This is a genomic window from Paenibacillus sp. J31R98, from assembly GCF_056269245.1.
Window position 1 is genome coordinate 1 of sequence record NZ_JBWDNO010000011.1, and the last position, 57,671, is coordinate 57,671.

General features: G+C 49.3%; 52 protein-coding genes, 1 pseudogene and 1 riboswitch (1 of these 54 running past the window's edge). Of the genes and pseudogenes, 37 read left to right on the top strand and 16 right to left on the bottom strand.

The window, feature by feature from the left end:
• Positions 1 to 401: 401 nt before the first annotated feature.
• A complete protein-coding gene (locus tag AC0YNX_RS28065) occupies positions 402 to 710 on the bottom strand; it encodes a winged helix-turn-helix transcriptional regulator (protein ID WP_090578477.1) in 309 nt (102 codons plus the stop codon).
• A gap of 280 nt (positions 711 to 990) precedes the next feature.
• Here AC0YNX_RS28065 and AC0YNX_RS28070 point away from each other — a divergent pair, with 280 nt between their 5' ends.
• Complete coding sequence (locus AC0YNX_RS28070; protein WP_475819017.1) at positions 991 to 1,830, top strand: DUF695 domain-containing protein; 840 nt, start codon at positions 991 to 993, stop codon at positions 1,828 to 1,830.
• 10 nt (positions 1,831 to 1,840) lie between these two features.
• On the opposite strand, the gene AC0YNX_RS28075 is transcribed toward AC0YNX_RS28070, so the two are convergent.
• The 3 genes from AC0YNX_RS28075 to AC0YNX_RS28085 form a co-directional block, all read right to left on the bottom strand.
• Positions 1,841 to 2,752 carry an EamA family transporter gene (locus AC0YNX_RS28075; protein ID WP_475819018.1) on the bottom strand — a complete coding sequence of 304 codons (912 nt, stop codon included), beginning with the start codon at positions 2,750 to 2,752 and terminating at the stop codon, positions 1,841 to 1,843.
• 151 nt (positions 2,753 to 2,903) lie between these two features.
• Positions 2,904 to 3,713, bottom strand: coding sequence for a histidinol-phosphatase (locus tag AC0YNX_RS28080; protein WP_475819019.1), 810 nt, complete (start codon positions 3,711 to 3,713; stop codon positions 2,904 to 2,906).
• 24 nt (positions 3,714 to 3,737) lie between these two features.
• Entirely contained in the window at positions 3,738 to 4,640 is a 903-nt protein-coding gene (locus tag AC0YNX_RS28085; RefSeq protein ID WP_475819020.1) for a LysR family transcriptional regulator, read from the bottom strand.
• Between the two features lie 208 nt (positions 4,641 to 4,848).
• On the opposite strand from AC0YNX_RS28085, the gene AC0YNX_RS28090 reads away from it, so the two are divergent.
• Together AC0YNX_RS28090 and AC0YNX_RS28095 are read left to right on the top strand one after the other, a co-directional pair.
• Positions 4,849 to 6,123, top strand: a complete 1,275-nt coding sequence (locus tag AC0YNX_RS28090; protein ID WP_475819021.1) for an MFS transporter — start codon at positions 4,849 to 4,851, stop codon at positions 6,121 to 6,123.
• A gap of 39 nt (positions 6,124 to 6,162) precedes the next feature.
• Positions 6,163 to 6,810: a metal-dependent hydrolase gene (locus AC0YNX_RS28095; protein ID WP_475819022.1), complete on the top strand. Its 648-nt coding sequence runs from the start codon at positions 6,163 to 6,165 to the stop codon at positions 6,808 to 6,810.
• A gap of 31 nt (positions 6,811 to 6,841) precedes the next feature.
• Here the strand turns inward: AC0YNX_RS28095 and AC0YNX_RS28100 are convergent, their stop codons facing one another.
• Positions 6,842 to 7,483 (bottom strand): LysE family translocator, encoded by a 642-nt coding sequence (locus tag AC0YNX_RS28100; RefSeq protein ID WP_475819023.1) that lies wholly within the window; start codon positions 7,481 to 7,483, stop codon positions 6,842 to 6,844.
• Positions 7,484 to 7,575: 92 nt separating this feature from the next.
• Positions 7,576 to 8,517 (bottom strand): magnesium/cobalt transporter CorA, encoded by a 942-nt coding sequence (gene corA, locus AC0YNX_RS28105; RefSeq protein WP_475819024.1) that lies wholly within the window; start codon positions 8,515 to 8,517, stop codon positions 7,576 to 7,578.
• A gap of 516 nt (positions 8,518 to 9,033) precedes the next feature.
• Positions 9,034 to 9,141: riboswitch (SAM riboswitch) on the top strand.
• Between the two features lie 101 nt (positions 9,142 to 9,242).
• Between corA and metA the strand changes: the two genes are divergently transcribed.
• The 4 genes from metA (at position 9,243) to mqnC (ending at position 13,835) form a co-directional block, all read left to right on the top strand.
• Entirely contained in the window at positions 9,243 to 10,160 is a 918-nt protein-coding gene (gene metA, locus AC0YNX_RS28110) for a homoserine O-acetyltransferase MetA (RefSeq protein WP_475819025.1), read from the top strand.
• A 34-nt stretch (positions 10,161 to 10,194) separates the two neighbouring features.
• On the top strand, positions 10,195 to 11,355 hold the full coding sequence (locus AC0YNX_RS28115; RefSeq protein ID WP_475819026.1) for a PLP-dependent transferase: 1,161 nt from the start codon (positions 10,195 to 10,197) through the stop codon (positions 11,353 to 11,355).
• A 7-nt stretch (positions 11,356 to 11,362) separates the two neighbouring features.
• Positions 11,363 to 12,526 carry an aminotransferase class V-fold PLP-dependent enzyme gene (locus AC0YNX_RS28120; protein WP_475819027.1) on the top strand — a complete coding sequence of 388 codons (1,164 nt, stop codon included), beginning with the start codon at positions 11,363 to 11,365 and terminating at the stop codon, positions 12,524 to 12,526.
• A 172-nt stretch (positions 12,527 to 12,698) separates the two neighbouring features.
• Positions 12,699 to 13,835: a cyclic dehypoxanthinyl futalosine synthase gene (gene mqnC, locus AC0YNX_RS28125; protein ID WP_475819028.1), complete on the top strand. Its 1,137-nt coding sequence runs from the start codon at positions 12,699 to 12,701 to the stop codon at positions 13,833 to 13,835.
• Between the two features lie 72 nt (positions 13,836 to 13,907).
• Here the strand turns inward: mqnC and AC0YNX_RS28130 are convergent, their stop codons facing one another.
• Complete coding sequence (locus AC0YNX_RS28130; protein WP_475819029.1) at positions 13,908 to 15,029, bottom strand: GGDEF domain-containing protein; 1,122 nt, start codon at positions 15,027 to 15,029, stop codon at positions 13,908 to 13,910.
• Positions 15,030 to 15,316: 287 nt separating this feature from the next.
• Between AC0YNX_RS28130 and AC0YNX_RS28135 the strand changes: the two genes are divergently transcribed.
• The 6 genes from AC0YNX_RS28135 to AC0YNX_RS28160 all read left to right on the top strand — a co-directional run bounded on the left by AC0YNX_RS28135 (position 15,317) and on the right by AC0YNX_RS28160 (position 21,587).
• On the top strand, positions 15,317 to 16,309 hold the full coding sequence (locus tag AC0YNX_RS28135) for a putative sporulation protein YtxC (protein WP_475819030.1): 993 nt from the start codon (positions 15,317 to 15,319) through the stop codon (positions 16,307 to 16,309).
• 462 nt (positions 16,310 to 16,771) lie between these two features.
• Positions 16,772 to 18,709, top strand: a complete 1,938-nt coding sequence (thrS, locus tag AC0YNX_RS28140) for a threonine--tRNA ligase (protein WP_475819031.1) — start codon at positions 16,772 to 16,774, stop codon at positions 18,707 to 18,709.
• Positions 18,710 to 18,815: 106 nt separating this feature from the next.
• Entirely contained in the window at positions 18,816 to 19,370 is a 555-nt protein-coding gene (locus tag AC0YNX_RS28145) for a 3D domain-containing protein (protein ID WP_475819203.1), read from the top strand.
• A 76-nt stretch (positions 19,371 to 19,446) separates the two neighbouring features.
• Positions 19,447 to 19,575, top strand: coding sequence for a hypothetical protein (locus AC0YNX_RS28150; RefSeq protein WP_265415902.1), 129 nt, complete (start codon positions 19,447 to 19,449; stop codon positions 19,573 to 19,575).
• Positions 19,576 to 19,719: 144 nt separating this feature from the next.
• On the top strand, positions 19,720 to 21,108 hold the full coding sequence (locus AC0YNX_RS28155; RefSeq protein ID WP_475819032.1) for a methyl-accepting chemotaxis protein: 1,389 nt from the start codon (positions 19,720 to 19,722) through the stop codon (positions 21,106 to 21,108).
• Between the two features lie 137 nt (positions 21,109 to 21,245).
• The gene (locus AC0YNX_RS28160; protein WP_475819033.1) at positions 21,246 to 21,587 is read left to right on the top strand and encodes a hypothetical protein; all 342 of its coding nucleotides are present in this window, start codon (positions 21,246 to 21,248) and stop codon (positions 21,585 to 21,587) included.
• Positions 21,588 to 21,712: 125 nt separating this feature from the next.
• Here the strand turns inward: AC0YNX_RS28160 and AC0YNX_RS28165 are convergent, their stop codons facing one another.
• On the bottom strand, positions 21,713 to 23,008 hold the full coding sequence (locus AC0YNX_RS28165) for an ammonium transporter (protein ID WP_475819034.1): 1,296 nt from the start codon (positions 23,006 to 23,008) through the stop codon (positions 21,713 to 21,715).
• Positions 23,009 to 23,296: 288 nt separating this feature from the next.
• Here AC0YNX_RS28165 and liaF point away from each other — a divergent pair, with 288 nt between their 5' ends.
• The 13 genes from liaF to serC all read left to right on the top strand — a co-directional run bounded on the left by liaF (position 23,297) and on the right by serC (position 36,529).
• Positions 23,297 to 24,469 (top strand): cell wall-active antibiotics response protein LiaF, encoded by a 1,173-nt coding sequence (liaF, locus tag AC0YNX_RS28170; protein WP_475819035.1) that lies wholly within the window; start codon positions 23,297 to 23,299, stop codon positions 24,467 to 24,469.
• A 7-nt stretch (positions 24,470 to 24,476) separates the two neighbouring features.
• Positions 24,477 to 25,508: a sensor histidine kinase gene (locus tag AC0YNX_RS28175; RefSeq protein WP_475819036.1), complete on the top strand. Its 1,032-nt coding sequence runs from the start codon at positions 24,477 to 24,479 to the stop codon at positions 25,506 to 25,508.
• Positions 25,505 to 26,170, top strand: coding sequence for a response regulator (locus AC0YNX_RS28180; RefSeq protein WP_475819037.1), 666 nt, complete (start codon positions 25,505 to 25,507; stop codon positions 26,168 to 26,170). The genes AC0YNX_RS28175 and AC0YNX_RS28180 overlap by 4 nt, the downstream gene beginning before the upstream one ends.
• A 57-nt stretch (positions 26,171 to 26,227) precedes the next feature.
• A complete protein-coding gene (locus AC0YNX_RS28185) occupies positions 26,228 to 26,641 on the top strand; it encodes a YugN family protein (RefSeq protein ID WP_475819038.1) in 414 nt (137 codons plus the stop codon).
• A gap of 195 nt (positions 26,642 to 26,836) precedes the next feature.
• Entirely contained in the window at positions 26,837 to 28,450 is a 1,614-nt protein-coding gene (locus AC0YNX_RS28190) for a S1C family serine protease (protein ID WP_475819039.1), read from the top strand.
• Positions 28,451 to 28,471: 21 nt separating this feature from the next.
• Positions 28,472 to 28,606: a hypothetical protein gene (locus AC0YNX_RS28195; protein ID WP_475819040.1), complete on the top strand. Its 135-nt coding sequence runs from the start codon at positions 28,472 to 28,474 to the stop codon at positions 28,604 to 28,606.
• Positions 28,607 to 28,608: 2 nt separating this feature from the next.
• The gene (locus AC0YNX_RS28200) at positions 28,609 to 29,301 is read left to right on the top strand and encodes a response regulator transcription factor (RefSeq protein WP_475819041.1); all 693 of its coding nucleotides are present in this window, start codon (positions 28,609 to 28,611) and stop codon (positions 29,299 to 29,301) included.
• Between the two features lie 8 nt (positions 29,302 to 29,309).
• Positions 29,310 to 30,800, top strand: a complete 1,491-nt coding sequence (locus AC0YNX_RS28205; protein ID WP_475819042.1) for a sensor histidine kinase — start codon at positions 29,310 to 29,312, stop codon at positions 30,798 to 30,800.
• 60 nt (positions 30,801 to 30,860) lie between these two features.
• Positions 30,861 to 31,811 carry a 4-hydroxy-3-methylbut-2-enyl diphosphate reductase gene (locus AC0YNX_RS28210; protein ID WP_475819043.1) on the top strand — a complete coding sequence of 317 codons (951 nt, stop codon included), beginning with the start codon at positions 30,861 to 30,863 and terminating at the stop codon, positions 31,809 to 31,811.
• Between the two features lie 20 nt (positions 31,812 to 31,831).
• Positions 31,832 to 32,341 (top strand): DUF2062 domain-containing protein, encoded by a 510-nt coding sequence (locus AC0YNX_RS28215; RefSeq protein WP_475819044.1) that lies wholly within the window; start codon positions 31,832 to 31,834, stop codon positions 32,339 to 32,341.
• A 148-nt stretch (positions 32,342 to 32,489) separates the two neighbouring features.
• Positions 32,490 to 33,551: a 3-deoxy-7-phosphoheptulonate synthase gene (gene aroF / locus AC0YNX_RS28220; RefSeq protein WP_475819045.1), complete on the top strand. Its 1,062-nt coding sequence runs from the start codon at positions 32,490 to 32,492 to the stop codon at positions 33,549 to 33,551.
• Between the two features lie 276 nt (positions 33,552 to 33,827).
• A complete protein-coding gene (gene glnA, locus AC0YNX_RS28225; protein ID WP_475819046.1) occupies positions 33,828 to 35,252 on the top strand; it encodes a type I glutamate--ammonia ligase in 1,425 nt (474 codons plus the stop codon).
• A 188-nt stretch (positions 35,253 to 35,440) separates the two neighbouring features.
• Positions 35,441 to 36,529: a 3-phosphoserine/phosphohydroxythreonine transaminase gene (gene serC, locus AC0YNX_RS28230; RefSeq protein WP_475819047.1), complete on the top strand. Its 1,089-nt coding sequence runs from the start codon at positions 35,441 to 35,443 to the stop codon at positions 36,527 to 36,529.
• Between the two features lie 243 nt (positions 36,530 to 36,772).
• Here serC and AC0YNX_RS28235 read toward each other — a convergent pair whose 3' ends face one another.
• Positions 36,773 to 37,495 carry a response regulator transcription factor gene (locus AC0YNX_RS28235; RefSeq protein WP_475819048.1) on the bottom strand — a complete coding sequence of 241 codons (723 nt, stop codon included), beginning with the start codon at positions 37,493 to 37,495 and terminating at the stop codon, positions 36,773 to 36,775.
• A 112-nt stretch (positions 37,496 to 37,607) separates the two neighbouring features.
• On the opposite strand from AC0YNX_RS28235, the gene trmL reads away from it, so the two are divergent.
• The 3 genes from trmL (at position 37,608) to AC0YNX_RS28250 (ending at position 40,157) form a co-directional block, all read left to right on the top strand.
• Positions 37,608 to 38,072, top strand: coding sequence for a tRNA (uridine(34)/cytosine(34)/5-carboxymethylaminomethyluridine(34)-2'-O)-methyltransferase TrmL (trmL, locus tag AC0YNX_RS28240; RefSeq protein ID WP_475819049.1), 465 nt, complete (start codon positions 37,608 to 37,610; stop codon positions 38,070 to 38,072).
• Positions 38,073 to 38,234: 162 nt separating this feature from the next.
• Positions 38,235 to 38,486, top strand: coding sequence for an AbrB/MazE/SpoVT family DNA-binding domain-containing protein (locus AC0YNX_RS28245; RefSeq protein WP_475819050.1), 252 nt, complete (start codon positions 38,235 to 38,237; stop codon positions 38,484 to 38,486).
• A gap of 480 nt (positions 38,487 to 38,966) precedes the next feature.
• Entirely contained in the window at positions 38,967 to 40,157 is a 1,191-nt protein-coding gene (locus AC0YNX_RS28250) for an aminotransferase-like domain-containing protein (protein ID WP_475819051.1), read from the top strand.
• 234 nt (positions 40,158 to 40,391) lie between these two features.
• On the opposite strand, the gene AC0YNX_RS28255 is transcribed toward AC0YNX_RS28250, so the two are convergent.
• Both AC0YNX_RS28255 and AC0YNX_RS28260 read right to left on the bottom strand, forming a co-directional pair.
• Positions 40,392 to 40,715 (bottom strand): Rieske 2Fe-2S domain-containing protein, encoded by a 324-nt coding sequence (locus AC0YNX_RS28255; RefSeq protein ID WP_475819052.1) that lies wholly within the window; start codon positions 40,713 to 40,715, stop codon positions 40,392 to 40,394.
• 33 nt (positions 40,716 to 40,748) lie between these two features.
• Positions 40,749 to 41,477 carry a DUF2161 family putative PD-(D/E)XK-type phosphodiesterase gene (locus tag AC0YNX_RS28260; RefSeq protein ID WP_475819053.1) on the bottom strand — a complete coding sequence of 243 codons (729 nt, stop codon included), beginning with the start codon at positions 41,475 to 41,477 and terminating at the stop codon, positions 40,749 to 40,751.
• Between the two features lie 517 nt (positions 41,478 to 41,994).
• Between AC0YNX_RS28260 and AC0YNX_RS28265 the strand changes: the two genes are divergently transcribed.
• From AC0YNX_RS28265 to AC0YNX_RS28290, 6 genes are all read left to right on the top strand, one after another.
• The gene (locus AC0YNX_RS28265) at positions 41,995 to 43,893 is read left to right on the top strand and encodes a PrkA family serine protein kinase (RefSeq protein WP_475819054.1); all 1,899 of its coding nucleotides are present in this window, start codon (positions 41,995 to 41,997) and stop codon (positions 43,891 to 43,893) included.
• 143 nt (positions 43,894 to 44,036) lie between these two features.
• Positions 44,037 to 44,414, top strand: a complete 378-nt coding sequence (locus tag AC0YNX_RS28270) for a hypothetical protein (protein ID WP_475819055.1) — start codon at positions 44,037 to 44,039, stop codon at positions 44,412 to 44,414.
• Positions 44,415 to 44,642: 228 nt separating this feature from the next.
• Positions 44,643 to 46,100 carry a circularly permuted type 2 ATP-grasp protein gene (locus tag AC0YNX_RS28275; protein WP_475819204.1) on the top strand — a complete coding sequence of 486 codons (1,458 nt, stop codon included), beginning with the start codon at positions 44,643 to 44,645 and terminating at the stop codon, positions 46,098 to 46,100.
• A gap of 31 nt (positions 46,101 to 46,131) precedes the next feature.
• Positions 46,132 to 47,133, top strand: coding sequence for an alpha-E domain-containing protein (locus AC0YNX_RS28280; RefSeq protein WP_475819056.1), 1,002 nt, complete (start codon positions 46,132 to 46,134; stop codon positions 47,131 to 47,133).
• Positions 47,130 to 48,020, top strand: coding sequence for a transglutaminase family protein (locus AC0YNX_RS28285; RefSeq protein WP_475819057.1), 891 nt, complete (start codon positions 47,130 to 47,132; stop codon positions 48,018 to 48,020). The genes AC0YNX_RS28280 and AC0YNX_RS28285 overlap by 4 nt, the downstream gene beginning before the upstream one ends.
• Before the next feature lie 377 nt (positions 48,021 to 48,397).
• Positions 48,398 to 49,168: a TerC family protein gene (locus AC0YNX_RS28290; protein WP_475819058.1), complete on the top strand. Its 771-nt coding sequence runs from the start codon at positions 48,398 to 48,400 to the stop codon at positions 49,166 to 49,168.
• Between the two features lie 154 nt (positions 49,169 to 49,322).
• Here AC0YNX_RS28290 and AC0YNX_RS28295 read toward each other — a convergent pair whose 3' ends face one another.
• The 3 genes and pseudogenes from AC0YNX_RS28295 to AC0YNX_RS28305 form a co-directional block, all read right to left on the bottom strand.
• The gene (locus AC0YNX_RS28295; RefSeq protein WP_475819059.1) at positions 49,323 to 50,336 is read right to left on the bottom strand and encodes a TasA family protein; all 1,014 of its coding nucleotides are present in this window, start codon (positions 50,334 to 50,336) and stop codon (positions 49,323 to 49,325) included.
• 95 nt (positions 50,337 to 50,431) lie between these two features.
• A complete protein-coding gene (sipW, locus tag AC0YNX_RS28300; RefSeq protein WP_475819060.1) occupies positions 50,432 to 51,007 on the bottom strand; it encodes a signal peptidase I SipW in 576 nt (191 codons plus the stop codon).
• Between the two features lie 307 nt (positions 51,008 to 51,314).
• Positions 51,315 to 51,953 (bottom strand): annotated as a pseudogene (locus AC0YNX_RS28305) (SpoVR family protein); the annotation flags it as partial.
• Positions 51,954 to 52,128: 175 nt separating this feature from the next.
• Here AC0YNX_RS28305 and AC0YNX_RS28310 point away from each other — a divergent pair.
• Together AC0YNX_RS28310 and AC0YNX_RS28315 are read left to right on the top strand one after the other, a co-directional pair.
• The gene (locus AC0YNX_RS28310) at positions 52,129 to 53,382 is read left to right on the top strand and encodes a hypothetical protein (RefSeq protein ID WP_475819061.1); all 1,254 of its coding nucleotides are present in this window, start codon (positions 52,129 to 52,131) and stop codon (positions 53,380 to 53,382) included.
• A complete protein-coding gene (locus AC0YNX_RS28315) occupies positions 53,369 to 54,715 on the top strand; it encodes a hypothetical protein (RefSeq protein WP_475819062.1) in 1,347 nt (448 codons plus the stop codon). The genes AC0YNX_RS28310 and AC0YNX_RS28315 overlap by 14 nt, the downstream gene beginning before the upstream one ends.
• A 336-nt stretch (positions 54,716 to 55,051) precedes the next feature.
• Here the strand turns inward: AC0YNX_RS28315 and AC0YNX_RS28320 are convergent, their stop codons facing one another.
• Positions 55,052 to 56,629, bottom strand: coding sequence for a recombinase family protein (locus AC0YNX_RS28320; RefSeq protein ID WP_475819063.1), 1,578 nt, complete (start codon positions 56,627 to 56,629; stop codon positions 55,052 to 55,054).
• A protein-coding gene (locus AC0YNX_RS28325) for a recombinase family protein (protein WP_475819064.1) crosses the window boundary here: on the bottom strand, positions 56,613 to 57,671 show its 3' portion. 387 nt of this gene lie beyond the right edge of the window; the window shows 1,059 of its 1,446 coding nt (coding positions 388–1,446); its start codon lies beyond the right edge, outside the window — the gene reads right to left on this strand; it ends in the stop codon at positions 56,613 to 56,615. Before AC0YNX_RS28325 ends, AC0YNX_RS28320 begins: the two co-directional genes overlap by 17 nt.

Consider the following 57,671-nt stretch of genomic DNA (forward strand, 5'->3'; position numbering starts at 1 on the left):
TGTGAGTTCCGTTAGAGCAGCTCGACCGAACTCCAGCCAATAGCGCATGTGAGTTCCGTTAGAGCAGATCGACCGAACTCCGGCGAATAGCGCATGTGAGTTCCGTTAGAGAAGCTCGACCGAACTCCAGCCAATAGTGCATGTGAGTTCCGTTAGAGCAGCTCGACCGAACTCCAGCCAATAGCGCATGTGAGTTCCGTTAGAGCTACTCGACCGAACTCCGACCAATAGCACTTGTGAGTTCCTTTAGAACAGCTCGACCGAACTCCGACGAATAGCGTTTGTGAGTTCCGTTAGAGCAGCTCGGAACGATATCCACCTAATGGGCTCCGATTCCTCTCGGGCGCAGACGCCACAAACCCCCGCAAGCAGCAAAAAAGCTGCCGTCACAACGGCAGCTTCTAACACCAAGTTTCGCCCCAATCCTGAATCGACTGGATAACGGGTTCTAGTCCCCGCCCTTTCTCGGTTAACTCATATTCAATCCGAACTGGCATCTCCGGATAGACATTTCGTTTAATAATATCGCAGTGCTCAAGCTCTTTCATCCGGTCGGTCAGCATTTTATCGCTCATCTCCGGGATTTGCTCTTTCATCTCTTTGAAACGCTTCGGCCCACCGAGCAGAACTCGTACAATCATGCCGGTCCATTTCTTGCCTAGTAACTCAGTTGCACATTCGTACTTTGGGCACATTTTGGAATAATCCACGTTATCACCCCTCTTTCCCTTACATTCATTGTAACACATGCCCTTTTAAAAGGGCAGTGGTTATTCGACATGGCACAAAATACTTGTTATTAAATATTTACTATACTTTAGTTAGTTGTTATTCGCAAGTTAGTATTTCGCCATAGTAAAATTTTGTAATATTTCTCACAATTAAGTCGTATGAAGCCGAAATATAGCCTAGAATGTTACGGCGTTACCCGTTATAATACAGGATGGACTAGCTGCTCGTATCCTTTTACGAACCTATCTGAGGTGCAAGATGACAGACAATTGGGGTTTCTATGAACGCCGATCGGCATCGGAGCATATGCGTGTATTGGTCAATATTGGCTACAAAGACGCGCATCCGCTTGCGGAGTATGGCGAATTATTATCCATCACTATAAATTTATACCCTGTTCGTGCTAATAACCGCACGAATCGGGATTTTGTTAAGCAATTGGAGCAGCTGGAATCGAAGCTGGAGCATTGGCTTAAGCTTGCTTCCGATGCGATTTACATTGGGCGTATTAATGCTGCCAGACGGCTTGAGTTCTACTACTATGTGGACAGCAGCCGCTTGAACGTGCAGGATCTGAACGTGTGGCTGGAACGGAATTGGAGCTACCGCGCGCAAGTGTACCGTAAGCCGGATCCCGAATGGACCTTCTATACATTTATGTTGCCTGATACGCTTGAGGAACTATTCATTCATAATGCTCAAATGATCTATGCTCTTATTCATAAAGGCGACGATATCGGGCAGCCGCGCAATGTGTATCACTGGCTGTTGTTTCGGGAGGATGTCGACAGGCGGGAAATTACGCTGATGCTGGAGAAGAGGGGCTATGTGATTGAGAAGGAGAGGGAGGGGAAACCTGATCAAGGCTATCCCTATCCGCTCGTCATCAGCCGCTTCGAGGATGTGCGCTTGGATACGGTCAATGAGCGGGTGCGCGAGCTGCACGGTTTGATTGAAGGGAGCGGAGGCCGGTACGATGGCTGGGGCTCTGTCATGAAGCTGTCGGCGATTAACCGGCTGCGCCGTTCCATGAAGCGTTATCTGGAATTAGCAGAAGCGGTTGTACGGAGGCTGTTCCCAAGGCGCGATGCCAAGTAGCATAGCGCGCTTAGAGACGAATGAGTACAAGCCCGGCAATCGTCATGACAAAAGCAATCCATTGGTTCGTGCTAAGCCGCTCGCGATAGAGCACAATTGCACCAGCGGCGACAACGAGGCTGTTCGCGGAGAAGATCGGTCCGGCAATGCTAGCCTGTCCCGTCTCAAGCGAGATCGCGTACAGCTGCAGACCGCCATAGGAGAAGAGGCCGGCAAGGATGCCCCAGCGCATGCCGATTGCAGCAGCGGAAGCTGCCATTGCGTTAGCGTCTGCAGAGCGAAGCCCTTCTCGTAGCTCTTCACGCGGAACAGCAGGCAGCCGCTCTTTCCATGCTGCCCAAGCGAACCAGACAATCGACAAGCTGTATGCGACGAACAGAATCGGCGCACTCTCTAGCCCAAGCTCATCCGTTACTTTAAGCCCGCCGTTACGAATGGCGAATAAAATAATGCTAATACCGACATAGAGATACCACCGTGATTGAATCGCGGACTGCTGCTGTCTGCCCCTGATCGAGACGAGCACAACTGAGACTAGCAACAGCAGAACGCCGCTTAACTCAGTGTTGCTAAGCGGTTCATTGTAGACGAGCAAGCCCATTCCGATGACGAGAATGATGTTCATATTCGTCAGAGGAGAGGTGAGGCTGGCTGGTCCGTTTTCCAATGCTTTCATGAATAAGGCATTGCCAAGCGCTGACCCTGCGCCAATGAGCAATCCACTGAGCCAGACGCGCGGATCGCTGAGCGACGGCAGCAAAGTATGCTCCAAGGCGGCGTGGACGCCAAACCCGCAAGTGCCTGAAATATATAGCCCCAGCAGCAGATAAGCGGATGAACCGCTCTGCATTTGGGACACTTTCATCCACCAGCCCGCCAGTCCGAACAGGACGGCGCTGCCAATGGCTGCTGCAAACCACATCGCCTGCCACCATCTTTACGTTTAATTCATATTTGTTACACAATTGAAATGTTCCTGTTACGCGCCCATTACAATTAGGGGGTACTATAATAAACAAGACCCCCTATTTAAACATATAAATTCGGACCTGCGCTAGCAGGTCCACTTTTTTTTATAAGGGCACGATGACAGGTTGTTTCTCCTTGTAGTACACCCACTGTTTAAAGCCGATTTCCTTAAGCCGCTTCGCAACAAGCTCCCATTCATCGCCGACCCGGCTAGGGCGGTGCGCATCAGAACCAAACGTCACGGACACGCCGTAATGAAGTGCTCGCTCCAATATTGCGTCAGACGGGTACCAGCCTCCGACATCTTTCGTCGAGCCAGAGGTATTAATCTCGATGGATACGTTGCTCTCGGCAATAGCTTGCAACGTTTCGTCAATCGCATCATCCGTGCGAATATCCGAGAAAGCGGGATAATAGCCTTTCATCGCATCAATATGGCCGAGAATTTGGAACATGCCGCTGCGAGCGGATTGGGCGATGAGATTGTAGTACTCATGCTTCTGCTGGACTTGCTGGGCACCTGATTGTCCCTTCCAACGGTTGCGGTTAAAAATGCTCACTCCGCCTGAACGATGAACCGACCCGATAATATAATCGAATGGATAGCCAGCGTAGATATCGCCATACAGCTTCGCATGCTCGGGGAAGAAGTCCGACTCGACGCCAAGCAGCACGTCAATTTTCCCTTCGTACTTGGCTTTGAGCCGAAGCACCTCATCTACATAATTGGCGAAGTCGCTCTTCGCCATGGCAATGCCAGGGTTCTCTTGATCTTGCTTGCTGCCGAAGTAAGGGGAATGATCGGATATCCCAATAACGCCGAGGCCTTTGCTAATGCCGGCCAGAATGTAATCCTCAATATTGCCGTCCGCATGACCGCATCTGAAATGATGCGTATGTAGATCGAATTTCAAACGAAATCCCTCCTTGGATAACAATCATTCGCTGCTAATGAACTGATCCTCTGGCATTCCTTTTAGATCGCTAAGAAATTGCTGCATGGCTGAGTTGATGTATCTCCCCGACTTGTAAACAAGGCCGACCGGATGACTCATATCGAACTCATTCACTTTAATCCGGTTCAGTGTGCCTAGCCTCACTTCGTTGTCAATCGACAGCTTGGATACAACGGCTGCGCCGAGATTGATCTCTACCATCCGTTTCACTTCCTCGCTGCTCGAGAGCTCCATCACGATGTTTGGCTGCACGCCAAATTTGCGGAAGATTTGATCCAGAAATCTTCGTCCTAATGTATCCGGCGACAGCATAATCATGGGAATGTCCTTCAATGATTCTACTGTAGTATGCTTCAAATGGGCCATCGGATGCTCAGGAGCAACGACAAGCTCGTACGTGTCATAATACAGAATCGCGGACTCGAGATTCGGATTGCGCTCCGACAGATAAGTGATGCCGATGTCTACGGAGCCGTTCTCAACGCTTGTCATAACGCCGGAAGAAGGCATCGAGTGAATCGTCGTCTTGATCAGCGGGAACTGATTCTGGAAATACGACAGCACGCGCGGCAAAATCTGAATGGCGATGGAAGAGGTTGTTCCGAGCACGATATGGCCTTGCGGCGTTTGGCTCAGATCGGACAGCTTCTGCTTCAGGTCCTCGACGATGGCTAATATTTTTTCAGCGTGTTCGAGAAATACTTGTCCACGATCGGTTAAGGTAACAGGCTGATTCCGATCGATTAGCACCGTTTTAAACTCATCCTCGAGGCTTTTGACCTGTGCAGATACAGCCGGCTGCGTTAAGTTAAGCAGTTCGCCCGCCTTACGAAAGCTCATCGTTCGCGAGATCGTTAACAATGTTTCGAGCTGATTAATGTTCACGGAATCAATCCCTCCTTTAGCGATTAAAGATTTTTATCACGGTGATATAAGTATATAGGAAAAACAGGCAGACGGCAAAAAAGAGCTGTAATATTGATGCGATTTGCAGCTTTAAAGGAATAAAGCAGGATTTGTTCTTCTCCTTGTCGAATGGTGTTGTTGCTCGGAAAAAGCCCCATAAGGTGCCCTATAAAGGAGCGAATTGACGATGAATACGAAGGCCGTTCGCAGTTGGATTATGTACGATTGGGCCAATTCGGCTTTTGCCACGACCGTAATGGCTGCGGTAATGCCCGTCTTCTACAAAACTGTGGCTGGCGCAAATTTGGAAGGCAATACGGCTGAGATCTACTGGGGTTATACGCAGACAATCGCCATGATCTTCGTAGCGCTGCTATGTCCGGTCCTTGGTGCAATTGCTGATTTCTCAGGCTCCAAAGTGAAGTTTCTGTCGACCTTCATGTTCATCGGTGCGATTGCAACGCTTGGAATGGGGCTGGTCGGCGAGGATGACTGGCTGTTCGCTTCGATTCTCGTTGTCATTGGGACAATCGGGTTCGCAGCATCCAACACGTTCTATGATGGTCTTATTACCGAGGTGTCTACGCCGGACACGCTTAACTCGGTCAGCAATAAAGGGTATGCGATGGGATACTTGGGCGGAGGACTGCTGCTGCTCGTTAATCTCGTGATGATAGAAGGATGGGAGAAGCTTGGTTTTCCGAACAAAACAATAGCCACGCAAATTGTGTTCGTCACCGTCGGCATCTGGTGGATCGTGTTCTCGTTTCCGATTATGAGGAATGTCAAAGAAACGGCGCAAGGCACAGCTGCCGGGTTCGGCGATGCGATTAATAAAGGGATGCAGCGCATTAGCGCGACGATGCGCACGCTGAAATCCTATCCGGAGCTGCTCAAGTATATGGCATCGTTCTGGTTCTTCAACGACGGAATCAGTACAGTTATCGTCATGGCAACGATTTATGGAGCTGGTATCGGCATTGAGACAAGCGATCTCATTGCAGCGCTGCTCATAACACAGTTTGTCGGCTATCCATGCACGCTTCTATTCATTAAGATAGCGGCTCGAATAGGCATGAAGAATTCGCTCTATAGCTCCTTGTTTGTTTATGTGTTAATCGTTATACTTGGATTTTTCATGGAAAGCGCGCTTCACTTCTACTTGCTCGCGGTAATGGTCGGCGTCGTGCAGGGCGGCAGCCAGGCAACGGCCAGATCACTCTATGCGACGCTTGTGCCTCCATCGAAGACAGCGGAGTTCTTCGGCTTCCTAAGCTTGTCGAGCAAATTCGCAGCAGTGGCAGGACCATTCGTCTTCTCCGTGGTCGGAACGATTACCGGATCAAGCAGGTTCGGCATTCTCGCACTATTGGCATTCTTCATCATCGGCATCGTACTGCTCGCCTATGTGAATATCGAGAAGGGGCGCAAAGAAGCTGTCGCGTTGGAGCCTATCAAGTAAGAAGCGCCTTATGTCAGTCATAAGTCTCAGGAGGCAAGCATGAAAGGAACAACACATCTGGCGATTGGAATCGCCATTGGCGTAGTAGGTGCGGCGACACATCCGATAACACCGAAGAATGTAGCCGTATTTCTGGTCGTCGCGGCATTCTCCGCGCTCGCCGCGGATCTCGACGGCACGAGCTTGCTGAGCGGGAAGCTGAGCAAAGCGGCGAAGCTGATTCGGGAGCTGCTGTTATGGGGCGGCTTGATTCTCGCCGGAAGCACGGCGTATATGTACGCGGTGAAGGGGATCTTCTACCCGCTTTACACGGCGGGTGCAGCTGCAGTCCTGCTGCTGGGTTTATTGTCACGTAATGGAGCAATCCGCAATGCGCTCGTCAGTGCGATTGGCGCGATCCTGCTGTACACGGGCTTTAAAGTCGAGATGAACTGGCTGATGGGACTTGGTTTATACATAGCTTGGGTGCCATGGCTGAATCATCGCGGACTTACGCATACGGTGTGGGCGGTTATTGCTTGGGGAGCGATCGGCTGGAGCTTGGAGCAGCAGCTTGGCATTCAAGGGGTTGCATACACGGCAGTATGCGGCTATGTCTCGCATCTTGTCGCGGATACATTAACGCCAAGCGGCGTCAAATGGCTGTATCCGCTAACTAAGAAAACGTTCAAGCTGCCTTTCAGGTAAGAGGAAAGCTATTGAAGGCGAGGGACGGCTATCAGAGCAAGGAGTGATAGCCGTCAATGAATACTTTGACCGCAAGAATCAAGAAGATCAGCGCGGAGAGCAGCGATACGGCACGAACGAAGCCTGTTCCCGCACGCTTGTGCGATATTCCGGATACGATGGCGATGAAGGTCGACCAGGCTAGTCCGGCTGAGAAGAAGCCGATGATGAAGGCAGCCATTGGTCCTGCAGAGTGAACATTCAGGCTTGCAAGAATCGGACCTGCTGCAACGGCGAACCAAATGATGACGGTAGGGGAAGAGAGCGCAAGTCCAAGCCCCCAGGCGAATTCCTTCTTGCCCGCGCGGCTGCTGTCTTCCTCGCTGCTGATCTGAATCGGATCGGGCTTGATCGTTTTGCGAATCATCTGGAACGTGAGGTAGCTGAGCACGATGGTGCCGCCAATCCATAGCACCCATTTGACGAGCGGAATTTGAAAAATAATCGTCACGCCAAGCAGCGCCAGCAGCAGATACGTCAAGTCCCCGAAGCAGGAGCCAAAGCCGAGCATGAAGGAGCGCTTGAATCCTTTCTCAAGGCCGGTCTTAATCATGGCGACATTGACGATGCCAAGGTCGAAGCAGAGCGATAGCGAGAATAGAAATCCTTTGATAAAAGCAAGTGCAAAAACCATGTTACAATAACAACCCCAATCTCGTGTATATAAGCGAAGAGGCTCCCCAGGCGGCAATTGCGACCCGGAGAGCCTCTTTGTTGCAATAGGCGTTATAGCCAATCCTTCTTGCGGAAAATATAGAACATCCCGAACCCCAGCAATAACATGAACGAGAGCAGCAAATAGGAGCCGCCGTGCAAATGGAGGCCGGGGATGTAGTCGAAGTTCATCCCGTAGATGCCTGTAATGAAGGTCAGAGGCATGAATATCGTCGTCAGCGCCGTAAACACGCGCATGATTTCGTTCGCGCGGTTCGCAACGGAGGACTGATAAGCCTCTCGTAAGTTGCCCATCAGATCGCGGTACGTATCGAAGGTCTCGGCGATCTTCACGGCGTTCTCGTAGATGTCGCTGAAGTACTTCTGCAGCTCGTCATCGATGAGTTTGAGATCCTTCTTATTCAGCTTCGCGATCAGTTCCTTCTGCGGCCCAAGCACTTTCTTCAGCCACAGAATTTCGCTTCGGAGACCGATGATTTCATTCAGATGCGACTTCTTCGTGTGCACCAGAATGTCTTCCTCCAAGCTTTCAATTCGCGCTTCAATTCGGTCGCCTACGAGGAAATAGTTGTCGACGACAAGGTCGACGAGGTGATACAGGAACCGGTCAGGACGGCTGACTCGCTCCTCAAGCAGAATCGGCTTCAGAGCACGCAGCTCGTTAATCTTCTGCTTCGTAACGGTAATGATATAATGACGCCCCAAGAAAATATTCAAGGCGCGCAAGAAGATTTCCTCATCATCAAAACGGATACTATTAATAACGATAAAATAATGGCCTTCATTCTCATGAAGTTCAATCTTCGGACGCTGCTCTTCCTCGCTCAAACAGTCCTCTACGGCTAGTTCGTGCAGGGCAAAGAGCGGCTGAAGCACAGCAAGATCGTCCACATCCGCGTCAATCCAGTAAAACCCTTCGATCGGCGGGTAGACAGCCTCCTCAATGTCGTCAATTGGTGTAAACACACCTTGGTTTACGAGACGAATTTTCATCCGCGTTCCTCCTCTCATCACGATGTTACACATTCCCGGATACCGGCAAGAGGAAATAGAACGGGCGCGAGCGTCAAGCAAACCAAGTTCGCCAATAACCTGCTACGAATAATATATCGTGAATAACGGCAGGGGTGCAGGTGCGAATATGGTCGGCTTCATGTTCGGTCCGATGCGCTTATGTCCTCTATGCTGGTTATCAATGCGGTTGTCCGCAGGCCACGGGTCGCCTTCCATATTCGTAAACACCCCTTTAAACACGTTTCGTTGGTAAGTGATTCCAAGCGCTCCAAGCTTGCAAAACATTGAAAATGAGCGCAATTCTTGTCTAGTATACTCCGACAATGTCTTTCCATACAAGCAGAAAGTAGCGGAGGGTTCCACGTTATACAATATGCCGGGAAAAGCCTGTGGTTACGCGGGTTTAGCCCATGATTTCAGGGGTGCTTCTTGACGCGGAAACGCGAATCATTTAAAGTATGAGTTAAAGAATGACCATAACCGAATAAGCAAGCTTTCTTATCAAGAGCAGGCGGAGGGACTAGCCCGATGAAGCCCGGCAACCGGCGTGAAGACGCACGGTGCTAATTCTTGCGGAAACGATCAGTTTCTGAGAGATGAGAGGCGCATGAACGATATGAATTTATGCCCCTCTCTGCCAGAGAGGGGCTTTTTCAATTTGCGCTCCTTCTTCAGGGATCCGACAATAGACAGGAGAGAGTAATATGCCAATTAAAGTGCCAGACCAGCTGCCGGCGAAAGATATTTTGACGAACGAGAACATCTTTCTTATGGATGAATCAGTCGCATATCATCAAGATATTCGCCCGCTGCGCATTGCGATTCTAAACCTGATGCCGACGAAGGAAACGACAGAGACGCAATTGCTTCGCCTCATCGGGAACACGCCGCTCCAGGTGGAGGTTGTCCTGCTGCATCCGAAGACGCATACATCGAAGAACACATCTTCCGAGCATCTGGAGTCGTTCTATAAGACATTCGAAGATATCAAGCATGATTATTACGATGGCATGATTATTACGGGTGCACCTGTCGAGACGCTTGCTTTTGAAGAAGTGAACTATTGGGAAGAGCTGAAGGATATTATGGACTGGTCCGCACGCCGCGTGACATCGACATTCCATATCTGTTGGGGCGCTCAAGCAGGCCTGTACCACCACTACGGCATTCCGAAACATGATCTCGATGAGAAAATGTTCGGCGTCTTCCCGCATACGGTCGAGAAACGGAACGTGCCGCTTGTTCGCGGGTTTGATGAGATGTTCCTCGTTCCGCAATCCCGTCATACTGGGATTCGCTATGAGGATGTCGCTGCAGTGAACGATCTGGATATTCTCTCTGTATCCGAAGAGGCTGGCATCTATCTCGCAGCTTCGAAGAACGGAAGACAAGTGTTCGTCACCGGTCATTCGGAATATGATCCCGCTTCGCTGAAGTACGAATATGATCGGGATGTTTCCAGAGGCATGGATATCGCCCTGCCGAAAAACTATTATCCTAATAATGATCCTTCGCGCCAGCCGTTGTCCACATGGAGAGCGCATGCGAACCTGTTGTTCTCGAATTGGCTGAATTATTATGTATACCAGCAAACTCCGTTTGATCTTGGAGCAGGCATTTAACCTACAATATTCGGTGAGAGGAAGTCACGATCAGATGAAAATTGAAAGCCGTTTAGCGCAAATTGGATCCATTAAAGAACCTGTTACCGGAGCAGTCAGCTTCCCGGTCTATCAATCAACGGCCTTCCGTCACCCGCGGCTTGGCGAAAGCACGGGTTTTGACTATGCACGTACGAAGAGTCCGACACGGACCGTGCTTGAAGAAGCGGCAGCTGAGCTCGAATCCGGCGATACGGGCTTTGCCTGCAGCAGCGGCATGGCAGCGCTGACTACTGTTTTCTCATTATTTAGCCAAGGTGACCATCTGCTGGTTTCCCTTGACCTCTATGGCGGTACATACCGTCTGCTTGAGAAAATCATGACTCGGTTCGGAATAACGGCTTCTTATGTGGACACGAACGACATTGACGGTCTGAGCGAGCTCTGTACGCCTGCGACGAAAGCTATTCTGATCGAGACGCCGACGAATCCGCTTATGATGATTACAGATATTGAGCGCGTATGCGCTTGGGCGAAGTCCAAAGGCTTGCTCACGATCGTTGACAACACGCTCCTCACTCCGTTCTTCCAACGGCCAATCGAGCTTGGAGCAGACGTAATCGTGCACAGCGCGACCAAATACCTTGGCGGCCATAATGACGTGCTGGCTGGCCTGATCGTGACCAAAGGCAAGGAGCTGTCCGCGCAGATGGGCTTCTTGCACAACTCGCTGGGCGCGGTTCTTGGCCCGCAGGATTCCTGGCTCTTGATGCGCGGCATGAAGACGCTCGCGCTGCGGATGGAGCGCCATCAAGCGAATGCAACAGCAATTGCCAACTGGCTGCTGACGCATGAAGCGATTGAGGATGTTTATTATCCGGCGCTGCCGCATCACCCAGGTCATGACGTGCAGAACCGCCAATCCTCCGGCAATACGGGTATCTTCTCGTTCCGCTTGAAGAATGCAGCTTACGTGGAGCCGATTCTGCGCCACATTAAGCTGATCGCCTTCGCAGAGAGCCTAGGCGGCGTGGAGTCGCTCATGACTTATCCGGCAGTTCAGACGCACGCGGATATTCCGCTTGAAATTCGCCAGAAGATCGGCGTAGACGACCGCCTGCTTCGCTTCTCTGTCGGTATCGAGCATGCCGATGACCTCATTGCGGACTTGGCGCAAGCATTCGACGCGGCTCGTCGCGAGATTGGGGAGGCATAAGAAGACGATGGCAGACAACAAAAACAACCAAGAGAAACAATTTGCAACGAAGCTGATTCATTTTGGCTCCGAAATTGACGAGACGACGGGTGCGTCGAGCGTGCCGATCTATCAGGCATCGACGTTCCATCATCATGATATCTTTAACCCGCCGACGCATGATTACAGCCGTTCCGGCAATCCGACCCGCCAAGCGCTTGAGGATTATATTGCGCTGCTTGAGGGCGGCGTGCGCGGCTTTGCGTTCGCATCCGGCATGGCGGCGATTTCAACATCGTTCTTGCTCTTCTCCACTGGCGATCACGTCATCGTAACAGAAGACGTATACGGCGGGACGTACCGCTTGCTGACGACGGTGCTGAACCGTCTCGGAATCGAGTCGACATTCGTGGACATGACGAATGTGGAAGCGGTGAAGGCGGCGCTTCAGCCGAATACGAAGGCGGTCTTCATGGAGACGCCGTCGAACCCGACGCTTAAGATTACCGATATCGCTACGATTACAGCATGGGCGAAAGAGAATGAACTCATCACGCTGCTTGATAATACGTTCATGACACCGTACCACCAGCGTCCGATCGAGCTTGGCGTGGACATCGTGCTGCACAGCGCGACGAAATTCCTCGGCGGCCACAGCGACGTGCTTGCAGGGCTTGCCGTTGCCGCGACGGAAAGCCTCGGCAAGCGGCTGAAGCAGCTGCAGAATGGGCTGGGCACCGTCCTCGGCGCGCAAGAGTCTTGGCTCCTGATGCGCGGCATGAAGACGCTGCAAGCGCGGATGGAGCATAGCGAGAAGAGTGCACGGAAGCTGGCGGAGTGGCTTGACGGCCGCTCGGATATCACCCGCGTGTACTATCCGGGGCTCAAGGATCATCCAGGACGCGAAATTCATGAGAAGCAGTCCAAAGGCTATGGCGCTGTCGTTTCCTTCGACGTAGGTGACGGAGACCGTGCGAAAGCGGTATTAAACCGTGTGACGCTGCCGCTTGTCGCGGTAAGTCTTGGCGCTGTTGAAAGTATTTTGTCCTACCCGACCATGATGTCGCATGCGGCAATGCCTCGTGAAGTGCGCCATGAACGCGGAATCTCTGATGGTTTGCTGCGTTATTCGGTCGGTCTCGAGGATATCGACGATCTCATTGCGGATCTCGATCAAGCGCTGAAAGGCTAATTAGGCGCAAATAAAGCAATACGCGGCAGTCCTAGCGGACTAGCCGCGTTTTTCTCCGTTTAGGCTTGGCTTTACGCTGTCAGTCGCGAAATGACGCTGCTAATCGTTTGTGGTAGTATAAGTTGAAACCTTACTGGGTACGGAAAAGTGGATAGAGAAGGAGGTCTCCCTCGTGCAACAAGTAGATCGTATTTTGGACAAAGCACTGCAAGGAGAACGACTCGGGCTCGAAGACGTAGTAACCTTATTTGAATCCGAGGAAATTGAGAAAATGGGCCATGTGGCCAATCAGCTGATGCTAAGACATCATCCTGATCCGATTACGACATTCGTAGTAGGACGGAACATTAACTATACCAACGTCTGTGACGTGTATTGCCGTTTCTGCGCATTCTACCGTGCTCCGGGCTCGGCGGAAGGCTATGTACTGTCCGATGAAGTGATCCTGCAGAAGATTAAAGAAACGATGGATGTTGGCGGTACAGAGATTCTGATGCAAGGCGGCGTGAACCCGAACCTGCCGTTCACGTACTATACGGATCTGCTTCGCAAGATTAAACAGCACTATCCGGGCATTACCATGCATTCCTTCTCCCCAGCGGAGATTCATAAGATGGTTGCGGTATCTGACGGCCTGACGCTTGAAGATGTCATGCGCGAGCTAAACCGCGCTGGTCTGGACTCGCTGCCTGGCGGCGGCGGTGAAATTCTCGATGACCGGACAAGACGGAAGATCAGCCGCTTGAAGGGCTCTTGGACCGATTGGATGGACGTCATGAAGACGGCTCACCGCGTAGGCATGAACACAACGGCAACGATGGTTATCGGCTTCGGCGAAGAGATGGAGGAGCGCGCGCTTCACTTGCTCCGCGTGCGTGACGCACAGGATGAGTGCATTGCGAACGGCTATGACTCCAAGGGCTTCCTCGCGTTCATTCCGTGGACGTTCCAGCCGGAGAATACGAACATGAAGCGGGAGAAAGCGACGCCTGAGGAGTATCTGAAGACGCTCGCGATCAGCCGCATTACGCTTGATAATATTGAGAACTTCCAATCCTCGTGGGTAACGATGGGACCAGAGGTCGGCAAGCTGTCTCTGTCCTACGGCTGCAATGACTTTGGCAGCACGATGATTGAAGAGAACGTCGTTTCGGCGGCGGGTACAACGCATAAAGTAAACATCGAATCCATCCTTCGCCTTATTCGCGAGACAGGCAAGATTCCTGCTCAGCGTAATACGAAGTATGACATTCTTAAAGTGTACAGCGAGTCCGAGCATGCAGCGAACGACTTCGTGATGCAGAATTAATGAATGGAACATAAGTAAAGAAGCTTCCCCGGCCGGTCCTGGCTGGGGAAGCTTCTTTGCGTTTGCTTGCGATTATGCAAGCTGGCTCTCTTCGGTTTCATGCGGCTGGTCTGGCGATACGACAGTACGATTCTTGCCGTTTTTCTTGGCTTTATAGAGGGCGGTATCGACTCGGTTGAAGAATTGTTCTTTGCCTTCACCGGTCCTATACTCCCCGAAACCGATACTGACGGTAATCGGCCCACCGCCTAGCGATTGCTGCGGCAGCATGGAGAGGGCTTCACGGATGAGCTCGGAGACAGTGAGCGATTCTTTGCTCGATTGATCCGTATACAAGACGGCAAACTCCTCGCCACCGTAACGGGCAATGAAGTCATTCACGCGCGACTTGCTGCGAAGCAGCTCCGAGACGGATTTTAGAATGGCATCGCCGGCGCGATGGCCGTAGGTGTCATTCACGTGCTTGAAGTTGTCGATGTCGATAATGGCTAGCTGCAATGCAAGGCCATAGCGCTCATGCTGATCAATCAGCTTCTCGAAATACTCATGGAAGGTCATATGGTTATATAGTCCGGTCAACGCGTCGGTCTTGGCAAGCTTGTCCATCCAGACTGTCTTGACGAGCAGCTCTTGATTACGTTCGAAGTTCGATTTCAGATTGCTGAGCAGCTCCATACCGCGGCTTAGAATCCCCCATGCGATGAGGGTAAAGGCGCAGAACATGACCGTAATCGTAATGAGGCCGACAATGGAGATGTCATTATTAGAGAAGTAGTTCGTGCCGTACATGACGTATAGCGACACTAATGTATTGCCAAAGGCGAAGAGCAGTTTCTTGGTTTGAAAGTAGAAGATCGACACCATAATGGGCAAGAATAACGCCAGTATCAAGTAATTGATGGTGTTGTGGATATAGACAATCGTGAAAGCGATCAGCGTTGATGTCAGGATGAGGATGTAATCCTGGTATCGTCCGTTATATAAACGAAGACCGAGCTCAGCCATGAGCAGAAACCCAAGCAGCAGCGCGGATGGTCTGATCATATATTCGATGATGAATTGCGTTCGAGGTAGTTCTGAGACGGTGGAGTACAAACTTTCAAGGATGATCGTAATGACGAGAATGGACCAGAAGCCATTCAGCAGCTTACGATTCCAACGGTACCTGTTGTAATTGATTGATTCGTATTCCATAGGTTTCACTCCGGCTTTTGCAGCTTCATTTGGAACTAAATATACCACGATTCCCCTTTCATTCCAATCCCTATCCAGTGCAGGGAGAGCCTACATCGTATATATGCTTTTGCTGAGCCATATACTGTTAAGGAAGCTCGCAAAAGCTTACTCGCAGCCCTTCTTGGCTCCAATATTGCCGCCAGCATGAGCGGCTCAATAGATGCTGCTTCTCCCCTTGACCAGGCTGCTACGGCCGATAGTTATGTGCTTCTGATGTCACCGCTAAAAAAGTTAGGAGTGAGCCTATGGAACTCTTTACTGTATCTTTGCTTTCGGCTTCACAAGAAGCGATCGATCTGCTGCATCAAAGTATGACTGAACAATTCGCTGGTTTACATAGCAATAGCAAGTTAGATACTGTACGCCTCACAAGGCCGGATTATGAATCCATGGAGATCGAATGTCATGCGCAGCTGCCTATGTTTAATTTGGCTGATGACGGTCCGATCGTATATCGCGAAGCCGCTGTGGCCATCGCGCATTTCATTATGCGTGAGTTGGAGCCGATGCTGCTGAAGGCTATTATTCGCAAGCAGTTCCATTACGAGGAGAGCAAGGAAATTGAACTGCTCGAGCGATATTGCCAGAATATCCTTTACGGCGCTCAAGTCCCTGCCGTTCAAGCCGATGATACCGATACGGCGATGCTGCGGACGGACCGGGAGCGGCGGTTGAACAAGGTTTCCGAAGAGGTGGAGGAGTTCCTCGTAAGCAATAGTCGGATTCATCTCGATGGGTTCGTGACCTTCCGCTTGGCTCCATATTGGCAGGAGCTGAAGGAAGTCGTCGCTTATGCCGTCGATGAATATGTGATGGATAAGCAATATCAGGAGTTTATATCGCTGCTGAAGTATTTTGTCCGTATGCAGGAAGTGAAGTTGCCGATCGTCCATGTGCTGCACAAGGGCGGCAGTGACTTTGTACTCTATGACCATGAATTCCAACTCCTCGATACAGTTCCGGCCGACCGGATCGTGGCGGAGATGCTGGAGTCCGAGATGAACATGGAAGATATGATCGTGAGCACGCTGATTACAGTGTCGCCGCAACAGATCGTGATCCACACTCGCCAACCAGAGCTCCCGGTCATGCGCACGCTGGAGACGATATTCGAACAACGGGTGAGACTGTGCTGCACATGCGGACACTGCAACCTTTACTTTGACGAGCAAGGTCAGCCAATTGCAGGCAAGACAGAGACGGCCAAGGAGAAACGTGTTCGCAATGTCATTCCATGAGTCCAGGACATGGATACGCAGTCTCACGGGCTGGGCTTGACGAAGGCAGAAGCGGCGCATTATAATAATTGACATGTAAAAGCATTGACAAAGACATGTACCGCTAGCTTTGCGCGTCCCAGAGAGAGGAAACATTGGCTGAAATTTCCTTATGCTGCAGTAGCGATATACCCCTTTGTAGCTGTGCTGTTGAACCCGGTCCTTCATTCGTAAGGTTGATCGGTAGTAAGCTGCGCCGGGCTGTTCCCGTTACAGAACATCTACAAGGATTGGCGGCTTAAGCAATAACCTAAGCGCTGATTGAACTAGGGTGGAACCACGGGTCTATAACAAGCACTCGTCCCTTCGCGGGATGCGTGCTTTTTTTATTGGGCTGCAACCGCATTGATTGGTTTAGATGTTAACCACAACAACCATGCGGTTCATATGCATGCCGCGCAAAACAAGGAGGACATGAGTAAGATGGCCATTCAAGTAAAACTGCCGGACGGCGCAATTCGCGAATACGAGCAAGGCACTACAATTGAAGATGTAGCAGGCTCCATCAGCACTGGACTTAGAAAGAATGCTATCGCAGGCAAAGTGGACGGTAAAGTTGTCGATATCTACTCGCCGCTTGAGAGCGACGTTGCCCTCGAAATCGTTACGCTTGATTCCGCAGACGGACTTGAGGTATACCGTCATAGTACAGCGCATTTGATGGCGCAAGCGATCAAACGCCTGTTTGGCGGAAACGACGTGAAGCTTGGAATCGGTCCTGTGATCGAAGACGGCTTCTACTACGATATCGATATGGAGCAATCGCTGACGCCTGAGGATCTGGTGAAGATTGAGAAGGAAATGGAGCGTATCATCCAACAGGACTTGCCGATTCGCCGCCGTGTTGTTAGCCGCGATGAAGCGATCGCAACTTTCACAGAGATCAATGATCCGCTCAAGCTGGAGCTGATCCGCGACCTGCCTGCAGAGGCTCAAATTACAATGTACGACCAAGGCGAATTCTTTGACCTTTGCCGTGGACCGCATTTGCCGTCGACTGGCCGCATCAAAGCGTTTAAGCTGCTGAGCGTAGCCGGCGCTTACTGGAGAGGCGATTCCAAGAACAAAATGCTGCAGCGCATCTACGGAACAGCGTTCCCTAAGAAAGCGCAGCTTGACGAGCACCTGCACTTCCTTGAGGAAGCGAAGAAGCGCGATCATCGTAAACTCGGCCGCGAGCTGAAGATGTTTACATTCTCCCGCGAAGTCGGCCAAGGCTTGCCGCTCTGGCTGCCGAACGGCGCGCGTCTGCGCAGAACAATGGAGCGTTACATCGTGGATCTCGAGGAGCGTCTGGGCTACCAGCACGTATACACGCCGGTTCTGGCGAACGTTGAACTGTACAAAACTTCCGGTCACTGGGAGCACTACAGCGAGGACATGTTCCCTAAGATGGCGCTCGACAACGAGGAGCTTGTTCTTCGTCCGATGAACTGCCCGCACCATATGATGGTGTTCAAGAGCGATATGCGTTCGTACCGCGACCTGCCGGTTCGTGTAGCGGAGCTTGGCACAATGCACCGTTATGAAATGTCCGGCGCGCTCACAGGTCTTCACCGTGTACGTGCGATGACACTGAATGACGCGCATATCTTCTGCCGTCCGGATCAAATCAAGGATGAGTTCGCGCGCGTTGTGAACTTGATCCGCCAAGTGTACGAGGATTTCGGCATCAAGGAATACCGTTTCCGCCTGTCATACCGCGATCCGCAAGATACAGAGAAATACTTCCAGAACGACGAGATGTGGGAAATGTCCCAGCGCATGCTGCGTGAAGTTGTTGAAGAGCTCGGCTTGCCATTCTTCGAAGCAGAAGGCGAAGCAGCGTTCTACGGACCGAAGCTTGACGTGCAAATCAAGACAGCGCTTGGCAAAGAAGAGACGCTATCGACTGCGCAGCTCGACTTCCTGCTCCCAGAGCGCTTCGAGCTTGAATATATCGGTGACGACGGCAAGAAGCACCGTCCTGTCGTTATCCACCGCGGCATTATCTCCACAATGGAGCGCATGACTGCGTTCTTGCTGGAGAACTTCGCTGGCGCATTCCCGCTCTGGCTGTCGCCGATTCAAGCGAAGATCATTCCAGTATCGACTGCGTACGAAGCGTATGCGCGTGAGCTGGAAGAGAAGCTGCAGCTAGCAGGCATTCGCGTAGAGACTGACCTTCGCAACGAGAAGCTCGGCTACAAGATCCGTGAGGCACAGCTTGAGAAAGCGCCTTACATGCTTGTTGTCGGCGAGAACGAGATGCAATCCGAATCTGTATCGGTTCGTAAGCGCGGCGAAGGCGACCTTGGCTCCAAGCCGGTTGCTGAGCTGATTGCTCTTCTGCAAGCTGAGATTGCGAATAAAACAATCTAATTCCATATTCTGATGGCTAAGCTGCCGCCAAATAGCAGCTGCCTCACGCATAAAGCTTGTCTCATCGGGGGAACCTTCGTAAATAAGGAGGATAACAAACCAGATGATGACAAGCTTTTTGTCGTTTCAGCGCATCGTTACAGCAGTGACAGCCATGATTCTGATCATGACGCTGCTAATTGCAGAATGCACTGCAGCAGGCAGCCGCGGGGAAGTCCCCCGGCATAAGCTGAAGCACAGTAAACAAGTTAATGAGCTTTCCGTGCAAGTGGTTGCAACTGGCTATACAGCAGGTGTGGAATCTACAGGCAAGAAACCGGGACATCCGCAATATGGGATAACGTATTCAGGCGTGCGGGTGCGGCGGGCTTTTGTCTCCACGATTGCAGCAGATCCGAAGGTGTTCCCGATTGGATCCGTGCTGTATATCCCTGGTTACGGATATGGAGTCGTAGCAGACACCGGTTCAGCGATTAAAGGGAAGAAAATCGATTTATATTTTGAAACGAGGAAGCAAGTATTCAAGCAATGGGGCAAAAGAAAGGTGACGGTACGCATCCTGAAGCGGGGCAACGGCAAGCTGACGACAGCGCGGCTGAACGCACTCAACCAGGCGGTTACGGTCGACAAAACGATCCCGAGAGAGCTGCTTGAATCGTAAAGATTATTCGTAAACGGCTAGCATAAACTAATCCCTGCACTGCCATAATAATGGATGGACGGGGAGGTGAGCTGCGATGGCGAAAAATAAAAACAACAAAATGAAAGCTGCCCAAACGAAATACAATGCTGAGTTTGCTTCTGAGAATGCTGCAGGTGCAACTAGCGCAACAACAAAAGCCGCTTCTCAGAAAGCGGAGAAATAGGATATAAACTTACTTAACCAAGAACCGAAGAGACAGAGGACCTGATGAGGGTCCTCTTTTCTTTTGATCGTTTACACATGGAAGGATGTGGACTATACTATGGTATAATTCCTGACATAATTCTGCAAAAAAGGTGGTTTTTCGATGCAAACACTGCAGCGTATTTGGTCCAGAGGGTCTAAACCTTCTCAAGCGAGCAAGGATGAAGAGGGTGTATTGTCCCAGCTCATCAATGAATCGTTAGTTATTTCGGATCAACTGACTGCCGCAGTGGAGGAAGTGAATCAGTCGATTAGCCAGCTTACAGACATCACAGAACAATCAGCACTTCGAGAAGGCGAGCTGCGCGGGAGCAGCGAGCGGGCCATGGAACGAATCGGTGAAACTTTCTCCACGCTGCAGGAGGTTGCCGCATCCGCAGAGCAAATTAGCGATACGGCGCAGCTTCTGGACACGGAGAGCAAGGAAACGAAGGAAGTTGTACTTGATGTATGCCGTTCCCTCATGAACACAGACAAAGTGATGAATGAGCTTCAGCGGCAGAATGGCGAGATGGATCAGCATATTCGCGCTCTCATTGAACAAACGTCACGCATTAATGAAATCAACAGCTTTATTCAGGAGATTGTCTCCCAAACCTCTCTGCTTGCCCTTAATGCTTCCATCGAAGCGGCGCATGCCGGCGAATACGGACGTGGCTTCTCGGTCGTTGCGCAGCAAATCAAGAAGCTTGCGGAACAGAGCCATGAGGCGGTCAGACGATCCAGCTCGCTCGTCGAGGAGATCGAGAACGGCGTGAAGCAGGTCGTCACTTCGGTATCGCTTGAGAAATCAGCGGTGGAGGATGGCATTCAAGAGATGACGCAGACGAAAGAGCGGATGGATGTAATCTTTAACCGCATCCAGGAAGTTGACCGGCTCGTTAGTAAGAGCTCTGCGGCAAGCAAGCAGCAGACGGAGAGCATGGCAGGCGCGACGGATATGCTGAAGGACGTAGTCGATGCTGTTTCGCACACGCTTGTAAGTGTGGATGTGACATTGGCGGACACGCATAAACAGCGCAGGCAGATTAAGAAGCTGGACCGAATCAGCACGAATTTACATAAATCATCGGATGAGCTGACCAAGGCGATAAACAAAGTCGGCATCAAGAATGAAGTGAAGGGCAAGGATATTAACGTAAGCGGCTCGATGCAGCAGTTGGCGAGACTGGCAACAGACACAGCGATCAGTTCGCTCGACGATGTGTTGCATCAAGCGCTATTGGGTCAGCTGCTCAGCCAATTGCCAGAGGTCGAAGCGATATGGTCCAACAGAGAAGACGGCTCGTTCATCTACTCCCAGCCGGAAGCGGGCTTGTTGAATGCGAAGGGACGCCAGTGGTGGAGGCAGGCGATGGAAGGCAAGTCTTTCACATCGGAAGTCTACATCTCCGCGATTACGAAGAAGCCGTGTTTGACGATTTCGGTGCCGATTCGTGGTACGAGCGGGCAGCTGATCGGTGTGCTCGGAGCTGACATCCGGGTCAAATAATGATCACATTTTGGCTGAAAAAAGATGTTTTCAAACGGGAACTGATCGTGTAATATTAGTTGTGTAACAATTTATAACACGGTGAGGGTAGGGGAGCTATCATGACAGATCCGATTACAAACATACCGACTTCACGTATGAGACATCGTAAAGCAGCTGAAGTGATACCATTCCTGAACAGCTACATTGCCAAGCGTGAGCAGGAAATCGCTGAGATCGAACAAATGGTGGAGCGCTACGAGAAGCGCCGCCAGCAAGAAGAGCGCGCCTATCTGTCAATGTCCACACTGCGCCGTATGCTCTCCGGGAAGAAGCCGGATCACCACTTGGCTGTCGAGTACATCCATTATGTTAAACGTCCGATGGAGAAGGTTCGCATGCTGAGGGCTGAAGTCGAACAAGCGCGGGCGATTCTAGATACGAATAACGCTTCTGACATTATCGCTGTAACGAGCGAGATGGATGATGAATTGCAATAATAGATAACCGTCCGAATAGGGGCGGTTTTTTTGTTTGTCTGAAATAAAAAAATCCTCTCTTATATGCAAGCGCAATCTGCTTACACACAAGAGAGGAAGGTGACTCTTCTGTTATATAACGTAGATTATCTTCCGTTCTTCAGCTGCTCCAGGTCAAGGAAGTCATGATCCTGGTTGTACGCAGGAACGCCGTGTATGCCGACATCCAGTCCGACAAGCTCCTCGTCCTTGGATACACGAACAGGCATGATGCGCTTGATTAACAAGAGCGCACCCCATGTGAGCGTGAAGCCCCAGACGCTGACGACGACAAGGCCGAGTGCTTGTACGCCGAGAAGGTCCCAACCGCCGCCGTAGAACAAACCGTAGTAGCCTTGTCCAACGCCTTTAGTCAGCTCCGGCATGGCGAACAATCCTACCGCGAGCGTGCCGAGACTGCCGCTTACGCCGTGTACGGCGAATGCGCCGACAGGATCGTCAATGCCTTTGCTCTCCAAGAGCTCGGTGACGAGTACCATCGCGATGCCGCATACGATGCCGATTGTAATAGCGGCTACGTCGGAGACGAATGCGCAGCCGGCCGTAATGCCAACAAGTCCGGCAAGCGAGCCGTTGATAACCATTGGCGGATCTGCCTTCTTGTAGCGGAACATCGTGAACAGGATGCACATCGCGCCGCCGGCAGCCGCGGAGAGCATAGTCGTTACGGCGATATGGCCGATGGAGCCGTTCGTTGCGCTAAGCGTACTGCCGGAGTTGAAGCCGAACCAGCCGAACCAGAGGATAAAAGCGCCAACGGATGCAAGCGGCAGGTTGGATGGGGGTACAATATTGCTTTTGCCGTCTGGCGTGAATTTGCCGATGCGCGGGCCGATGAAGATCGCTGCGGCTAGTGCAGCAAAGCCCCCGAGCGCGTGAATGACGGCGGAGCCAGCGAAGTCAATCATGCCGAGCTTGCCGATCCAGCCGCCAACGCCCCACACCCAGTGGCCGGCAATCGGATAGATGAGACCGGTCATTGCAATCGCGTATAAGATGTAAGCTCTAAAATGAATGCGTTCCGCAACCGCGCCGGATACGATCGAGATGACCGCGATAACGAAGGCGCATTGGAAGAGCCAATAGGTTTCATGCGAGATATTGACGACGATGTGAGAGAGATCTCCATTTAATAGGAAACCGGATGTACCGATAAGACCTCCGGCATCTTTGCCATACATCAGGCCAAAGCCGATGAAATAGAAGATGAGTGCGCCGAAAGTGATATCAACAAACACTTTCATAATAATACTTACTGCGTTCTTCTGTCTGACGAAGCCTGCCTCCAGCAGTGCGAAGCCGCCTTCCATGAGCAGAATCATCGCGGCCGTCAAAACGACCCAGATCGTATCCAGCCCTTGGGACAGTGTGTTTACATCCATACTTGCTCATCTCCTGTTAAGATCGTCATGTTAGGTTTTGTCTCTTCATCCAATCCGAAACTCATTATATAAGGCTCACGTTAATGATGTCAACGAACAGAGTTATAAGACCTGACATGAGATAGAATAGATTTCCAGATTCGTTGGAAGAGGTTGCGTAAGCGCTTAACCGTGCTCGGTCTGCAGACGTAGTCTCGTTCAATCGGCAGACCCTTTTATGTCCATATCGCCTTCGGGTATACTTGGAGTACAAACCTTGCAATAGCGATTGGGAGCTGGTGGTTGAACATGCATAACTTTATTACACGATTATTTTGGGGCCTCTTTATTATAGTAGTAGGCGTAGGGCTTATGCTAAGGCAGGCCGGGGTCATTCACTTTGACATCGGTCTGGTCGCTGCTACGTATTGGCCAGCCTTGCTGCTTGTACTCGGTGTACTTAACGTGCTCAGCAAGTCATCGTTTTTCGGTTCAGCGGTGCTGATCATTGTCGGAGTACTGTTTCTTGGCAGGAATTTGGATTGGTTCACTTGGTCCGTTCATGATTTGTTGCAGTTTGGCGGGCCGCTTATCCTTATTCTTATTGGCTTGCGGGTGATTTTTAAACCAAAGAAGAAAATCGTGGCCGATCAAGCTGCTCCTGAAGAGGAGTGGAAGGCTTACAATTACAGCCAGCCTGAAGCGCCGATTCCGCCTGCGCCGCCGCTTCATCCAGATCCGACAAGGCATATGCATCCTGAAGAAGTGGACGTGGACGTGGATGTGGATGTGGATGTCATTCCACCGGTGCCGCCTGCGCCATCCATTCCGTATGGACCGAGCGAGCCGCCTTCGGAGAAGATGGGGTATGAAGCAGTCAAGCCTCCAGTTGAACCGCCTCACGGTTATGGTCCTGTCTTTGAGAAGATGGATAAACATCAGCGGAAGCTGCTAAAGCATCAAGAGCAGGTGCAGCGTTGGCATGAGCGTGCCGAGAGGATGCGGGCACGAGTGGAACAGAATGCGTATCACCGGCATAAGCATCATCATATGAAGCATCACCATCGCAATGACCGCGTAGAATGGTGGAATCACGATCCAGGCGTACAGACCCGCTCGGGCTTCATCGGAGATATCTATCTCGGTCAAGATTATTGGGAGCTGAAGCCGATGAACATTTCGCATTTTATCGGCGACACGGTGCTTGATCTGACGAAGGCGCAAATTCCGGCGGGAGAGACGATCGTGAATATCTCTTCCTTTATAGGCGATGTGAAAGTGTACCTGCCGAATGACTACGAAATCGGCGTGCATGTCGTATCCAGCGCATTCGTCGGCGATGTAGCCGTGCTGGAGCATCGGGAGGGCGGCATCTTCAAGAACATGGACATTCAAACGCCGTATTTCCCGGATACCGACAAAAAAATAAAGCTGCACGTCAGCACCTTTATCGGCGATGTGCGTGTCACGAAAGTAGGTTGATGCGCGCATGATGGTAAGACTGTTTCGGAACAGCAAGTGGGATATGATTCTGCTGTTCCTTGCATCCTCCACGATCTCGGTGCTTGTCTGGCAGCTGGGAGCGGAATTGACGGACGAAGGGCACAGCAAGCTGCTGTGGATCGGCGTGGCCGTCGTATTCCTGCTTATTAGCGCCGTGTTCGGCTACTGGGCAGCCCAGCGCATACAGCGCCAGATTGATTTGCTTGTCCTCGGGCTCAAGCAAACCGCGCATGGCAACTACAGTACCCGGCTGCCAGAGGTTGGCATGCTGACGCCGGCATACCGCGAATTTAACGATATGCTTGAATCGCTCGATGAGAAGATGCAGTGGATACAGAGCTCCGGCGAGGAGCAGGTCATGCGCGAGACAGCTTCCAATGAAGCGGCGGTGCTGGAAGAGCGCCGCCGCTTGGCTCGCGACTTGCATGATACAGTCAGCCAGCAGCTGTTCGCCATACATATGTCGGCTTCTTCGCTGCCTAAGCTGCTGGAGCTGAATGCGGAGCGTGCCGCCGATGTCATGAATCAATTGATCTCGATGTCATCGCTGGCTCAGAAGCAGATGCGCGGCTTTATCGCACAGCTGCGGCCGATGGAGCTGGAAGGCAGATCGCTTCAAGAGGCGCTCGATAAGTGGTTTCCGGATTATTGCCGTCAGAACGGTTTGCAAGGCGTACTCGAATGGCGCATCAAGGAGAAGCTGTCCGAAGCGAAGGAGCATCAGCTGTTCCTGATTGTGCAGGAAGCAATGGCGAACATCGTGAAGCACGCCGGCGCACAGACCGCGCTGCTGACGGTTGCCGAGACGGAGCGGCAAATTGTGATGACGCTTCAGGATGACGGTGCGGGGTTCCGCGCGGATCAAGTGAAGCGGGGATCTTACGGACTCTCTACGATGAGAGAACGAGCGAATAAGCTCGGCGGAGATGCCTCTATCATTAGCAAACCTGGAAGCGGCACACGCGTGCGCGTGACGCTGCCTAACTATATAAATAAAGGAGACGGTCTTACGCAATGACTCAATCGAGCAGCTACAAAATAATGATTGTCGATGATCATGATATGGTGCGTGCAGGCCTCAGGACGTACTTGATGCTGGAGCCGAAATTTGAAGTGGTCGCGGAGGCGGCTAACGGTCAAGAGGCGCTTGAGATGCTTCGTTCGGGGATTGACGGAGGACCTCCGCAGCTTGTTCTGATGGATCTCATGATGCCGATTATGGACGGTGTTGAAGCGACCCGCCATCTTATGAAGGAATTTCCAGCTCTGAAGATCGTCATGCTGACCAGCTTCCTTGAAGACGAGAAGGTCGTGGCCGCTGTGGAAGCTGGCGCGGTCAGCTACGTACTGAAGACCGTTTCCGCGGAAGAGCTCATCTATGCGCTGAACGGCGCGGCGAAAGGCATGCCGGTCATGACGCATGACGTCTCGCAGGCACTGACGCGGGGCTTGCGCCAACGCAGCACGCAAGGAGCAGACGAAGGCTTGACCGACCGCGAGAAGGAAGTGCTGCTCTTGATCGCTGAAGGGATGTCCAATAAAGAAATCGCCGAAGAGCTGCATATCAGCATTAAGACCGTCAAGACGCATGTTAGCAACCTGCTGATGAAATGCGAGCTGGAGGACCGGACGCAACTGGCTGTCTTCGCGCATCGCAAAGGCTGGGTAAAGACGGGATAATGGACCATAGTGGGGGGCATTCTAACGGTAAAATAAGGCCAGAGGAGATGCCCTACCATGATCCCTTTAGACACCAAGCTTGAATCGAGCGAGAAGGAATTTGCGGAAGTCAGAGATATGCTGGAGGAGCATCAATTTGCCGTCGGTGGCAATTGGGACTATGACCACGGTTATTTTGACCGTTTCCTGGATGATGAGCACAAAGTGTGGCTGCGGATGCCTTTTGACGTCATCAATGGCAATATCGACAGCGAGACGCAGGACCTCGATGCGAAGATTCGCATGGGCAAGCCTTTTGTTCTGAAGCATGTGTACAATGAAGGACTCGATAAAGAAGCACATCCGCGAACATTGGGCAGCTTGGTTGACCAGTTCCAGGAACCGCTCGATCCCGATGCGGAGGTCGAGTCGAAATGGGTGACCGAGGCCAAGAAGGTGCTGGATCAGGTCGAAGAAAGACTGCTGCATTAAGAGATTGGAAGAGTTCAAACCGGGATTAGCGAATTTTATTCGCCGAACCCGGTTTTTTTATGTTGCTTTATAACAATTTTAAGTTTGATTTAAGGTAGATTGTGCATGATAGAAACATGAAGAGCAGCAAATAACGACCAACACAACCATGGGAAGCTTAATAATAAGCGAGATGCTTTTAGGAGGAGAAACAAAATGGACGATCAAAACAAAAAAAATGGTTATGATGATTTCTTTCACAATCGCAGCAACGAAGAGAATCGAGATCAGGACCATTCGCATAAAGAGCAAGAGGGGAAGCCGGAACAAGCCGCATCTTCGGAGTCTGAGAAGTCATCGTACTACTATTCCTACGGACCTTTCAAATCGAATAGCGATAGCGCCAGTGAACCACATGGTGGAGCGCAAGCTGATCCTTATGCGGAGGGTAGGCAAGATGCACTACACAGTTCAGTGGAAGTAACGCCACCGCAGCAGCTTCGCCAGTTCGCGCCTTCACAATCCGCATCAAGAAGCGGATGGCAAGTGAAGGAATCGCGCCGCTCCAGCTTTAAATCGATGTTCGCTGCATTCCTAGCAGGCGTCGTGGTTGTTGGTTCGCTCATGTTTGTCTCTGACAAACAGAATTGGTTCACCTCCGATCAGGCAACCGTTGCACAATCAGCGGCGGATCAAGCGAAGACTGCTGTAGGCAACGCTGGTGACAATGGCTCCGTATCCAATGCGGCAGACGTCGTGAGACCGAACAATATCGCACAGCTGTTCGGGAAAGCGAGCCCTGCAGTCGTGAAGATTGAGACATTCACCAAGCAGCGCGCGAACAATCAGGGCGGAAGTGGTATGGATTTCTTCAGCCAATTCTTCGGCGATGATTTCGGCGGCAATGGAGGCAGCCAAGATCAAGGCAACGGCTCAAACGGGAATCAGGATCAAGGCAGCTCGGAGCTGACGCCTGAGGGCATTGGTACTGGCTTCTTCTTCGACTCGTCAGGTTATATCCTAACGAACCAGCACGTTGTCGGCGACGCGGATGAAATTCAAGTTACGGTACAAGGCTACAACAAGCCGCTTGTAGCGAAGAAGCTTGGCACAAGCTACAGCTTGGATCTTGCTGTTCTGAAAGTAGAAGGAACGAATTTCCCGACATTGCCAATCGGCAGCTCGGATAAAATCAATATCGGCGACTGGGTCGTTGCGATCGGTAACCCATACGGCTTCGACCACACGGTAACCGTTGGCGTGCTCAGCTCCAAAGAACGTCCAATTACCATTCCGGATGAGCAAGGCACTCGCCAATATGAGCACTTGCTGCAAACAGACGCTTCTATTAACCCAGGTAACTCCGGCGGTCCTTTGCTGAACTTAGCGGGTGAAGTTATCGGCATTAACACAGCGGTAAGCTCGCAAGCACAGGGCATCGGCTTTGCGATTCCGACAAGCACGATTCAGGAAGTTCTGCAGGATTTGAAAGCGAATAAAGAAATTCCGAAGAAGCCTGTTCCGTTCATCGGCGCGAACCTTGCAGAAATTACCGATGATATCGCCAAGGAGATTGGTCTAACGAGCAAAGAAGGCTCTATCGTATCGAGCGTATTGTACAAATCGCCTGCTTATATGGCTGATTTGAGACAGTATGACGTCATCACAGGTCTTGACGGCAAGAAATATAACAGTCGTGAAGATTTGATCGCTGCCATTCAGAAGAAGAATGTTGACGATACGGTGACATTGAACATCGTCCGCAATGGCGAGAAGATGGATCTGAAAGTGAAGGTCGGCAATAAGAACGAGTTCGAGCAGCAGCAGTAATAGGATGTAGATTGGATCAACGTGGCGCATGCAGTCGTTAAGACTGTCTGCGCCACTTTTTTGGAAGATAGCCCTGTGGACAAGCTGTTTCATGGCAGCGAAATGTTGCGTTATAATAAAATCAACAATATATGGTTATTTGAAGATGGGGGATAAGGATGAGACAGCATATATTAGTAGTGGACGACGATGAAAAGATTACTTCGCTTCTGCGCAGAAGCCTTGCTTTTGAAGGATATGAGGTGACAACAGCAAGCAACGGCCTTGAAGGATTGAAGCAGATGCTCTCAAGCGATCCGGATTTGCTCATTGTGGACGTGATGATGCCGCAGGTGGACGGTTGGGAAGTGGTCAGACGCGTGCGCGAAGGCGGCAGCTCAGTGCCGGTCTTGATGCTGACAGCTAAGGATGACATCCAAGATCGCGTGAAGGGACTCGACCTAGGGGCGGACGATTATTTGGTGAAGCCTTTTGCGCTCGAAGAGCTGCTCGCTCGCACTCGCGCCTTGCTGCGTCGCAAGACAGAGAAGCTTGATGATGGCGGTGCTCGCCTGCAGTTCGAAGACTTGATGCTCGATCTCGATTCACGGGAAGCGATTCGGGGCGGCCGCCGCATTGATCTGACGGCAAAGGAATTCGATCTGCTTCAGCTCTTCATGCAGAACCCGCGCCGAGTGCTCACCCGTGATTCGATTATGGACAAAATCTGGGGCTTTGACTACAGCGGCGAATCCAATGTGCTCGAGGTCTATATTGCGATGCTTCGGCAAAAGACGGAAGACGGCACCGGCTCAAGGCTGATTCAGACGGTTCGCGGAACAGGATATGTGCTGCGGGGCGAAGGAGGCTGAGGGCATCTATGTCGATCAGGCTGCGGCTTACATTATGGTACTCGGTCATTCTGGCTGTAACGCTCATTGCGTTTGGCGTGGCGATATATTTCTTCGTTGGCTACAACACGTATAAGGAAATGAAGGCGAAGATCGAGACGCAGGTGAATGCGATTAACATTACATCTACGCTGGATATGTTCGATAATTTCAAGGTGTCGCCGTCTTCCATCTTTGCCGATGATGAAATTTTCATTCAAGTGATCAATTACAAGAAAGGCGTTGTGCAGACAACGCAGAATTTGCGCCGCCTCGATATGCTGCTTCCTTACCCGGAGCAGAAGAAGGTTGTCGAGGGCGACGAAGGCTTTCATAAATTAAATGTCGGCGGGTATCCGTTCCTCACTTATCAGCATTTGCTGAAACAAAATGGAGAAGTGTTCGGCATGCTGCAAGTTGCGGCTTATTCCGGACGGGAAGATAAATTCTTGACGGAGCTGCGGACGACGCTGATCTTCTCGCTCGTTATCGTCGTGCTGATCTCGTTCAGTATCAGCTTCTTCCAAGCACGGCAAGCGCTGCGTCCAATCGAGAATGTCATTCGTGCCAGCGATCAGATCCAGAACGGCTCCGACCTAAGCATGCGGATACCGCATTCTGGACCGAATGATGAACTGGGCCGATTAACGGATACGCTTAATGGGATGCTCGGCCGGCTTGAGACGACCTACAATGAGCTCGATGAAGCGTATAAGGCGCAGCGTCGGTTCGTATCCGATGCGTCGCATGAGCTGCGCACGCCGCTGACGACGATCCGCGGCAATATCGAGCTGCTGGAGCGGATGTGGCTGCCAGCGCTCGGAGCGGGAGCGGAGCAGCAGGAGCAAGCAGGCAGCTCGCTGCAGCTGAGCGATAAAGAGCGTCAGCGAATCATGCTGACCCGTGAAGCGATGGGCGATATTGCTGGCGAAGCGAAGCGGATGTCGAGTCTTGTGAACGATCTGCTGGCGCTTGCCCGTGCAGATGCAGGCTTTGAAATGGAGAAAAGTATGCAGCCCTTGCTGCCGCTTGTTGAGGATGTTGCCCGCAAGGCGCAGCTGCTTCCAAGAAATGCTGAATGGAGAATTGGGAACTTAAGTGCGATAACGAACGTAGAAGTAGAAGCACATGCTGATTTTTTGCGTCAGCTGTTCTTTATTTTCGTTGAGAATGCGTTCAAATACACGCCAAGCGGCTATGTTGAGCTGCGAGCTGTCCGTTCCGGCAACCAGGCAGGCATCATCATTAAAGATACCGGTATTGGCATGGCGAGCAAGGAGGTACCGCATATCTTTGAACGATTCTATCGTGCGGACGAATCGCGCGGTCAGACGAGCGGCACCGGTCTCGGATTGTCCATTGCGAAGTGGATTATTGATGAGCATGGCGGTTCGGTCGAGGTATCCACGCGAGAGGGAGAGGGGACCACATTTATCGTCTGGCTCCCAGTTGCTTTCCACGAGAACATCAATGAAGTATAATAGTTGATGCTAGGTCTTTAGAATCGTATGGTTTCACGTAGAAAGCAGGGGACGCAAGGTATGGAAATTGTAAAAATTTCTCCGCGCGGTTATTGTTACGGCGTCGTTGATGCGATGGTGCTGGCGCTGCAAACCGCAAAGAATTTAGATTTGCCGCGACCGATCTATATTTTGGGCATGATCGTTCATAATAGTCATGTAACGGAAGCGTTCAAGGAAGAAGGCGTCATTACGCTGGATGGCGAGAACCGGCTTGAAATTCTGGATCAGATTACAAGCGGCACGGTTATCTTCACGGCGCACGGCGTATCGCCTGAGGTGCGAAAGCGTGCCAAGGATAAAGGGCTGACGGTTGTCGATGCGACTTGCCCGGATGTAACGAAGACCCATGATCTCATTCGCGAGAAGGTCGCTGATGGCTACGAAGTGATCTATATCGGGAAGAAAGGCCATCCTGAGCCGGAAGGCGCAATCGGCATTGCCCCAGACCATGTCCATCTTATTGAACGTGCTGAGGAGATCGACCAGCTTCAGCTTAGCGCTGACCGTATCATTATTACGAATCAAACCACGATGTCGCAATGGGATATTAAGCATCTGATCAGCAAGCTGCTCACGACGTTCCCAACGGCAGAAATTCATAACGAGATATGTTTGGCGACACAGGTGCGACAGGAAGCAGTAGCCGAGCAGGCTGGTCAGGCTGAGCTTTGCATCGTCGTCGGAGATCCGAGAAGCAACAACTCTAACAGGCTCGCGCAAGTGTCGGAGGAGATTGCAGGCATACCGGCATACCGAGTTTCGGATGTGACGGAAATCGACTTGGAGTGGCTCAAAGGCAAGAAACGTGTAGCTGTAACCTCTGGTGCATCTACACCGACTCCGCTTACAAAGGAAGTTATCGCTTACCTGGAGCAATTTGACGAGGCGATGCCTGAAACTTGGGAGGCACAGCGCACGGTTAATATGAATAAATTGCTACCTACAGTTCGAGTGAAATCGTCCTTGTAAGTGAAAGGAGCGCATCTAAATTGAAGACTGCAAGAAAACCGCGCTCGATTAAACGTTGGCTGAAACTGAAATATACGCAGCTGATGCGGGCGCCTGGCGGCCCATCCTTTGTTGCACTTGGCTTTGCAATTGGTATCTTCGTAGAGATGTTTACGCTGCCGACTTACGGTCTTGCGTTTTTCTTGATTTTTCCGCTCATCTACATGATGAACGCCAGCTTAGCCGGTGCACTAATCGGATTTGTTTTTGGCAAAATTATCTTTATTCCCATCGCGTTCGTTAATAGTATGGTCGGTGGTTGGGTGCTGCCTAAGCATATGAAAGTATCGCTGCCATTCGCGCCGCACTGGCTCGACCATTTGCTATATATGAATTTGAAGCTGATCGTAGGCGGTATCATTGATGGAATTATCCTCGGCGCACTTTTCTACTTCCCTGTGAAGTTGACGCTGCTATATATGGCGAATAAGCGAAAAGAGAAGCGGAAGCTTCGCCGAAGTGCTATTGAAGTGAAACCTGTGACGGAATAAAGTTGAACGGTATTGGAAACCGGTCTCTTGACGAGGCCGGTTTTTTCTTGTATATTTGCTTTAGTGATTAAAAGCCTAAAAGCATAAAAGCGTCGAAGCTTAAAAGCGTACACGCGTCTAAGTATAACAGTTGAAGGGGAGTCATATCATGATCGTCATAACAAAGAACAGCGCATCCGAAGAGCGGATTGCGGAGATCGTCCAACAGATCGAGAAGGCTGGCGTACAAGCGCATGTATCGCGCGGTACAGACCGTACCGTAATTGGCATCATCGGCAAAGCGGAGCCATCGCTCGCAGAGCATTTGCGTTCAATGAAGGATGTTGAGAATGTCATTAAGATTTCGAAATCATATAAGCTCGCGAGCCGTGACTTCCATCCGGATGATACCGTTATTGAAATTAAAGGCGTGAAGATCGGCGGCGAGCACCTCGCTATTATGGGCGGGCCTTGTGCGGTGGAGACGCCAGAGCAGATTGATGAGATCGCTAGACTGGTGAGGGCAGCGGGAGGTCAAATCCTCCGCGGAGGAGCGTTCAAGCCTCGCACCGGACCTTACAGCTTCCAAGGAGTCGGTGTAGAAGGTCTGAAGATGATGGCTGAAGCCGGTCGCAAGCATGGCCTGTTGACGATTACAGAGGTTATGACGCCGGAGTATGTTGATATCTGTGCGGAATATGCGGATATTCTGCAAGTGGGCACGCGCAACATGCAGAACTTCGACCTGCTTCGCAAATTGGGCACCATTCAGACGCCAGTGCTTCTGAAGCGTGGCTTCAGCGCTACTTACGATGAGTTCCTGAATGCCGCTGAATACATCCTTGCTGGCGGAAATCCGAACGTTATGTTATGTGAGCGTGGAATTCGTACGTTTGAGACTTACACGCGCAATACGCTTGATTTGGCCGCGATTCCAGTGCTTCAGCAGCTGAGCCACTTGCCTGTTATCTCCGATCCGAGCCATGGCACAGGACGCCGGGAACTCGTTGAACCAATGGCGAAAGCTTCGGTGGCAGCGGGTGCGAACGGCCTAATCATCGAGATGCATACTGACCCTGACAACTCGATGACTGGCGACGGCGTGCAATCCCTGTTCCCTGACCAATTCGCGAACCTTCTGAAAGAATTGGAACAGCTTGGAAACCTCGTAGGCAAGCGTTTTGACACGCCGAAAGAGCCAGCGGAGTTCTTCAAAACGTGGAAAATATAATGTTTTCGTGAATGTTTATGCACCATTATGATAAGCTGCAGCCCCTCTTTTCAGAAGGGCTGCAGCTTGTTTTTTGTAGGTAAATAGCGGGTTTTTGGTTAATGTTTCAATTATGTGAAGTTATCTAACAATGCGTTTAAAAAATACCTGACATGACTATTGACGGTTCTAGAGCGGGTATCTATAATAACAATCATAGTTTCAGATCAGAAGTTGAACAATTACTGTCCTAAACATCGCAAATGTTCGGAAATTCGGAAATGGAGGAAATACCTAATGTCAGTTCAAAACGTATTGAACACAATCAAAGAGAACAGCATCATGTTTGTCGATTTCCGCTTCGTGGACCTTTCTGGCCACGCGCACCACATCACGCTTCCTGCTACGGAAGTGGATGCCGAAACTTTTGTTAACGGCGTAGCTTTCGATGGTTCCTCGATCGCTGGTTTCCGCGGTATCGAAGAATCCGACATGGTTATGATGCCGGACACTGAAGCTAGCTTCATTGATCCATTCACGGATCACCCGACATTGAACATTATGTGTAACATCCATACACCTGACGGCGAGCGCTATGAGCGCGATCCGCGCAGCATCGCTCAAAAAGCAGAAGAATATCTGCAAACGACAGGCATCGGTACTACTGCATTCTTCGCGCCTGAGTCCGAGTTCTTCATCTTCGACGACGTTCGCTTCGAAAGCAAAATGAACACTTCTTCCTACTCCGTTGATTCCGACGAAGCGGCTTGGAACACTGGTCGCAAAGAAGAAGGCGGCAACCTTGGTTATAAAATCGGCGTCAAAGGCGGCTACGTGCCAGTTGCTCCAGTTGATGCACAACAAGACATCCGTAGTGAAATGGTTCGCATCATGCAAGAAACAGGCCTTCGCGTTGAGCGTCACCACCACGAAGTTGCTACAGCTGGTCAAGCTGAAATCAACTTCCGTTTCGACACACTTACTAAAACAGCTGATAACCTTCTGAAATATAAATACATCATCAACAACGTTGCTCGTCAATGGGGCAAAGTTGCAACATTCATGCCTAAACCGCTCTTCGGCGACAACGGTAGCGGTATGCACGTTCACAGCTCGATCTTCAACGGAGATTCCCCGTTGTTCTACGAGAAAGGCGCTTATGCAAACCTGAGCCAATTGGCTCTGAACTATATCGGAGGTATTCTGCATCACGCACCAGCGCTGATTGCTATCACGAACCCTTCGACTAACTCGTTCAAACGTCTGGTACCAGGCTACGAAGCACCGGTTAACCTCGTGTTCTCCAAAGGTAACCGTTCCGCAGCAATCCGTATTCCGGTTGCAGCTGTAACGCCGAAAGGCTGCCGTATCGAGTTCCGTACACCGGACTCCACAGCTAACCCTTACCTTGCATTCGCAGCAATGCTGCTTGCAGGTTTGGACGGCATCAAGCGTCAATTGGATCCAGTTGCTCTTGGCTATGGTCCATTCGACAAAAACATCTACGATCTTGCTGATGAAGAGAAGAAAGAAATCCGTTCGGTTCCAGGCACGTTGGACGAAGCGCTTGACGCTCTGGAAGCTGATTCCGAGTTCTTGACTGAAGGCGGCGTATTCACGCAAGACTTCATCGACAATTTCATTGCACTGAAACGTTCCGAAGCTAAAGCGGTAGCGATCCGTGTTCATCCACACGAATTCAGCCTGTACTTCGACTGCTAATTCCGGATTTATATCGTTCATTCCAACGAGCTCTCTACCCAGAGAGCTCGTTTTTATATCCTCATAAATGGGCTAAATCCGAATATTCTTAATAAAACTGTTGGAATATGTTCGACTTTTTGACTTGATGCCAGCCGTTAAACTTGCTATCATACACATAAGTAAATTAGAAGAGTGGAGTGAGCTACATGACGAATCGCGCTTATAACTTTAATGCTGGTCCAGCAGCGCTGCCGCTTGAAGTGCTGCAGCAGGCTCAGCAGGAATTCATTGATTTTGCCGGTGCTGGCATGTCAATTATGGAGATGTCCCATCGCAGCAGCATCTTTGAAGAGGTCAATGACGGTGCTCAATCCCTTCTTCGTGAATTGTTCGGAATTCCGAACAATTATAAGGTGCTCTTCCTGCAAGGCGGCGCAAGCACGCAGTTTGCCATGATTCCAATGAATCTGCTTACGCCAGGCAAAACTGCTGCATTCGTGAACACAGGAAGCTGGGCAGATAAGGCGATTAAGGAAGCGAAGTTGTTCGGCGAGACGGCAATCGCGGCATCTTCGGAGTCGTACAAGTTCAACCGCATTCCGGATCTTGGCGAGATCGAAATTCCGGCCAATGCAGCGTACTTGCATGTCACTTCGAATGAAACAATTGAAGGCACGCAATATGCTCAATATCCGGAAACAGGCGATGTGACGCTGATCGGTGACTTGTCGAGCGACATTCTGAGCCGCCCGGTCGATGTAAGCAAATTCGGCATGATCTATGCCGGCGCGCAGAAGAACCTTGGTCCATCCGGCGTTACGATCGTGATCGTGCGCGAGGATCTTGTTGCTGAGAGCCCGAAATCGATTCCGACGATGCTTCGTTACGATACGCATGTGAAGAACAATTCCCTCTATAACACGCCGCCGTCCTTCTCGATTTACTTAGTCGGTCTAATGTTGAAATGGGTTAAAGAAAGAGGCGGCGTTGCCGCGATGGAGCAGTACAATCGCGATAAGACAAAGCTGATCTACGATACGATCGACCAAAGCGGCGGCTTCTACCGCGGCTTCGCAGATGCAGGCAGCCGTTCGCTTATGAACATTACGTTCCGCCTTGGAACGGAAGAGCTTGAGAAGCAGTTCGCGAAGGAATCGGAGCAGCAAGGCTTCGTCGGCTTGAAGGGACACCGGAGCGTTGGCGGGTTGCGCGCATCGACGTACAATGCTGTGCCGCTGGAGAGCTGCAAGGCGCTTGCCGAGTTCATGGCGGACTTCCAGAAGCGGAACGGATAGAACAGTGCGTGCGAGGTGCCGTGAACTCCGGTCGGTATGGGTCTACATCGCTGTTGTAGTTTCGATTGCTTTCGATTAAATTAGACATTTAGATGTAGCAATCGAACTACAAATGCGAGCGCTAGCGCTTTCCGACTCCATACCGACCTCCGTTCACTTAGGCTGGCGCGGCACAACATTTTTTAAAAAAACAAAGAAGACCGCCGTTCCTTCGTGGACGGCGGTCTTCTGATTGGTGAAGATCTAAGCGAGCGATGAATCGGCGGCGCTGCCGCCTGGGCCGGCTAGTTTATAGCCGACGTTGCGGACGGTCATAATATACTCTGGCGTGCGAGCGTTTTTCTCGATTTTGTCCCGGAGATGGCTGATGTGGACGTCGACGATTCGCGTATCGCCGAGGAAGTGATAGTCCCATACGCCGTGAAGCAGCTGCTGTCTGCTCAGCACTTTGCCGCGGTGGCGACAGAGGAAGAGGAGCAGCTCGAATTCTTTTGGCGTCAGCTCGACTTGCTTGCCGTTCACTTGCACCTCACGCTGCTCGGTGATGACGGTCAAGTGACCGATCTCATGAACAGATTCGTCGCTCTTGCCTGGAAGCGACTGCGTACGGCGGAAGATCGCCTGGATACGGGAAAGCAGCTCTTGCGGTGAGAATGGCTTCGTCATATAATCATCGGCGCCATTATCAAGTCCGGCAATTTTGTCAGTGACATCCTGCAAAGCCGTTAACATAATAATCGGCACCGCATTATTTTGCTTTCGCAGCTCTCTGCATACTTGAATGCCATCCATCTTCGGGAGCATTAGATCGAGAACGATGAGGTCGGGACGAAACGGCTTCAAGAAGTCGAATACGGCTTCACCGTCAGTAGCGCAGCGCACCTCGTAGCCGGCAAGCTTCAAATTAAATTCAAGCAGCATGGAGATGGAAGGCTCGTCATCGACGATTAATATTTTCTTCTTCATCGTTTATGATCTCCTTTTCGTGCAATTATAATTGTATTATGACAGTCATTTTTTTGCAGGAGATTAAACAAACGTAAAAGCTATGTAAAAACTAGAAGGGTGAAGATTAATAATGGCATTTCATATCGTACTCGTCGAACCGGAAATTCCGGCTAATACAGGCAATATTGCGCGTACTTGCGCAGCAACAGGAACGATTCTCCATCTTGTTAGACCGCTCGGCTTCAATACCGATGACAAAACGCTCAAACGCGCCGGTCTGGACTACTGGTATGCCGTTGAAATTCATTACCATGATTCGTTCCAAGAGCTGAAGGACCAGTACCCGGATGGGCGATTCTTCTGCGCAAGCACGCGCAGCTCGCAAGTATACACGAAGCATAGCTACCGGGATGGAGACTTCTTCGTCTTCGGCAAAGAGACGAAAGGGCTGCCGCAGGAAATTCTCGACGCCCATCTGGATACCTGCATTCGCGTGCCGATGACGGACAAAGTAAGATCGTTGAATTTGTCGAACTCTGCGGCGATCGTCGTGTTCGAGGCGCTGCGCCAGCTTGATTTTGCGGGATTAGAATAAACGTTACTAAATTGTTAATTTTTAAAACATTAAATGTTGCACAATACTAAGAAATTTTAAAAAGTTGAAGGAATTACAGTTTCATTATCGAATCCTTGTAGAAAGCGAAAATTGTCATAACATGTTAGCTTTCAAAATGCAACTTACAGGAGATGTGGAATTGTGAAACCGGCTGGCGTTGTGCGTAAAGTGGATCAATTGGGCCGAATTGTATTGCCCAAATCGCTGCGCAAAAGATATCAAATGAACGAGGGGGATCCTGTAGAGATCTTGGTCCAAGGGGATCATATTATTCTGGAGCGATACCGTCCTCGCTGCGTATTCTGCAATACGCTTGACGATGTACGCGAATTTAAAGAACGTTACCTGTGTGCAATTTGCATGACCGAGATGACTGGACTTCGTCGAGTTTAACTCGCAAGCACGCATGTGTGGTAACTTGAATGAGCTCAAACAAAAAGAAGCTTCCGGCGAGAGTTGAAGAACAATCGCTGAAAGCTTCTTTTTTTACGCATAGAACTTACGCTGCCACCTCATAGGCGAAAGCGGCTGTTCTTGCTAATGTCCATTCTTACAGGCCACTCGTCTTATCGTCGTTGTAAGACGCAGTGCACATTGCAATTAGGAACAAGGCTGTAACGGTGAGGACAATGAGAAAATTAATGGTCATTCTTCTTACCTCCTATACTGCATGTATCATAGGTCTGGCCACAATAATGCTCCTAATTATTATAACCAACGGTGTTCAAAAAGAAAACGATCTAAGTTGTGAACAAGTTGTTACAGGAGAATGGTAATTCAACTACCAAGTTGTCGAACTTTGTTGTGGTTTGGAGTTGCCCGCTTACCGCTTTGAGCGTAAAATGTTTGATAAAGGAAAGGGAGTGTACGATAGTGGAATATCGGTTCTCGAGTAATGTGCAGCGGCTTCAATCTTCGGCCGTTCGCGATATACTTAAGCTAACGCAAGGTAAAGAAATCATTTCGTTCGCCGGCGGTCTTCCGGCGGAGGAGCTATTCCCACTCGAGGCTGTTCAAGATGCGGCAGAGCGAGTGTTCCGTACAGGCAAGAACTCGCTTCAATATGGCCTGACAGAAGGCTTCTTGCCGCTGCGCGAGCAGCTGTGCGTTCGAATGGCGCAGAAGAATATGCATGTTGCGCCTGATGAAATGATCGTGACGACAGGTTCGCAGCAAGCGATTGACCTCGTCGCGCGCGTACTTATGAATCCCGGCGATGTCGTGCTCGTCGAGAATCCGACCTATCTGGCAAGTTTGCAGGTATTTGGCCTCAGCGGATTGAATGTTGTGCCTGTTGAGAGCGACCAAGATGGCATGGTTATCGAAGAGGCTGAGCGCTTGATGAAGCTGCATAAGCCGAAGATGGTGTATGTCGTACCTACTTTCGGCAATCCGACTGGCCGTGTTTGGAGCCTGGAGCGTCGCAAAGGACTGATTGAGCTATGTCATCGTTATGGCGTCCTTGTACTTGAGGATGACCCATACGGCGAAATTAAGTTTGATCCGAATGCCGATTATCCGACGCTGTTCTCGCTTGATGGCAAAGCGGGACATGTTATTTATACGAGCACGTTCTCGAAGACGGTTGCTCCGGCGCTGCGTACCGGCTGGGCAATCGGTAACCGCGAAATCATCGGTAATATGGCAAAAGCGAAGCAAGCCGCGGATCTGCATTCCAGCACATTGGATCAGCAGACGCTGGATCAGCTGCTGCAGCATTTCCCGCTGGATGATCATATCCGTACGATCAGCAAAGCTTATGGCGAGCGCTTGCAGCAGATGCAGACGCTTCTTAAGCAGCAGAGCTGGAGCGATGTGAAATGGGTAGAGCCGAAGGGCGGCATGTTCCTGTGGCTTGAACTGCCGGAAGCTCTTGATACAGAGGCGTTGCTGCGCGCAGCAGTGCAGAAGAACGTTGCATTCGTACCAGGCGCGTCGTTCTATGCGGCTGATCCGCAGCGCAATAAGGCGCGGCTGAACTTTACGTATACGTCGGGCGAGCGCATGGCGACGGGTATCACCCGATTCGCCGAGACGCTTAATGAATTTCTGGCACGCTGTTAGAGCGTGAAGGGCAATTGCTGCGCAGTTGAATGTTCTTTCGATCGCTGTTGTATTCGGAATTTTTGAACAAGTTTTCAAAGGTTAAATTCCTAATACAAAGGCGAACGCTAGCGCTTCTCCAGAATCATTCAACTTCTCCGCTATTGCTGGCACGCTCATCGTGTTTTTATAGGAACAAAAAACCTCTAGCGGCTTTGCAGCGCTAGAGGTTTTTGCGTTTCACTACTCAATTGATTAGGCCTCGACGAGGACGAATTTGCCGTCGCGGATTTCTAACGGAGCGCACTCGAGCGTTTCGCCCGGTACGTTCGTCGACTCGCCTGTATGTGCGTCGAAGCACCAGTAGTGAAGTGGGCATACAAGCTCGTTCAGATGCGGGCGGACGATGCCGCCAGCATGCGGACAGATTGCCGAGATCAGGCTGTAGCGCTGCTCTTCGCCTTCTTTGCTTGGAGCTTTTACAATATAGTGCGGCTGCATATCCACTTTGACATGCGCCGGGAAAGCTGTGAAATCCTCAACACTTCCAATTACTTTCACTGCATTTGACTCGCTCATTCGTCATTTCGCTCCTTTTATAATATGTACTTATTATGGCTGTTTGGTCCCTTGTTTCTTCCGCCACGCCTCCACGATTTCCTCGTGTGCAGCAAGTGCTGCTATTCCTTCGGGTTTGAGCCCATATAAGCCGCGTTCGATGCGCGTGAACCATCTGTAATAATCATCCCGCACGATTTGGCCCACATTGGCCACTTCTGTCAGCTTCTTGATTGCGCTGGGGGATTGATGCCCGTGCTCCCTGATCGCCCAAGCGACCCGAAGCGCTTTCTCCTTATACGCGGTCATGAGCTTGCGTCCCGTGCTGCCGCCGGTATTGTAATCGCCGGTTCGCTCGCGGAATTCTGTCAGCAGCTTCGCCTGCCTCGTGCGCCGCTGCCCGCGGACAGGAGGGTCGCCTGGCTCGCAAAGCATCTCAAGCAGCGGCTCCTTCGTCTTGAAGAAGGTGACCGTCATCAGCCCGATCCCGAGCATCCGGCATAGCTCTGCAAGATCGCCGAAGCGCTGGTTGTGCGAGCCGCCTTTCTTGCGATTACGCTCTACCGCAAGAATCACGTTGCCGCCGAGCCGAAGCCGCTCGACCCCTTGCAGCAGCAGGGCGAGATTGAACGTTTTCTTCATCTCGACGAGAATGGTTTCTTCGGTTTGCGGATGAATGGCGACGAGATCGCAATGCATGATTTCACTCTTCACTTCATAGCCTTGGTTTTCAAAATATGACTTAATCGGCTTGTACAGCTCAGTTTCATGTGTGATCGCCATGTACGCGAACGCCCCTTTCCTTGCCGGCGCACGAGTCGCCGCTTCGCGCAAGACGTAAGTCTTTGGAGATTATAACACATTCCTGTCCGCTCCTTCAGCCTCATTTTTGGGCTAACACCAGATGTAATAACTTTATTGTGTCGGGTTAGAGCGACTTTCGTCGATTCCTGCTCCATTCGACATGATTCCGGTAGGTACGCTGTGTCGCATGCAGGGCAGCTTTTCCAGTGTTTACAATCGCCTAATAGAGGTGAATAAGCTGTCTGAGCTGACTGAGGAGGTGTCAATTCATCGCAAAGTGACGCGGAAAATGACGGAATCTTGTTTAAAAAATAGGGCAACTTCCCTTAGTAAAGCGCATAGAAATGTAATACTTCAATAAAAAATGCCGGGCAGCTTTAGATGGCTTGATGGTCACCGACCCGCATTCGTCGTCTTGCAATTTAGCACCGGATGGACCGCTTATATGCTAACGAAGTGAGTTTTGCTTCTAGCAAAACTTATAGGAGGTTACGGCATGGATATTTTGAAACGAATATCGGCGTACAAGGCGGAAAGTGAGAAGCTAACTTGGAATGGTTCCTTTAAAGACTATCTCGAGCTGCTAAGGCAAGACCCTACTCCAGCCATGACTGCGCATGCTCGTGTCTACGAAATGATTGAGTCATTCGGGGTGCTTGAGGATGGCGGCGGCACGAAGAAATACAAGTTTTTCGAGCAGGAAATATTCGGGCTCGATCGTGCTGTAGAGAAGCTGGTTGAGGAGTATTTCCACTCATCGGCGCGCCGTCTTGATGTCCGCAAACGGATTTTGCTGCTAATGGGTCCAGTCAGCGGCGGTAAATCGACCATTGTTACGATGCTCAAGCGTGGACTCGAACAATTCTCGAGAACAGAGCGAGGCGCCGTCTATGCGATTAAAGGCTGCCCAATGCATGAGGAGCCGCTTCATCTCATTCCGCACGAGCTGCGGGCCGAGGCAGAGCGCGAGCTTGGTGTCCGAATTGAGGGCAATCTGTGCCCTTCCTGCCAAATGCGTTTAAGAACCGAATTTGGCGGCGAAATTGAAAATGTTCAGGTTGAGCGAGTCGTTATCTCTGAGGAGAGTCGAATCGGTATCGGTACATTCAGTCCGTCAGATCCGAAGTCGCAGGACATCGCGGATTTGACCGGCAGCATCGACTTCTCGACGATTACCGAGTTCGGCTCGGAATCCGATCCTCGCGCCTACCGTTTCGACGGAGAGCTCAATAAAGCAAACCGCGGTCTGATGGAGTTCCAAGAGATGTTGAAGTGCGATGAGAAATTCCTCTGGAATTTGCTCTCGCTAACCCAAGAAGGCAACTTCAAGGCCGGCAGGTTCGCCCTGATTTCAGCCGATGAGCTCATTGTGGCGCATACGAACGAAACGGAGTATAAGTCGTTCATTGCCAATAAGAAGAACGAAGCACTGCAGTCCCGGATGATCGTCATGCCGATTCCGTATAACCTCAAGGTTTCGGAAGAAGAAAAAATCTATAAGAAACTGATCGGGCAAAGTGATATGAAGCATATTCATATTGCGCCGCATGCGCTCCGTTCGGCAGCGATCTTCTCGATTCTGACGCGTCTGAAAGAGACGAAGAAGCAGGGAATGGACCTCGTCAAAAAAATGCGCATGTACGACGGCGAGGAAGTGGAAGGCTACAAAGAAGCCGACCTCAAAGAAATGCAGTCGGAATACATTGAAGAGGGTATGTCCGGTATCGATCCGCGGTATGTCATCAACCGGATTTCCAGCGCCCTCATTAAGCAGGATCTGCAATGTATCAATGCCCTTGATGTGCTTCGCGCGCTGAAGGAAGGGCTTGATCAGCATCCTTCGATTACGAAGGAAGAGCGCGAGCGGTACTTAAACTTCATCTCAACGGCAAGAAAAGAATATGACGGACTCGCCAAGAAAGAAATTCAGAAGGCGTTCGTCTACTCCTTCGAAGAGTCCGCAAGAACGCTGTTCGAGAACTATCTCGACAACATCGAGTCCTATTGCAACTGGTCGAAGATCAAAGATCCGCTGACCGGTGAAGAGATGGATCCAGATGAGCGGCTCATGCGCTCCATCGAAGAGCAAATCGGCGTATCCGAGAATGCGAAGAAGGCGTTCCGCGAAGAAATTCTGATCCGTATCTCCTCCTATTCGCGCAAAGGCAAGAAGTTCGATTACTACAGCCACGAGCGGCTGCGCGAAGCGATTGAGAAGAAGCTGTTTACCGATCTGAAGGATATCGTCAAAATCACTACTTCGACGAAGACGCCGGACGAGAAGCAGCTGAAACGAATCAATGAAGTGACCAAACGGCTGATCGACGAGCATGGCTATTGCCCAGTATGCGCGAATGAATTACTGCGCTACGTAGGAAGCCTGCTTAACCGGTAAGTAAAGATGCCGCAGTACGCTGCCACAAGCGTGCTGCGGCATTCCTTTGATAAGAGGTTATGGCATCTGCGTAATGTTAAGCGGCTGTAATTATGATAGAATGGGAACATAAGTTCTTATTTTATCATGAAGGAGTGTTGGACATGCAGCTGCTGCTACTGAATGAAGGCGACCAGCCGATATGGCTTGGCCTGGATGAGATTTGCATGATCACGTCATCCCCGAAAGGGCCGGTTTTTATTGCGAAAGACGGGACAAGCTGTCGATATCCGCTCTCGATGGAGCAGCTTGCTGCGGCTTTCAGTCATTACGGATACGAAAGGCTCGACCGGAACGTGATTGGTAATGTAGCGGCGGCTACAAGCTATGATCCAGCCAGTCGCAAGCTGGTATTTCAACAAGAGGATTCAGATGCGGATGAGCTGCTGTATGCGACGGTCTCCACGACGAACGTTTCCAAAGTTAAACATCTAATTGTTCGTGAAGTTGATCATTGGAAATGCGCCTATCTCGCTGCATGAGCATAGTATGAAAAGATGGGCAGATGGGCGTCAGATCAGACATGAATTTATCGTAAAGGGTAAAAGAACCATCGATTATCGCCACATCTTTGTGTTATATAAGTTGACATGAATGTTCGGATTGGGTATCATTTAAGTAAATAACAGGCAATTATTTCTTTATAGCTTGGACAATTTCGGACAAAAACTGACATGAGAATGACACTGAAGGTGTTGGAGGCGGTAACGATGTCGATGGCGATGAAATCCGGGTTTAATCAGTACGATTCGCAATCATTCTACGACGAAATGTTCGATCACGAGTTAAAGGTGCGAGACCATTATGAAGGTGTTCATCGAACGTTCGACCGTATGAAGCCGCCTGAGCTTGCAGCGCGCCACACAAAGATCCAGCAGCGCATGCTGGAAGAAGGAATTACGTTCACGTTATATGCCCAGAATCAAAATGAACCGCTCGAGCGGACCATACCGTTCGATTACATTCCGCGCATCATTCCGCGCCACGAATGGGAAGAGATCGAACGGGGCATGAAGCAGCGCGTGCAGGCGCTGAACGCCTTTATCCATGACATCTATCATGAACAGCGGATTGTGAAGGATGGCATTATCCCTCGGCAAATGATTATTAGCAACAAGTACTTCCGCCCGGAGATGGCGGGGCTACACGTGCCTCAGAACGTCTATATGACCGCTTCCGGCATAGATTTAATAAGAGACGAGATGGGCCGGTATTACGTGCTTGAGGACAATCTTCGAACCCCGTCCGGATTCTCATACTTGTACAAAGGGAGAAGCCTTATGAGCGAGCTCTTCTCCGACCTGTACCTGTCTAACGCGGTATCGGACATCGAACGAAGCCTCAATGTATTCCTCGGTTCGCTGCGCAGCTTGGCGCCTTCAGGGAAGCGGGATCCGCTTATTGTGCTGCTGACGCCCGGCGCGTATAACTCCGCTTATTTCGAACATGCCTTCCTGGCACAGCAGATGGGCATCCATCTTGTTGAAGGGCGCGACCTCGTGTACAAGGATCACAAAATCTATTTGCGCGACCTTCGCGGATTACGGCAAGTAGATGTCATCTATAGGCGGCTCGACGATGATTACTTGGACCCGCTCGCCTTTCAGCCGGACTCGCTGCTTGGTATTCCTGGGCTCATGAATGCGTACAGGGCAGGCAATGTCGCGATTGCGAATGCGCCGGGAACGGGAGTTGCGGACGACAAAGCTGTCTATGCGTATGTGCCGGACATGACTCGGTATTACCTTGGCGAGGAGCCGATTCTGAACAATGTGCCAACCTATATCCTATCTCGCAAGGAAGACCGGGACTATGCGCTGGAGAATTTGGATCAGCTCGTCGTCAAGGAGACTTCGCTATCCGGCGGCTATGGCATGCTGATCGGACCAGCGGCAAGCGCGAAGGAGATCGGCGCTTTCGCCGATGCTATTCGCCGTGATCCGGGCCGCTACATCGCCCAGACGACGATGAAGCTCTCGCGAGCGCCGGTCATGCTAGGCGGCGCAATGCAGCCGCGCCATATTGATTTGCGCGTGTTCGTGCTGATGGGGGCGCAGACGCATGTTATCCCTGGCGGGCTCACACGTGTTGCGCTGCAGGAAGGCTCGCTTGTCGTCAACTCCTCACAAGGCGGCGGCGTGAAGGACACCTGGGTGCTGAATCGCTAATGTCGTAAAGAATGAAGCGGAGGGATCTGTGATGCTGAATCGAAATGCAGAGGCGTTGTTCTGGATCGGGCGATACATGGAACGAGCGGAGAACCATGCCCGGCTAATAGATGTACATTATCATTTGCAAGCTGATGATTTGTCGGTCATTCCAAGAGGTGAGCTTGGTGAGAAAGCGCAGACCCTCTGTAAATGGGGGCGTATCGTGGATGCGCTCGGCAGCCGTGATGCCTATGAGCAGCAATACGGCACTTATACGGAGCAGGATGTGATTCATTACATCACGCTTGACCGTGACAATAGCAATTCGCTTGTCACTTGCATCAATCATGCGCGCGATAATGTAAGGACGCTTCGCGAGAAGCTGCCAAGCGAGCTGTGGGACGTGACGAACGGATTCTATCTATGGCTGCGCGAGAAGCAGGCTGGCGACTTTACGAAAGAATCGCCGCATCAGTTTTTTGGCCGGATTAAAGAGTGGACAGCGCTGTTCCACGGGGTTACACAGTCGGTTATGCCTCGTGAGAATGAGTGGCATTTCATCGAATGCGGGCGCTATTTGGAGCGGACGGAGAATACGCTGCGCATCCTACAATCCGCTATCATGTCTCGGACGATCATCTACCCGGATATGGAAGGTGGCAATGATCTCTATCCATTCCTTCAAGCAGTGCTCCGTTCGGTGAGCGGCTACCAGCCGTTCCGCCGTTATTATGCCGATGGCGTCTCGCCTGAAGCGATCATGGAGTTTCTGATCTTGAGCGAGGTGTTTCCGCGTTCGGTTCATTACTCGCTTGATGCGCTCGATGAGCATCTGCGTGGCATTCAGCTGCAGGAGAAGCAGCTGCGCGCTGCTCATGACCGGATTATCCGCCAAGTCATGAAGCTGAAGGCGGAGCTCGCATGCCTCGAGCGGGAAGATCTGCATATCCAGACCGAAGGCCAAGTGACGGGCGCATTGCTGCAGGCGGCAGGGCAGCTTGGCGGATCGTTCGCATCTACCTTTTTTCGAATGGGGGAGGTTAGCGCATGAAGCTGTTCATAACGCACACAACACAATATTCGTACGGAGATCCGGTGATGGACAGTGTCAATGAGCTGCGGCTGACGCCGTTCACGAACGAGCAGCAATCGTGCTATCAGCATACAATCTCAGTGGAGCCGAACGCGCCTCTCTTCAGCTACAACGATTATTTTGGCAATCGGGTCCATGTGTTCTCGGTGAATAATTCACATAGAAGCTTGAAGATTCGGACGCAAATGACCGTTGTGACGAAAGAGGCGATCAAGCCGGAGCAAGGTGAGAAGGCGATGATGCCGCAGGAGGCATGGGCGTATCTGGCTTCTGATGTGGTGGCTAACGAGTTTGCGGAATATTTGCTCCCGACCGAATATACCGGTATTACGCCTGAGGTGGCTGCTTTTGCAGAAACGCCAGTGGGAGGCGGCACGAATGAGATGGAGCAGCTAGGCGTGTTTGTTTGGCTATCCCGCGTCTCCAATCGTATCCGCAATGAGTTCGTGTACGATCCGGAAGCGACGAACGTGTACACGATCGCAAGTGATATGATTCGCAGGCGGCGCGGCGTATGCCAGGACTTCGCTCACCTGATGATTGCAGCATGCCGGGCCAAAGGAGTGCCTGCCCGTTATGTGAGCGGGTATCATTTTGTCGGAGATTTGCAAGGCGGCAGCGCAGACTTCGAGCAAGCTTCGCATGCATGGGTGGAAGCTTACGTGCCGGGACTCGGTTGGTGCGGCTTCGATCCGACCAATGACGCGCTAGTCGGCGAGCGGTATGTGAAGCTCGGGCATGGACGCGACTATAAAGATATTGTGCCTGTCAAAGGTGTCTATCGCGGAACAGCTGAGGCGGAGCTGGACGTTGCTGTCGATGTGAAACGGATCGATGCGGGTTGAGGATGAAGTATGGCGAGTGTTTTAGTTGGAGCATGGAAACAATAAGATTGCATTCCTGGGAGTCGTTAGCATGACTAACTTCAGGGGATGCGATCTTTTTTATATGTAGAACTTTAAATGAGTAAAAACCCATCCAAAAAATGGAAGTTAACAATGTTGCAGTATTGAAAATAATTGCGATTTCTTATTTTGCAGAGCATACGTGGACAGAAGCATGTGGTAATATTAGAAGTGCTTCAGGGTTTATTATATATGAAAAAAATGAAATCTAACGGCAACTTATTACGTATACACCTAGTGTCGGACCAAGCAACATAATCTACATCTGACTTTGGCGCTTGGCTATACTTACGATGGTTTAGAAGGGAGAATCCGAGTTGGATTCATTATGGTTGGAGTACGCGTGGGCTTTACTCATTCTTATCGGTCTGGAAGGTTTATTGTCGGCCGATAATGCGCTCGTGTTGGCGGTCATTGCGAAGCATTTACCAGACGAGCAGAAGAAACGAGCGATTAATTATGGTATCATGATGGCTTTTGTCTTTCGGTTTGCCGCTCTTTTTGCGATTTCCTTTATAGCGAATGTCTGGCAGGTGCAGGCAATTGGCGCAGCCTATCTGCTGTACCTAGGCCTCAAGCACATCATCGGTGCGCGACTTGGCAAAAAGGATACGCACAAGGACGATAAACAGGAGGCTTCCGGAAAAGGTTTTTGGCCAACTGTCGGCAAGATTGGGCTGGCCGATCTCGCCTTTGCGATTGATTCGATTCTTGCTGCGGTCGCGCTCGCACTTGGCTTGCCGGATTCACCGCTCGGCGAGTTTGGTGGCATGGACGGGGGGAAATTTATTGTCGTGGTCCTTGGCGGAATTGCCGGGTTGGTGTTAATCAAGTATGCGGCTACTTGGTTTGTACAGCTGCTTGGACAACGTCCAGCGCTCGAGACAACGGCGTATGCGATCGTTGCATGGGTAGGGGTGAAGCTTGCTGTCATTACGCTTGCTCATGAGGATATTGGCTTGTTTGATCCCCATTTTCCTCATAGCACGGGCTGGACGTTAGTGTTCTACGCTGTCTTGATAGCGATTGCTCTGCTTGGTTGGTTTGCACCGAGTAACAAAGCTTTAAAGGTGGGTAAGTCGTCCTGAAGAGTAATGCGGTAATGGCTACTTCTCATTAGGATCTACAACGCGCTGGACTCATGGTCTGGCGCGTTTTTTTTATTGTCCCAATCCGTTGAGCGCCTTTGTTCAACAATTAAAAAACTCCGGAGAGAAGTTCTCTCCGGAGTTAGTGGCGTGACTAATTGATAGGAACGAATACTACCTTAACATTGCCAGCGTTATCTTTGACTTCAAGACGTACATGTTCTGTATTGCTGTTGTGGAGAGTGTTGTACCAGGTCGTATCTCCATTTTTCACTTGCGTGCTAATAGCAGTATTGGCAGGAACGATGTTGCTAAAACTTGATTGAGCAGCGCCTTTTGAATATTTGACCTCTGTGCCAGTGCTAGTGTAAGAGTTCAGGTAGCCGTCCCACAATTTGTTTTTAATAATAGGTTGTCCATTTGCTCTGAGGGCGTCTTGGAAGTTATTATCGTCCACTCCTATGCCGTAGCGGACAACGATGTTGCCAGTGCTTAACGGTCCTAGATCGATAGCTTCATTCGTTTTAAATGAAAGGAGTACTTCTTCGCCTTCATATCTAGCTGAAACTTCTGTAATTTCTGGTGCTGTCGTATCAACTACTGGCGTAGCTGGGATCGGCACGCTGTTCGAAGGGAAGAAATATGGCGCCATGTAAGCAGATACACCGGTGCCTACTTGATATTCATTGTTACGAGCTTGTACGGCATCGATTACGATGTTAATTGCACCAGATTGATTTTGGTAGGAATTTCCTGCATTAAGCGGCATTGTATACGTAACGTTCAGCGTTGCTGTTTGACCTGCGGCAACTCGCTTTGGAGCGGTGTCGTAGGAAATTTGCAGCGGAGAAGTGCCTCCGAATAAGTTGCCGATTCTGCTGCTTTGTGTTAGAGGACCGTTTACGCCGATATAGGCATCTAAACTGCCTTCATTCTTGACTGTAATGACTTTAGTATCCGTATCTCCAGGTGCGAGATTGCTGAAGTTGAGCATTGTTTTTGCGACTGCACCGCCGGAATAATCGCTAATCTTGACAGTTCCGGATGCGAAGGAATTGCCGCCGTTTGTTACTTGATCGCTAAACAAAGCGAAAGTTCCTCCGGCAACCATGGTAGCGCCTAAAGCAGTTACTGCTGTTAATAGGACAAGCTTCGTTTTGATACTCATACAAGAATGCCTCCCATGAATTTTTATTTCCCTTATAGGGTTGTATTTGAAACCTTCCAAAGCTGCTGCCGGAAAGGTGACAAAACGTAAGGTAGCTAGCTGCTGAGTGTGGATTCCTTTGGTTTCGCGTTCTTTTCTAGCTTTAAGATTTCACGAATCACTTCAATGATGGAAAGAAGCATGAGCAGGAACCCAGGGATGATGAGAAGCAAGGCGAGTCCCAGTTTGGTCTTCAAGAATTCGATATAGTAGCCAAGATACGGGATTGTCACATTGCTGTACTTGGCTTTAATCGCAGAGGCTTGTATGGGCGATGAATCAGCCGAATCATTGGCGTCACCCTTCGTTACATATTCCGTGGTTCCATTCACGTTACGTATTTCATGGATTCGATGTGTGATCAGGGTGTCTGGAGATTCTGGAGATTGGAAGGTAATGACATCACCGATCTTCAGTGTTTCAGCGGAAACGTTAGGCTTGGTGATGATGAGAGAGCCTGTATGGATCTTCGGCTCCATGGAGCCTGACAGGACTACATACAGCTGATGGCTGAACAGCTGGGGCGGACCATCTGAATGTCGAGAGGAAAGTGCAAAAATCAGTGTGACCGCTAGCATTAAACTTAGAAGTACAGTAATCAACCGGTTAAACCATTTTAGACTTGTGCGCATGACGGTTTCGCGCTCCTTTTCAGCGTTCAAGGGTGGAAGTTGAAGTGTCGTTCTCAATTAAGAACTTCATGAGTTGACTTTACTAAAAGTATTCTCAATTGTAAACGAGGAAAACGAGCCGGATTTCACCGTTTCGTTCTTTTTAAGGAACATTTTCGTTCTTTATAACGTATTATCTTTTATTTCCTTCTATTTTCGTTCTTTATTTAGAACAATTTGTTGAAGAGGCACTGAATGGCTGCCATTGACGATCAAAAAAAAGATCGCATCCCCAGAGCTCCTGAGGATACGATCTTCTTCTTTACCCTTATATAAACTTCCGACTCGTCTTCTTGCCGTCACAGCTGAACACAATGCGTTTGTCCTCGACGATCGTTTCCAGATGGACTGATTTGCCCCATAGCTGCACGACATGAGGGAGTGTGCGCTCCACATATTTCAGATCGAGCTCGACGCCCTCGTACTTATGAAACATGAACAATTCGCCGACTCGGTTGAAATCGCCGTCTGTGACGACGATGCTCGGGAAACCGCCGTTGACGCGTGAGAACACGAGCTGCTGACGCACGGACTCCCAGGCTTTCTCGGTGATTTTCCACTCTGCGCCTTTCTTCTCGAAGATATACAGGTCGAGGTCGTCGACGAGCTTCTTCGTTAAGTAATTGCGCAGGAACGAGATGTCGGAATCGAACTCGCGCACCTCGAATATTTTCTCGCGGCCCATGCCGGGCTTGCGTCCTTGGCGTTCCTGTTCTTCGCGAGTCGGATTATCCCAGCGGCGTTCGATATCCTCGAAGATCTTTAGCCCTAGATAGTAAGGGTTCAAGGAGTGGCGGGATGGCTGCACGACCGACGAGTTGAGCATCGCGAACTCGATCGTTTCGTCGCTCGTTAGGTCAAGCTCCCGGATAATCCGCTGATGCCAATACGAAGCCCAGCCTTCGTTTCGCTAAGGTGCTTAGTTTGGTGTTTTTTCCAAAGATAAAGTTTCACTCATTATGTCTGTTTTATGATTGCTCTAAGTTATAGATGTTTTACTTCCCTTGATGTATAATATTTCCGTTAAAGAAGAGTGAAGTTCGTGTGGGTATGTCGCACGGCAGTGACATGAGGAGGTCAATATGTTAGTAACTAAATACACATCAAAAAAATCTTCAAATAATCAAACAACTTGTTACTTCTGTGGAACTTCACTTAAAGAGTATATTGAGAATTTGCCTACAGATTTTATGCAATATGATATTCAAAGAGGTATTGTCAATAATGTATATCTAGACAGAATTGTTGATACTGTATTACAAAAGGAACACATTCCACCAATAACTATTGTAAGTGAAAGTATCAACAATAATTTGGAAGATGCAAACAGAATGATCGTAAATGAATTTAAGATTCTTGATGGACTTCAAAGAACATTTAGGTTGAAAATTTTATGGGACACAGTCATATATCTAGAACATATTCTTAAAGAATACCCAGGAATATCTGAGTTCTCAAAATTAGAAATATCTCGCAGGTTCGGTAGGCAACTTAAAGAGTTCTCCTCATCAACATTAGTCTTAGAGCGATTAATTAGCAGTAAGAAAGAAATAAATGAGATAAAAAATTGTTTCAATGAAATTCAATGGGTAGAGATTTGGGAAGGACTAAGTCCACAACAAGAAGTTGAGAAAATGTTATTGTTAAATGCAGGTCACAAGCAGGTCTCTTTAAAACATCAATTAGAATTGTTATTTTTAAATCTAGTATCATATTTCGATGATATTAAAAAGAAATATCCAGATTTTTCACTAATTAGAGAAAAAGAAATTAGTTCAATTAGCTATAGTAAGGGACGAAAGAAATGGGAATTTCATTTTTCACATTTGATTACATCTTGCCTGGCATTCTTAGAAAAAGATACTATTACAGCAAATGCATCATTAATTAAAGAAATTCAAGATGAAAAACTCAAGAATGGTGAATTTGCAGGTGTCATTTCTTACGATCTAATAATTGGGCTTATTGATTTTTTAATGAAATTTGATAGTTATCTTGAGAAAAATTATTTAATGGATGAAGGAATTCAATGGGTATCTCGCGATACTGTAACAATTGGATTGTTTGCGGCACTCGGAAAATTTTCATATGAAAATAAAATTGAAGATCCTAAAACAGTGTTTTCACATTTTATGGATCTGCTTGATTCTAGTGATAGTAACGTACTAAACATTCATGAGTACAATAAGGAACGAGCTAACATTGATTTGAGCAAGGTAAACGTAGGTGAATTTACAAAGAATGCAGTTTATTGGGGCGTATATCATTATTTAAAAAACAAAAAAATAATTAGTTGGTCAGAGAGCTTTAGAGGTGTGAAACATGGCAACAACTAATACAGTAATGACACCGATTGACATATATTACTCGAAACTTGAAACGTTGATTAATTTTGTTATCGCAGAATACGAAGCAAACTTTATGAGTGCAAAAATTGCGGTATTAGATACTTATATTGCTGCATTAAATGACAGCCTTGACACTGTTAAAGACAAAAAAGCAGCTGGAGAAATGTTTTATGAACTAAGGGAAATTCATGAGATTTTTGAAAAGCTAAATGATGATTTTCCTGACGTGTTAAAAGAAGCAAAAAATTATTTTAGAATAATTTTTGTGTTGCTATCTAAAATCACTACTCTCGACATAAGTGTTTTTCCATCAATTCCGTCGATTGACGAAGAGCTATTTAAACTTATACCTTTTGATACAACGTTTGAAGAGTTTTACTTCAGTCCAACAAGTATAGACAAGACGATTATTGTTTTCTCGCTTAATAATTTGTCAGGCATTAATGATTTCATAAATAAGTTTAAAGTTGAGTTGTTATTTCATGTACTAGTTAAGATAGATTTTAGAATTGAAGCTAATGAGAATCAAAAGTTTTTACTGCTTGCTAAAGATAGCCCTGAGAATATTGATCAACTTCAGTCTTTTATGAATTTGTTTGAGGTATCAGCCGGTAAAGAAATTCATAATCCTCATAGATATGAACAGGTTCCATCAATTACCTCTAATGTTGAATGGAATTACTTACATGGTTATCAGCAGTTCGATGACACTGTATATATTTTAAGTGAGTATAACTATCAAAAAAATATTATTGATAAATATTTAAAACTTTATCAGGTTATAGAGAATTTCATGTTTAGAGAGCCAATATGTTCTTTGGTAAATTCCAGTGGAGATGTAATGTTCTCAATCAGAGAATTTCAAAATCTGTACAAACGAGTTATGGAAGGAGAACAGGATACTTTAAAAAAGTTCATGAAGACAGCATTAAATGTTACGTATGAACAGGTAGCACCTACAAGTTTCAAAGATATTGTGTATCTAAAGTGGAGGAGTCTGATTGACACTCCTACTAAAGCTGCTGAAATAGATAGTTTCCTTCGCAAACTAGGTTATAAAGGGGAGCATTCTCGCAATGTAAATAGTGGGAATATACAAGATTTCTTTTCAGAGGTAATTTATAAGCTTAGAAACTGTATTGTCCATAATAAAGAAACTGAATTCCATTTAACTTATGGAAATTTTTCTGAATATCCTGCTATCTCGAAACTATTGGAGGATTTTATAATTTTTTGTTTAGAAGAACTGATATTTAATTTGCTAATTAATAAAAGTCAATTAATCTCATATAATTACCCGCATATTAAGCTTTATAGATAATCTCAGTTCAAAAGTTTGCATGGCGCATCTCATCCGCATATGTGTGGAAGATGCGTCTTTTTGTATAATAATATGGTTTCAATATCCGACCCAATCACCGAGAAACGTTTACCAAACTAAAATCCTGTCCATACTGGTGAATAGGAATTCCGGAGAAACCTATGGGACAAGCGCATTTTGAGCATTCCTTCTCGGTATACGGGTAGTCTCCCGATCGGCAGACTACCCGTATACCGAGATTTTTGGACATACCTACCCAGTAACCGAGAATTTGTCCTCCACTAAAATAGTTTACTAAGGTAACAAAAAACCGACCGTCCCTTCAAGGACGGTCGGTTAACGGATGGTTGTTCGAATGAGGCTGCTTCGCGTTTGAATTGCAATATCACCATTGATGATTTTTTTCTTTTCATCGACCATTTTCGGTGTAATGATTGCTTTTTGGACCAGGTACGTAATCATCTTTCGAATATCATGATTATGTTCACTTCCGGTTATGATACTCATGGATTTTATGTTACTGGTTATGACTGCCGGATTCCCCTCAACTGTTATAAGATATTGATGAATCTTTTTAAGTCGATTTAACTCGGCGTTGAGCTTACAAATTCGACCGCTAAGGTGATGCTTTTCACTCGTGAGGATCTGAACCATATTCGTATTGTCGTCAATGGTTTCGAGGTCTTTTACCAGGGCAGCGCGCTGCTTTGCTTTTTCATTAGCGAGAGCCAGCAATTGATTTGCCTGTTCAATTTCTGATTCCCTAGCTACTATTCTTTTTGAAATGGCTTGAAGCTCATCGAGCATTTCCTTGTACACTAGCGAGCATAATGTCTCGAGGTTTTGCGATTTTAAATCGGTCAGTACCGCGTCAACAACGGCATGGATCCGATCTGCCTCAATTTTATAACTGCAGGCAGGGCAGAAATACCATCTGGCACCATAATTTCGCTTCCTCTTCGTATCATAAGTGCCCTGATCCTTACAATGCAACACACCTTCGCAGACAGAGCAAAACAACAGCTTGCTAAGAAGAAAGCTTGTTTTGTACATTTTTGGGCTAAGTTTACCGGTCATTCTCTGCTCATAAATCGTAAAGGTTTCTTGCCACTCTTCGAGACTCATGATTGGCTGGATTAGATCGCTTCTAACCATCAACCAGCTATCCATAGAATTAATCGAGTTGCGGTAGTCCTGATGTTTACGTTGATGAGTCATGTAGCCGGCATAGAAGGGATTCGTAATAATCCCTTTTATAGCTGATTTTTTTAGGGGCTTGCCTGTTTCATGGTTGATAATCGAAGCAATTGACTGAAAGCCTTCCTGCTTACGGTATAATTCGTAAATCCGAAGAACAATAGCAATCTCTTCTTCGCACAGTGAGAAGGTTTTTGTTTGTTTGTCATAGCGATACCCAAAGGGGGCTGGACCGCCAGTCCATTTACCGCTCTTTAGCATGGTTCTAGCAGTATCTCGGGTTCGGATACGTGTATTATCGACTTCGAGCTTAGAGGTTCCATCTTTGATTAAATCAACGATGAAATCTCCAGAGTCGTATAAGGTTTCTGTACTGCTAATAACGACCGGGATGTTGTAACTTGCCAAGAGCATACGAACTCTTTGGTGTTCAGCAGGATTACGTGCGATGCGGTCGTGATGGTTGACTACTACAAAGTCAAACTTCTGATCAATAGCGTCTTTCAACATCGAAGAAATGCCATCTCGGTCGTTGAGCTGCTTCTTTCTTGCAGATACTCCAGCGTCGATGTATTCAAGGACAATCGTACATTCGTATTTCTTCGCGAATTCATACGCCATTGATCGTTGCGCGTCCATTGTTTGCTTATCTGTAGAATGTCGCCCATAGAAGGCACCATTCATCCCTGGTTGAATGATATTAGCTAATGGCAGCATGACCCATCACTCCATTGAACGGTTCTCGAAGCTGTATTTTTATTGAAAGTGCATTTAATTCAATACGAGAGACGATGTCATGAATCAGCGCTCTTCTTCTGTCAGCATCGTAAGAGAACACCTCAGTAACCAGATCGACGGATTCATGAAGAGTCTGCATGAGTTGAAATTGTTTCTGAAATGCAACTAGCGTATCGGGGTAGTGCTGCTGCAAAAGCTCCTCACGCTTGATTTGGTTGTGAAGATATAACATATGGCTCTCCAGCTCAGGCGCCGGATTTTGCAGCCATTGTATGGTGTACTTACTAAGTGCTTGTTTGAGGTCTTTAACGGCTTCATGACTCTCGACGATCGAGTTCTCATAGAACTTGATGAGATCACCATGCACAAGGTCATAAATCATAGGAAAGTCGGTTTGAAATCGCTGTGTAAGGTGTTTTGCAGATCCCTCTAAAACTGCTGACTCTAATAGGTCTGGGCTCTGCTGAACATTACGATGAACCTTGCAGGTATAGAAGCTCCTGGTGGTAATATCGGTCACTTCTTTTCCGTACATAGGTTCGCCACATTTGCCACAGTAAAGCAGCCCATCAAGTACCATTGGGATGCGATTGTTACGACGGGTTCGAGTTGGTTTAAGGCTGTTCATCTTGTCGTGTGCCCTTTCCCAGATTGTTTCGTCGACGATGATGAGGCTGCTGTTCTCGATTTCAACATGCTCGCCGAACTCCTCGGTTCTGCGAATACCTTTATAGATGGTATTACCGATTACGGATTGTATTCGCTGTGAATCCCATTCGGAAGGAAACCAGGACTGCTTCTGGATTTCTCGCGCAAATTCAGCTAAATTTGTGCATTCCGTATCAACCATTGAGTTGTACAGCTTTCGGATAACCTCAGCTTCATCTGACTCTATTTGATATCTCTTTTCCGCATCTACACGGTAGCCATAAGCAATGCGCCCTTGGGCGTGTTTGCCTTGCCTAGTCATCGTGTATTTCGTTTCTTTGATGCGTTGAATGATTTGATTTGCTTCTCGCTG

What these genes read in the sequence shown, in the direction of transcription:
- serC (WP_475819047.1), top strand. Translation starts at nt 35,441, where the DNA reads ATGACGAATCGCGCTTATAACTTTAATGCTGGTCCAGCAGCGCTGCCG.
- AC0YNX_RS28095 (WP_475819022.1), top strand. Translation starts at nt 6,163, where the DNA reads ATGAAAGGAACAACACATCTGGCGATTGGAATCGCCATTGGCGTAGTA.
- AC0YNX_RS28175 (WP_475819036.1), top strand. Translation starts at nt 24,477, where the DNA reads ATGATGGTAAGACTGTTTCGGAACAGCAAGTGGGATATGATTCTGCTG.
- AC0YNX_RS28115 (WP_475819026.1), top strand. Translation starts at nt 10,195, where the DNA reads ATGAAAATTGAAAGCCGTTTAGCGCAAATTGGATCCATTAAAGAACCT.
- AC0YNX_RS28150 (WP_265415902.1), top strand. Translation starts at nt 19,447, where the DNA reads ATGGCGAAAAATAAAAACAACAAAATGAAAGCTGCCCAAACGAAATAC.
- AC0YNX_RS28285 (WP_475819057.1), top strand. Translation starts at nt 47,130, where the DNA reads ATGAAGCTGTTCATAACGCACACAACACAATATTCGTACGGAGATCCG.
- AC0YNX_RS28165 (WP_475819034.1), bottom strand. Translation starts at nt 23,008, where the DNA reads ATGGATGTAAACACACTGTCCCAAGGGCTGGATACGATCTGGGTCGTT.
- AC0YNX_RS28260 (WP_475819053.1), bottom strand. Translation starts at nt 41,477, where the DNA reads ATGGCGATCACACATGAAACTGAGCTGTACAAGCCGATTAAGTCATAT.
- metA (WP_475819025.1), top strand. Translation starts at nt 9,243, where the DNA reads ATGCCAATTAAAGTGCCAGACCAGCTGCCGGCGAAAGATATTTTGACG.
- glnA (WP_475819046.1), top strand. Translation starts at nt 33,828, where the DNA reads ATGTCAGTTCAAAACGTATTGAACACAATCAAAGAGAACAGCATCATG.
- AC0YNX_RS28185 (WP_475819038.1), top strand. Translation starts at nt 26,228, where the DNA reads ATGATCCCTTTAGACACCAAGCTTGAATCGAGCGAGAAGGAATTTGCG.
- AC0YNX_RS28145 (WP_475819203.1), top strand. Translation starts at nt 18,816, where the DNA reads ATGACAAGCTTTTTGTCGTTTCAGCGCATCGTTACAGCAGTGACAGCC.
- AC0YNX_RS28180 (WP_475819037.1), top strand. Translation starts at nt 25,505, where the DNA reads ATGACTCAATCGAGCAGCTACAAAATAATGATTGTCGATGATCATGAT.
- aroF (WP_475819045.1), top strand. Translation starts at nt 32,490, where the DNA reads ATGATCGTCATAACAAAGAACAGCGCATCCGAAGAGCGGATTGCGGAG.
- corA (WP_475819024.1), bottom strand. Translation starts at nt 8,517, where the DNA reads ATGAAAATTCGTCTCGTAAACCAAGGTGTGTTTACACCAATTGACGAC.
- AC0YNX_RS28090 (WP_475819021.1), top strand. Translation starts at nt 4,849, where the DNA reads ATGAATACGAAGGCCGTTCGCAGTTGGATTATGTACGATTGGGCCAAT.
- AC0YNX_RS28200 (WP_475819041.1), top strand. Translation starts at nt 28,609, where the DNA reads ATGAGACAGCATATATTAGTAGTGGACGACGATGAAAAGATTACTTCG.
- AC0YNX_RS28310 (WP_475819061.1), top strand. Translation starts at nt 52,129, where the DNA reads ATGTTAGTAACTAAATACACATCAAAAAAATCTTCAAATAATCAAACA.
- AC0YNX_RS28255 (WP_475819052.1), bottom strand. Translation starts at nt 40,715, where the DNA reads ATGAGCGAGTCAAATGCAGTGAAAGTAATTGGAAGTGTTGAGGATTTC.
- AC0YNX_RS28295 (WP_475819059.1), bottom strand. Translation starts at nt 50,336, where the DNA reads ATGAGTATCAAAACGAAGCTTGTCCTATTAACAGCAGTAACTGCTTTA.
- AC0YNX_RS28235 (WP_475819048.1), bottom strand. Translation starts at nt 37,495, where the DNA reads ATGAAGAAGAAAATATTAATCGTCGATGACGAGCCTTCCATCTCCATG.
- AC0YNX_RS28130 (WP_475819029.1), bottom strand. Translation starts at nt 15,029, where the DNA reads ATGGAATACGAATCAATCAATTACAACAGGTACCGTTGGAATCGTAAG.
- AC0YNX_RS28315 (WP_475819062.1), top strand. Translation starts at nt 53,369, where the DNA reads ATGGCAACAACTAATACAGTAATGACACCGATTGACATATATTACTCG.
- AC0YNX_RS28190 (WP_475819039.1), top strand. Translation starts at nt 26,837, where the DNA reads ATGGACGATCAAAACAAAAAAAATGGTTATGATGATTTCTTTCACAAT.
- AC0YNX_RS28070 (WP_475819017.1), top strand. Translation starts at nt 991, where the DNA reads ATGACAGACAATTGGGGTTTCTATGAACGCCGATCGGCATCGGAGCAT.
- AC0YNX_RS28155 (WP_475819032.1), top strand. Translation starts at nt 19,720, where the DNA reads ATGCAAACACTGCAGCGTATTTGGTCCAGAGGGTCTAAACCTTCTCAA.
- trmL (WP_475819049.1), top strand. Translation starts at nt 37,608, where the DNA reads ATGGCATTTCATATCGTACTCGTCGAACCGGAAATTCCGGCTAATACA.
- AC0YNX_RS28160 (WP_475819033.1), top strand. Translation starts at nt 21,246, where the DNA reads ATGAGACATCGTAAAGCAGCTGAAGTGATACCATTCCTGAACAGCTAC.
- AC0YNX_RS28265 (WP_475819054.1), top strand. Translation starts at nt 41,995, where the DNA reads ATGGATATTTTGAAACGAATATCGGCGTACAAGGCGGAAAGTGAGAAG.
- liaF (WP_475819035.1), top strand. Translation starts at nt 23,297, where the DNA reads ATGCATAACTTTATTACACGATTATTTTGGGGCCTCTTTATTATAGTA.
- AC0YNX_RS28280 (WP_475819056.1), top strand. Translation starts at nt 46,132, where the DNA reads ATGCTGAATCGAAATGCAGAGGCGTTGTTCTGGATCGGGCGATACATG.
- AC0YNX_RS28120 (WP_475819027.1), top strand. Translation starts at nt 11,363, where the DNA reads ATGGCAGACAACAAAAACAACCAAGAGAAACAATTTGCAACGAAGCTG.
- AC0YNX_RS28210 (WP_475819043.1), top strand. Translation starts at nt 30,861, where the DNA reads ATGGAAATTGTAAAAATTTCTCCGCGCGGTTATTGTTACGGCGTCGTT.
- AC0YNX_RS28275 (WP_475819204.1), top strand. Translation starts at nt 44,643, where the DNA reads ATGTCGATGGCGATGAAATCCGGGTTTAATCAGTACGATTCGCAATCA.
- AC0YNX_RS28100 (WP_475819023.1), bottom strand. Translation starts at nt 7,483, where the DNA reads ATGGTTTTTGCACTTGCTTTTATCAAAGGATTTCTATTCTCGCTATCG.
- AC0YNX_RS28075 (WP_475819018.1), bottom strand. Translation starts at nt 2,752, where the DNA reads ATGTGGTTTGCAGCAGCCATTGGCAGCGCCGTCCTGTTCGGACTGGCG.
- AC0YNX_RS28320 (WP_475819063.1), bottom strand. Translation starts at nt 56,629, where the DNA reads ATGCTGCCATTAGCTAATATCATTCAACCAGGGATGAATGGTGCCTTC.
- AC0YNX_RS28205 (WP_475819042.1), top strand. Translation starts at nt 29,310, where the DNA reads ATGTCGATCAGGCTGCGGCTTACATTATGGTACTCGGTCATTCTGGCT.
- thrS (WP_475819031.1), top strand. Translation starts at nt 16,772, where the DNA reads ATGGCCATTCAAGTAAAACTGCCGGACGGCGCAATTCGCGAATACGAG.
- AC0YNX_RS28135 (WP_475819030.1), top strand. Translation starts at nt 15,317, where the DNA reads ATGGAACTCTTTACTGTATCTTTGCTTTCGGCTTCACAAGAAGCGATC.
- AC0YNX_RS28270 (WP_475819055.1), top strand. Translation starts at nt 44,037, where the DNA reads ATGCAGCTGCTGCTACTGAATGAAGGCGACCAGCCGATATGGCTTGGC.
- sipW (WP_475819060.1), bottom strand. Translation starts at nt 51,007, where the DNA reads ATGCGCACAAGTCTAAAATGGTTTAACCGGTTGATTACTGTACTTCTA.